Raw genomic sequence first — 56,610 nt, 5'->3', positions numbered from 1 at the left:
CCCCCCACCCACAGCTGCGGGAAGGTCGGCCAGTTGGCGTACTTCGGCAGGTTGGCGCGGATTTCCGGGTTCTGCAGGATGTCGACGTAGGCGAATTTCTCGCCGCAGGCCATCAGCACCTGCGCGGCACGGGCGGAAAAACCGCACTGCGGAGCGTTCGGCGAACCTTTCATGTACAGCAGGATGGGGTTGTTGGCGATCTGCTCTTTGATGGTATCGATGATGTCCATTGGCTAACCTCGGCTGAACTTCGCTACTGCCCGGCAATGCAGCCGGTACTTTGCCGACAGTGTACCGGAAAGCCGAGCACAGCGCTCGGCTTTGCCGCGCGCCTCAGGCCGCCTCCACCTCCACCGGCACGCCGTTGAGCGCGGCGTTGCCGGACAGCGCGTCGAGGTGGCGCTCGTCGGTCAGGTCGTTGGCGCTGGCGCCGCCCTGCTCGCTGGCAATGGCCAGTTGCACGCCGGGGCGCGCATGGCCCCAGCCGTGGGGGAGGCTGACCACGCCGGCCATCACCTCGTCGCTGGCCGCCACCTCGATCTCGACGCTGCCCACCCGCGAACGCACCCGCACCCGCTGGCCATCCACCAGGCCGCGGCTGGCCAGGTCCCGGGGGTGCATCAGCAACTGGTGGCGCGGCTTGCCCTTCACCAGGCGGTGGTAGTTGTGCATCCAGGAGTTGTTGCTGCGCACGTGACGGCGGCCGATCAGCAGCAACTGGCCCTCGGCCGGCGCCGGGGTGTCGGCGAAGCGCCCGAGGTCGGCGAGGAACAACGCCGGCGCGGCTTCCACCTGCCGGCTGGGGGTCTTCAGGCGCGCCGCCAGGTTCGGCCGCAGCGGGCCAAGATCCAGGCCATGGGGATGCTCGCGCAGGCGCGCCAGGCTGAGCTTGTGCTCGCTGGCATCGCCATAGGGACCGAAGCGCAGGCCCATGTCGATCATCTGTTCCGGCGCCATGGTCGGCTTCAGCTCGGTGCCCTGGCGCGCGGCATAGGCCCTGGCCAGGCCGACGAAGATTTCCCAGTCGTGCAGCGCGCCGGCGGGCCTGGGCAGCACCGCCTCGTTGAAGCGGGTGACGTTGCGCACCGCGAAGACGTTGAAGGTGCTGTCGTAGTGCTCGTGCTCCAGCGGCGCGGTGGGCGGCAGGATGAGGTCGGCGTAGCGCGTGGTCTCGTTGATGTAGAGGTCGATGGCGAGCATGAACTCCAGGCCGTCCAGGGCCTGCTCCAGGCGCCGCCCGTTGGGGGTGGAGAGCACCGGGTTGCCGGCCACGGTGACCAGCGCGCGGACCTGGCCCTCGCCCTCGCTGAGCATTTCCTCGGCCAGGGCCGCCACCGGCAGCTCGCCGCCGTACTCCGGCAAGCCGGACACCCGGCTGCGCCAGCGGCCGAAGGCGCCGCCGGAAGTGCTCGCCACCAGGTCCACGGCCGGCGTGGTGCAGAGGCTGCCGCCGACGCGGTCGAGGTTGCCGGTGACCAGGTTGATCAGTTGCACCAGCCATTGGCAGAGGGTGCCGAAGCGCTGGGTGGAAACGCCCATGCGCCCATAGCACACCGCCTTGTCGGCGGCGGCGAAGTCCCGGGCCAGGGCGCGGATGCTCGCCGCCGGCACGCCGCAGCGCTGCGCCATGGCCTCGACGCCGAAGGGCGCCAGCGCCGCGCGCACCTCCTCCAGCCCAACCACCGGCAGGTGGCTGGCGCGCCCCAGGTGCTCACCGAACAACACGTCGAGGATACCCAGCAGCAGCGCCGCGTCCTGCCCCGGGCGGATGAACAGGTGCTGGTCGGCCAGCGCCGCGGTCTCGGTGCGCCGCGGGTCCACCACCACCAGGCGGCCGCCGCGGGCCTTCAGGGCCTTGAGGCGTTTCTCCACGTCCGGCACGGTCATGATGCTGCCGTTGGAAGCCAGCGGGTTGCCGCCGAGGATCAGCATGAAGTCGGTGTGGTCGATGTCCGGGATGGGGATCAGCAGGCCGTGGCCGAACATCTGCTGGCTGACCAGGTGGTGCGGCAGCTGGTCCACCGAGGTGGCCGAGTAGCGGTTGCGCGTCTTCAACTGGCCGAGGAAGTAGTTGCTGTGGGTCATCAGCCCGTAGTTGTGCACGCTGGGGTTGCCCTGGTACACGGCCACCGCGTCGTTGCCGTGGCGCTCGCGGATCTCCGCCAGGCGCGCGGCGACCAGCTCGAAGGCCTCGTCCCAGGCGATCGGCTGCCACTCGTTGCCGACCCGCCGCATCGGCTGGCGCAGGCGGTCGGGGTCGTTCTGGATGTCTTGCAGGGCCACTGCCTTGGGGCAGATGTGGCCGCGGCTGAAGCTGTCCTGCGCATCGCCCTTGATCGACAGGATGCGCTGCTCCTCGGTTTCGATGGTCAGGCCGCAGATGGCCTCGCACAGGTGGCACGCACGGTGGTGGAGGGTCTTGCTCATGGCTCGCCTCTTGTTGTTGCGCCGGCCTTCATGGGCCGGTCATTACCAGAGCGAGCACTATGGAACCGCGCCGCGGCGAACGCCACAAGCCTAAGTGCAGTGAATCGGGGGATATAGACGTGAATCGGGCCGGCACGAGGCCGGCCCTCCACCAGGGGACGACGGTCGGCAGAGGGGGGATGCCGACCGTGCCGGCATCAGCGGATGCCGGCGATGTTGCCTTTGTTGCCGGTGACCTTGACGTCGACCTTCTTGAACACGAAGTAGTCCTGTACCGACACCTCGTAGCGCGGCGCGACGATCAGGTCGGCGCCGGAGCTCTTCACGGCCTTGAAGGCCGCGGCGGACTTGACGCTGGACACCGGGTCGAAGGACAGCAGCGAGCCGCCGTCGGTGCCGCCGTAGGCCACGCCGTCGGCGAACTGGTTGTCGCCGCCGAACTTGAGGAAGCCGAACAGGATGTTCACCGAGGATTGGCCGGTGATCGGCTCGCCGACGCGGACGTCGGCCTTGAGGTCGGTGCTCACCACGCCATCCATGGGCGCCGACGGCTGGTTGACGTTGTAGCTGGTGCAACCGCTGGCGGTCACGATCACCGCTGCCAGGGCGGTGCTCATCCATAGTTTCTTCATTGAAAGCTTCTCCTAATGGCTTGTGCCGCCGGACTCGGCGGCGGCGAAAAGCTATCAAGGGAGACGCGGGCATTTATGTAGTCCCGCTCGCCAGACCCAATAGGACCTTTCCGTTCGTTTGCGAAATGTTCCGAAACCCGCCGCCACCGGGCCCGGCGGGGCTCTCCGCAGCAAACTTGCGTGGATGCGTAATTTCCTTATAGGATCGCGTCTTCCCCCTAAATTTCCGCTGCATGCGGTCAGGCCGCAGGTTCAGTCCGTTTTTTCTCGAAAAGCCGGCCAGACCCTCGGTCGCAACTCTGAGAACAAGCAGTAGGTACTGAATCATGAGCGCAAGGCACTTCCTCTCGATGCTGGATTACACGACCGACGAACTCCTCGGTCTGATCCGCCGCGGCAGCGAGCTGAAGGACCTGCGCGACCGAGGCGTGCTCTACGAGCCACTGAAGAACCGCGTGCTGGGCATGATCTTCGAGAAGGCCTCCACCCGCACGCGGATCTCCTTCGAAGCCGGCATGATCCAACTCGGCGGCCAGGCGATCTTCCTCTCCCCGCGAGACACCCAGCTGGGCCGCGGCGAACCCATCGCCGACGCGGCGAAGGTGATGTCGCGCATGGTCGACGCGGTGATGATCCGCACCTTCGCCCACAGCACCCTCACCGAGTTCGCCGCCAACTCCCGCGTGCCGGTGATCAACGGCCTGTCCGACGACCTGCACCCCTGCCAGTTGCTGGCCGACATGCAGACCTTCCACGAGCACCGCGGCGGCATCGCCGGCAAGACGGTGGCCTGGATCGGCGACGGCAACAACATGTGCAACAGCTACATCGAGGCGGCCATCCGCTTCGACTTCCAGCTGCGCGTGGCCTGCCCCGAAGGCTACGAGCCCAGCGCCGCGCTGCAGGAACTGGCCGGCGAGCGCGTGCGCGTGGTGCGCGACCCGCGCGAGGCGGTGGCCGGCGCGCACCTGGTGAGCACCGACGTCTGGGCCTCCATGGGCCAGGAAGACGAAGCCCAGGCGCGCCTGCGCACCTTCCGCCCCTACCAGGTGAGCCGCGAACTGCTCGACGGCGCCGCCGCGGACGTGCTGTTCATGCACTGCCTGCCGGCGCACCGTGGCGAGGAGATCAGCGAAGACCTGCTGGACGACCCGCGTTCGGTGGCCTGGGACCAGGCGGAGAACCGCCTGCACGCGCAGAAGGCGCTGCTCGAACTGCTGGTCGAGCACGCCCACTACGCCTGACCTTCACCCAGCCGCACGGCCCCGGCCCGCCGTGCGGCACGGGGTCGCCGCGTTCGCGCCGGCGAGTAATTCTCATTCGCCACGTGTAAACTCTCTGCCTCCGCTTCTTTCTCCACGGCCCGATCCATGACCCGACCGCTGTTGCTCGAACTCAGAAACCTCTCCTGTGGCTATGGGCAGCAGCGCGTGGTGCAGGACGTCAGCCTGCACCTGAACGCCGGCGACATCGGCTGCCTGCTGGGCCCTTCCGGCTGCGGCAAGACCACCACCCTGCGCGCCATCGCCGGGTTCGAGCCGGTGCAGGCAGGCGAGATCCACCTGGCCGGCGAGACCATCTCGCGCCCCGGCTTCACCCTGGCGCCGGAGAAGCGCCGCATCGGCATGGTGTTCCAGGACTACGCGCTGTTCCCGCACCTGACGGTGGAGGACAACGTCGCCTTCGGCATCCGCAAACACCCCGAACGCCGGCGCATCGTCACCGAGCTGCTGGAACTGGTGAAGCTCGACAAGCTCGGCCGGCGCTACCCCCACGAGCTGTCCGGCGGCCAGCAGCAGCGCGTGGCCCTGGCCCGCGCGCTGGCCCCCGAGCCGCTGCTGCTGCTGCTCGACGAGCCCTTCTCCAACCTCGACGTGGAGCTGCGCCGCAAGCTCAGCCACGAGGTCCGCGAAATCCTCAAGGCGCGCGGCACCAGCGCCGTGCTGGTGACCCACGACCAGGAAGAGGCCTTCGCCGTCAGCGACCAGGTCGGCGTGTTCAAGCACGGCCACCTGGAGCAGTGGGACACTCCCTTCAACCTCTACCACGAGCCGCAAACGCCCTTCGTCGCCAGCTTCATCGGCCAGGGCTATTTCATCCGCGGGCAGATGCTCGACCCGGACAGCGTGCAGACCGAACTGGGCGTGCTGCGCGGCAATCGCGCCTACAGCCTGCCACAGGGCAGCGCGGTGGACGTGCTGCTGCGCCCGGACGACCTCGTCTACGCCCCGCAGGGCACCCTGAAGGCGCGCATCGTCGGTAAGTCGTTCCTCGGCGCGGCCACCCTGTACCGCCTGCAACTGGCCACCGGCACCCTGCTGGAGTCGATCTTCCCCAGCCATGCCGACCACCAGCCGGGCGAGGAAGTGGGCATCGGCGTGGCCGCCGACCACCTGGTGCTGTTCCAGGCCGAGGGTAGCGTGGCGCTGGACTCGGCGCGCTGACTCCGCCCCGTTGTTCGTGCCGGTGAATCCCATCGCGGGCAGGGCCCTACAGGTTGCGGGAAGCACGGTATGCCTCCCCCGTAGGAGCGGACCTTGTCCGCGATAGCCGGACAATCCGGCGCGATTCGCGGATGAGATCCGCTCCTACGCTGCCCCACCCACGCCATTCCCATGTAGGAGCGCGCCCTGCGCGCGAATCGCGGGCAGGGCCCGCTCCTACAGGTTGTCGGGAAGCACGGTATGTCTCCCCCGTAGGAGCGGACCTTGTCCGCGATAGCCGGAGGTCCAGGCGCGGTTCGCGGATGAGATCCGCTCCTACGCTGCCCCACCCACGCCATTTCCATGTAGGAGCGCGCCCTGCGCGCGAATCGCGGGCAGGGCCCGCTCCTACAGGTTGCGGGAAGCACAGTATTCCTCCCCCGTAGCGGACCTTGTCCGCGATAGCCGGACGATCCGGCGCGATTCGCGGATGAGATCCGCCTACGCTGCCCCACCCACGCCATTTCCATGTAGGAGCGCGCCCTGCGCGCGATTTCGCGGGCAGGGCCCGCTCCTACAGGTTGCCGGGAAACACGGTATGCCTCCCCCGTAGGAGTGGACCTTGTCCGCGATAGCCGGACAATCCGGCGCGATTCGCGGATGAGATCTCCTACGCTGCCCTACCCACGCCATTCCCATGTAGGAGCGCGCCCTGCGCGCGATTTCGCGGGCAGGGCCCGCTCCTACAGGTTGCCGGGAAGCACGGCATGCCTCCCCCGTAGGAGCGGACCTTGTCCGCGATAGCCGGAGCCACCAGCGCGATTCGCGGATGAGATCCGCTCCTACGCTGCCCCACCCACGCCATTTCCATGTAGGAGCGCGCCCTGCGCGCGAATCGCGGGCAGGGCCCGCTCCTACAGGTTGTCGGGAAGCACGGTATTCCTCCCCCGTAGCGGACTCCGTCCGCGATTCGGCGGATAACGCCGTAGCGAACCGCATTGCGCCGCGGCTCAGGCCTTCTCCGCCTGCCCCGCCTCGACGATGGCCAGCACCGCCGCCTCGTCCACCGCGTCCATCTGCTCCGGCCGCAGGAAGCGCTCGCCGTACTCGCGGTACACGCCGCTGGCCACGAACAACCGGAACAGCCCCGCGTCCACATGACGGTCGCGGGCCATGAAGGCGAGGATCTTCAGCGACTCGGACAGCGTCTTCGGCGCCTTGTAGGGGCGGTCGGCGGCGGTCAGCGCCTCGAAGATGTCGGCGATGGCCATGATCCGCTCGGGAATGCTCATCGCCTCGCCCGACAGCCGCCGCGGGTAGCCGGTGCCGTCCATCTTCTCGTGGTGGTTGGCGGCGATGGTCGGCACCCGGCGCAGGTGCCGGGGTAGCGGCAGCGCGCTGAGCATCATCAGCGTCTGGACGATGTGCTCGTTGATCTTGAAGCGCTCCTCGTCGGTCAGGGTGCCGCGGCGGATGCCCAGGTTGTACAGCTCGCCGTAGTGGCTGGCGAAGGCCGGCAGGCGCATGTCGAAGCCCCAGGTGTTGCGCGGGTCGTCCTTGGCCACCGGCGGCTTGCGTTCGCCCCAGGGCACCTGGTGCGCGGGCTTGTCGGCCAGCAGGCGTTCCTCCGCCGGCAGCGGCTCGACCGGCGTCGCGGCCAGGCGCTCGGCCTCGTCGTGGGAAATGCCGATGCGGTCGTCGAAATGCCGCCACCAGCGGCGCTCGCCGATGCGCGCCAGGCGCTCGATGTCCTCGTCCTTCATGAACTCGCCGCCGACGTTGGCCTGGGCGACGAAGGCGAAGTCCTCGCGCAGCGCCTGCTGCTCGGCATCGCGCCGCTCGCGCAGCTGGCTTTCCTCGCCGCCCTCGGCGCGGTCGCGCCAGTAGCGGATGTCGGCGTCGCGCCAGAGCACCTCGAAGCGCATGCGGACCTCGTGCAGGCGGTTGTACAGGGTCTCCAGCTTGGTGGCCTTGTCCACCACGTACTCGGGGCTGGTGATCTTGCCGCAGTCGTGCAGCCAGGCGGCGATCTGGAATTCGTAGCGCTCGGCGTCGCTCATGGCGAAGGCCGCGTAGGGCCCATCGCGGTCGTCGATGGCCTTCTGCAGCAGCATGTCGGCCAGTTGCGGGACGCGCTCGCAGTGGCCGCCGGTGTAGGGGCTCTTGGCATCGATGGCGTCGGCCAGCAGCTTGATGATGGCGTCCAGCAGGCGCTGCTGGGCCTCGATCAGCTGGCGCGTCTCGATGGCCACGGCGGCGGCGCCGGACAGCTCCTCGACGAAGCGTTTGAACGGCCGCCGCGGCGTGCGCCGGCGCTCGCCCTCCTCCTGCAGTTGCAGCACCAGGATGCCCAGCAGCTCCCCGCTGCGATTACTCAGCGGCACCTCCATATGCCGGCCGCGACCGCTCAGGGCCTGGTCCAGCAGGCTGGCCAGCTGCGCCTCGTCGAAGCCCTCGATGAGCAGCGACTGCGGGTAGTGCTCGCCGTTCACCGCGCAGGCCTGCGCCAGGCGGTTGTCCTGCTCCTGCAGCAGGTACACCGCGCCGCCCTGCACGCCGGTGGCCACCACCAGGCGCGACAGCACTTCGGCGAGCATGCTGTCCAGGCGCGTCTCGCGGCTCAGGCTGAGGGTGATGCCCTGGAAGTTGTGGATGGTCCGCGACATGCCGCCGAGCACCCGGCTCAGCTCGCGCACCTCGCGGATCTTCGAGTCGACGCCCACCGGCCGGGCGAAGTCGAAGGCCGCCAGCGCCCCCACCTGGTCGGCCAGGGCCCGCAGCGGGCGGGCGATGCGCCGGCCGATCAGCCAGCCGAGCAGCAGCAGGGCCAGCAGCAGCGCGCCGCTCCAGGCGGCCTGGCGCAGCAGCATCTGCCGCGCGCCGGCCAGCAGTTCGTCGGCCGGGATGCCGATCAGCACCCGCGCCTGGCCGCTGGCGAAACTCACCAGCGGCACCCAGATGCCGTACCAGTCCTGGCCCGCCACCTGGTAGCGCTGCGGCGTGCCGGGCGGGCCGCCGAGTTCGACCAGGCGTTCCAGGCTGGGCACGCCGAGTTCGTCGAGATGGGCCAGGCGCACTTCGTCGCCCCGGTGCAGCAGCAAACGCTCCAGGTCCGGGTAGGCGATCACCGTGTTCTGTGCGCCGAGCACCGCCAGCTCGGTGTTGGCGGTCTGGCGCAGGCCGCCCATTTCGGTGGCCAGGTCGTCCACTGAGGCGTCCATGCCGATCACCGCCGCGCCGTCGACGCTGCGCAGGGCCAGGGTCAGGCCGATCTCCTGGGTGGTGAAGAACACGTAGGGCTGCGTCAGCACCGTGCCCTTGCCGGCATAGGCGTCCTTGTACCAGGGGCGCTGGCGCGGGTCGTAGCGGTAGTCGGGGCGTTCCTGGCGCTGCAGCAGTTGCAGGCGCGCGTCGTAGAAGCGCCACTCGCCGACCAGCGCGCCCTGCTCGCCGAAGGTCTGGCTCTGCACCAGGTAGAAGGTCTTGTCCGGGGCCTTGAGCGCCTGCCGCGCCTTCGTCGTGCGCAGGGCGCGGATCAGCAGGAACTCGCCGTTCGGGTAGCCGATGTAGAGCGCGCTGAGGGTGCGGTTGGCGCGCAGGTTCTCGGCCAGCATCGGCAGGCGTTCCAGGCGCGCCGGCAGGTTGTCGGTCTGCGAGATGCCGTCGTAGCTGAGCAGGCGCAGGGTGTTCTGCGCCGGGTCGAGCAGCCGGCGGATGCGCTCGTTGACCGTCACCCCCAGCTGCGCCGCGGATTCCCCCGCCGCCGTCACCAACGCCCCTTCCACGCCCCGGTAGCCCTGCACCAGCAGGGACACGGCCAACACCAGCATGCTCAGGATGATGGCGCCGGTCACCAGGACCTGCAGGGGGATGCCGCGTTTGTCTGCCCTCATGGTGCCTCATCCTGTCCGCCTTGCCCGTCGGGGGTCGGCCGGTAGCCGTTGTCGAGAAGCGCCGCGGCGACGTCCAGCGGCGCGTTGCGCAGGAAGATGCGGACCAGCGAGCCGTCCAGCCGCAGGTCCTCGAACAGGCGCTGCCACTGCGCGCTCTGCGCCGCGCTGAAGCGCCCGCGGGCCAGCACCAGGCTGCGCGGCACGCCGGGCCCGCGGGCTACGTCGATGCCACGGAAGCGGTGGCGCAGCGCCGGCTCGTGGAGCAGCCCGGCCAGGCTCAGTTCGTGGCCGATCAGCCCGTCCACCTCGCCGCCCAGCAGGGCGTTGAAGCAGGCCGTCTCGTCGACGTATTCGCGCACCCGCCCCTCGCTGCGCAGGATGCGCAGCATGGCGTCCAGGTAGGGGCCATGGTTGTAGCCGGCGACCGCGCCCAGGCGCACGCCCGGCAGCGCATGGAAGTCGTCCAGGCTGTGCAGGTCGGCGGACAGGTCCAGCGGCACGATCAGCCGTTCGCGCAGGCGCAGGTAGGGCACGAAGTAGGCGTAGCGGCGCTGCTCGACGGTGGCCACGGCGCTGGTGGCCATGTCCAGCTCGCCGCGCTGCAGGGCCGTCCAGATTTGCGCCCGCGGCAGCACCGAGACCTCGAAGGCGCAGCCGGTGCGACGCGCCAACTCCGCCACCAGGTCGGCGTCCAGGCCCTTGCCGTCGTGGTAGAACACCTGGTTGCGGTAGAACGCCAGGCGCACCGGTTGCGCGCAGCCGTAGAGGTCATCCGCGGCCGCGGGCGGACCCGCGCAGGCCAGCACGGCGAAAACCAGCCCGGTTCGCAAAACAGGGTGCACGACCATGAATCCGACCCATCCGTTGTGTCGGCCAGGGAGGAGCGCAACGACCTCTTCCGCGGCAGGAGAATTAGTAAGAAAGAACTGTAGGAAAGTGTAATAGGACGCTGGCCTTTTGCCGGAAAAACGCAGTTCGTCGGATTCCACCCCGGCGGCGGCGGGAAAACGCCCGGCACAGGCTTGCGGCGAGCGAACCGTCCTGCTTAACTCTGGCCCATGCGTGACTCATCGGTCACGCATCACGTCCAAGAAGATTTTTTCCGCTCGGCACTTCTCGCCCAGCCTTTCCTACCTGCCTCGAAAGCCCCGCGCACGGCCCTCCCGAAGAGGTTCGGCGCTTCGCTTTTGCACTTATAAGCTGTTGAAAATAAAAGAAATATTAACTTTCGCCAGGTGACATGAAGCTGTCACCTCAAGGCGCTTTCCTTCTGCCTGGTAGTTCTCTCGTACCCAATCGTGGGTACATCCATTCGAGCTGCGTATGGAGGAAGCGACATGAGGCCGGAAACCGCCGTCGTCGAAATTCTGCAACACCGGGTCTACACGGAGTTCCACGCGAACAGGGAAGCACGCCAGACCATCATCCTGGTCAACGGCTCGCTGGCTACTACCGCCTCCTTTGCGCAAACGGTGAAATACCTGCAACCGCACTTCAACGTGGTCTGCTACGACCAGCCCTATGCCGGCCGGTCCAGGGCGCACAACGACTGCCGCGAATTCATCAGCAAGGAGTACGAGGCGCAGTTGCTGCTCGGGCTGATCGAGCACTACCGCGCCGACGTGGTGATGTCCTTCTCCTGGGGCGGGGTGGCCACCCTGCTGGCCCTGGCGCAGCGCCCCAGCCGCATCCGCAAGGCGGTGATCAGTTCCTTCTCGCCGCTGCTCAACGCCGCGATGCTCGACTACCTGCACCGCGGCCTGGACTACCTGGGCGCCTGCGACCGGCCGAACATCGCCAACCTGGTCAACGACACCATCGGCCGCTACCTGCCGCACCTGTTCAAGCGCTACAACTTCCGCCACGTCGCCGGCCTGGACGAGCACGAGTACCGGCAGATGCACTTCCACGTCTGCCAGGTGCTCAAGCTCAGCGCCGAGAGCTACATGGAGAAGTTCGCGGCCATCGACATCCCGCTGCTGTTCCTCAACGGCGAGCTGGACCTCTACACCACGCCGGCCGAGGCCAAGCTGTTCCAGCAGCTGATCCGCGATTGCGAGTTCCGCACCATCCGCAATGCCGGGCACTTCATCGATGTCGAGCACAAGCAGGGCTGGCAGGACACCCGCGATGCCCTGCTCGGCTTCCTCAAGCCGCAGCGCCAGCCGGTCAGCCTGTCCCTGGGCAACGGCTACCTGCCTAACCACGAAGGCATTCCGCTGGCCGCCCTGGCCGGCTGAACGCCCCGTCCCGTCGTCCGGCTCCCGCCTTCCCGGCGGGTGGCCGAGGCCTTCCCGCAGCCGTGATGGCAATCCGCAGGGCTCGCGGCCTCGCTCCCCACGCACTACTATCCGCTTAAGCCCCACCCTCACCGGGCCGCCCTTGCGGCCATCCCGGGGCAGGACACCGCCACCCGCGCGGTCGAGTACCCAGGTGCCCTCCCGGGCATCCGCACCAATGGAAGCTGTAATGTCCCCCAGACCCACCATCAATGCCTCGGTCAGCCCCAAGGGCACCCTCGAAACCCTGTCCCAGCGCGAAGTCCAGCAACTCAGCGAAGCCGGCACGGGCAGCGTCTACCAACTGTTCCGCCAGTGCGCCCTGGCCATCCTCAACACCGGCGCGCGCATCGACAACGCCAAGACCATCCTCGACGCCTACCGCGACTTCGAGGTGCGCATCCACCAGCAGGACCGCGGCGTGCGCCTGGAACTGGTCAACGCGCCGGCCGACGCCTTCGTCGATGGCGAGATGATCGCCGGCACCCGCGAGATGCTCTTCAGCGCCCTGCGCGACATCGTCTACACCGCCAACGAACTGGACGACCAGCGTGTCGACCTGCACACCTCCCAGGGCATCACCGACTACGTCTTCCACCTGCTGCGCAACGCGCGCACCCTGCGCCCGGGCGTGGAGCCGAAGATAGTCGTGTGCTGGGGCGGCCACTCCATCAGCACCGAGGAGTACAAGTACACCAAGAAGGTCGGCCACGAGCTGGGCCTGCGCAACCTGGACGTCTGCACCGGCTGCGGCCCGGGCGTGATGAAGGGGCCGATGAAGGGCGCCACCATCGGCCATGCCAAGCAGCGCCACCACGGCGGCCGCTACCTGGGCCTGACCGAGCCGGGGATCATCGCCGCTGAGGCGCCCAACCCGATCGTCAACGAACTGGTGATCCTGCCGGACATCGAGAAGCGCCTGGAGGCCTTCGTCCGCGTCGGCCACGGCATCATCATCTTCCCCGGCGGCGTCGGCACGGCGGAGGAATTCCTCTACCTGCTGGGCATCCTCATGCACCCGGACAACCAGGACCTGCCCTTCCCCCTGGTGCTCACCGGGCCGCGCAGCGCCTCGGCCTACTTCGAGCAACTGCACGCCTTCGTCGGCGCCACCCTGGGCGAGGCGGCGCAGCAGCGCTACCAGATCATCGTCGACAACCCGGCCGAAGTCGCGCGGCACATGGCCCAGGGCCTGAAGGAGGTCAAGCAGTTCCGCCGCGAGCGCAACGACGCCTTCCACTTCAACTGGCTGCTGAAGATCGACGTCGGCTTCCAGCGCCCCTTCGACCCCACCCACGAACACATGGCCGCCCTGCAACTGAGCACCGACCTGCCGGCCCACGAACTGGCCGCCAACCTGCGCCGGGCGTTCTCCGGGATAGTCGCGGGCAACGTCAAGGAAAAGGGCGTGCGCGCCATCGAGGAATTCGGCCCCTACGAAATCCACGGCGAACCCGCGCTGATGCGGCGCCTGGATGAACTGCTACACGCGTTCGTCAAGCAGCACCGGATGAAGCTGCCGGGTGGGGCGGCCTATGAGCCGTGCTATCGGGTGGTGGAGGGCTGAGTTACGCCGCGCGCCCTGCGCGCGAATCGCGGGCAGGGCCCGCTCCTACGGGAGCCGCTATTGCGCTCGGGTATTGGCCAGCTTTTCGTAGGAGCGAGCTTGCTCGCGAACGAGGTAACCGGCGGCTCCGCTGCCATGCCAACCTCCGCGCCCTCTCCCTAACCCTCTCCCTGAAGGGAGAGGGGACCGTTGGGCAGATACGGATGTTCTGGAGTTAGCCGGCAACACCGAAGGTTTCCAACTGAAACCATTCCTCCTCTCGGCACGAACTAGCCCCCTCTCCCTTCAGGGAGAGGGCTGGGGAGAGGGAACGGCCCCACCCACCCCACCGAAACCACCGGCGAGCCCCCACAAAAAACACCCCTCACTCCCCCTGCAAGTTCGCCTCCACCCGCGCCAACAACCCCTGCAACTGCTCCCGCTCCTGCGCGCTGAACCCCCGCACCGCCACCTCCGACAAATGCCGGCCCTGCCCTTCCACCTCGGCGTAAACCGCCTGGCCAGCGGCGCTCAGGCTCAGGCACACGCTGCGCTTGTCCAGCACATCGGCGCTGCCCTCCAGCAAACCACGGTTGCGCAGACCCTGGATCAGCCGGGCGATCTGCGCCTTGTCGCGGCCGCTGTGTTCCACCAGTTGGCGCTGGGTGGCGCCCGGGCGGCGGGCGAAGAAGGCCAGCACCTTGAATTCCATGTGCGTCAGGTCGTGGGGGCCGTCGCGCAGTTCGCGGTATTGCCGCGAACGGTACAGGTGCATGACGGAGTGGATGGTTTCGAGAACGTCGTCGGCTTTCATGGCTATACGGTTGACTTTATCAACTAATGATTCTTATGATCGTTGATATTATCAACCATAGCCCAAGAGGGCCACCCATGACTCAAGCCACCCAACAACGCCGCGTGCAACGCGTCCGCCACGAACTGCGCATGCGCGAAGTGCAGGTCGCCCGCCGCGAACAGCTCAGCCCGCACTTCGTCAGCCTCACCTTCGCCGGCGAGGCCCTGGCCGATTTCGTTTCCGCCGGCTTCGACGACCACGTCAAGTTCATGTTCGAGGACGACGATGGCAGCATCGTGCGCCGCGACTACACCCCGCGCCGCTTCGACGCCGCTGCCCGCGAGCTGACCGTGGAGTTCGCCCTGCACGGCCACGGCAAGGCCTGCCAGTGGGCCGAGCACGCCCAGGTCGGCGACAACGCCGTGATCGGCGGCCCGCGCGGCTCGATGATCGTCCCGCTGGACTTCGCCTGGCACCTGTTCGTCGCCGACGCCACCGGCCTGCCCGCCGTGCACCGGCGCCTGGAGGAAATGCCGGCCGGCACCCGCGCCATCGTCCTGCTGCAGGTGGAAGCGGCCGACCGTCGCCAGTTCACCACTGCCGCCGACCTCGAACTGCGCTGGTTCGATGACGGCGAAACCCTGCTGGCCGCCGTCGAGGCCCTGCACCTGCCCGCCGACGAAGGCTTCGCCTGGGGCGCCGGCGAGGCCGCGGCCATGGTCCGTGTGCGCAACCTGCTGCTGGAGAAAGGCCAGCCGAAGGAAGCCATGCGCGTCGCCGCCTACTGGCGCCAGGGCCAGGCCGACTACCACGAGGAACTCAGCCAGTGAAACCCGCCCGCCAGGCGTCGCCGGCCCCGGCAACGCCTGCGCAAGCACCTCATAAACAAAACCGATACCCGCTTAAGGATTTCCCAGAGGCAGGCCCCGCCCCTTGAGCCTTACAGTCGCCCCACGCCGAAAAACGGCGAGGTGATTCCTGCCGGTCATCATCGTTTTCGAAGCCTGTTGGAATTTTCACCACTACAAGAACAAAAGGTGAACGCGAATGCTCAAGCAAACCGTCGACGTCAAAGACTGGATCGACAACCGGCCGATCTCGGCCTACCAGTGGCTCATCCTCTCGCTGTGCTTCCTCATCGTCCTGTTCGACGGTTTCGACGTCGCCGTGATGGGCTTCATCGCCCCGTCGCTGATGCAGGAGTGGGGCCTGTCCCGCGCCGCCTTCGGCCCGGTGATGAGCGCCGGAATGATCGGCCTGGCCATAGGCGCGCTGACCGCCGGCCCCTACGCCGACCGCCTCGGCCGCAAGAAGGTGCTGCTGATCGCGGTGACCGGCTTCAGCCTGCTCAGCCTGGCCTGCGCCTTCGCCCGCAGCCCCTACGAACTGGCCTTCCTGCGCCTGCTCACCGGCGTCGCACTGGGCGCGGCCATGCCCAACAGCACCACGCTGCTGGCCGAATACCTGCCCGAGCGCAGCCGCTCGCTGCTGATCACCATCATGTTCACCGGCTTCAACATGGGCTCGGGCCTGGGCGGCTTCCTCGCCGCCTGGCTGATCCCGCACCACGGCTGGCAGGCGGTGCTGCTCGCCGGCGGCCTGCTGCCGCTGGCCCTGCTGCCCTTGCTGCTGTGGCTGCTGCCCGAGTCCGCGCGCTTCATGGCCGCGCGCAAGGCCCCGGCCGAGCAGATCGCCGCGGCCCTGGCCAAGCTCGGCGGGCACTTCGCCGAAGGCACCCGCTTCAGCGTCAGCGAGCCGCCGGTGCAGCACAAGGCGCCGGTGCGCCAGCTGTTCGACGGGCGCTTCCGCCTGGGCACCCTGGCGCTGTGGGCCACCTACTTCATGGGCCTGCTGGTGATCTACCTGACCATGGGCTGGCTGCCCACCCTGCTGCGCGACGGCGGCCTGTCCATCGAGCGCGCCGCCACCATCACCGGGCTGTTCCAGATCGGCGGCACCGTCGGCGCCATCGTGGTCGGCTGGATCATGGACCGGCGCAACCCCAACCGCGTCATCGCCATCGCCTACGCCCTGGGCGGCCTGTGCATCGTCAGCCTCGGCGCGCTGAGCCTGGAATCCAGCCTGCTGGTGCTCGGCGTGACCGCCGCCGGCTTCTGCATGAGCGGCGCGCAGACCGGCCTCAACGCCTTCGCCCCGGGCTACTACCCCACCGAGTTCCGCGCCACCGGGGTAAGCTGGATGCTCGGCATCGGCCGCTTCGGCGCCATCTTCGGCTCGCTCATCGGCGGCGCGGTGCTCAGCCTCGGCCTGGGCCTGCCGCTGCTGTTCACCTTCCTCGGCCTGCCGGCGTTCGTCGCGGCCCTGGCGATCCTGGCCAACGGCCACGCCCGGCGCCGCGCGAGCCAGCCGCTGGCCGCGCAGTAACCTGAACCAGAGGACCCCGTCATGGCACGCATCATTGGTGGCCTAGCCGTCTCCCACACCCCGACCATCGGCTTCGCCGTCGACCACGACAAGCAGGAAGAAGCGGCCTGGGCGCCGATCTTCAAGAGCTTCGAACCGATCCGCGCCTGGCTCCAGGAACAGCGCCCGGACGTGCTCTTCTACATCTTCAACGACCACGTCACCTCGTTCTTCTTCGACCACTACAGCGCCTTCACTCTCGGCGTCGACGACCGCTACGGCGTCGCCGACGAGGGCGGCAACCCGCGCGAGCTGCCGCCGGTGGGCGGCCACGCGGCGCTGTCGCGGCACATCGGACAGAGCCTGATGGCCGACGAGTTCGACATGAGCTTCTTCCGCGACAAGCCGCTGGACCACGGCTTCTTCTCGCCGATGTCGGCGCTGCTGCCCTGCGCCGACGGCTGGCCGCTGCAGATAGTGCCGCTGCAGGTCGGCGTGCTGCAGCTGCCGATCCCCAGCGCGCGGCGCTGCTACAAGCTCGGCCAGGCCCTGCGCCGCGCCATCGAGAGCTACCCGGAGGACCTCAAGGTCGCCATCGTCGCCACCGGCGGCGTGTCGCACCAGGTCCACGGCGAGCGCTGCGGCTTCAACAACCCTGAGTGGGACGCGCAGTTCATCGAGCTGCTGGTCAACGACCCCGAGCGCCTGACCGAGATGACCGTCGCCGAATACGCCACCCTCGGCGGCATGGAGGGCGCCGAGGTGATCACCTGGCTGATCATGCGCGGCGCGCTGTCCGCCAGCGTCGACAAGCTGCACCAGGACTACTACCTGCCGTCCATGACCGGCATCGCCACCCTGCTGCTGCAGAACCGCGACCAGCGCCTGCCGGCCCCGGCCATCGAGCGCCACCGCCAGCACATGCAGCACCAGCTGGCCGGCGCCGAGCAGCTCGAAGGCACCTACCCCTACACCCTGGAGCGCAGCGCCAAGGGCTACCGGCTGAACAAGTTCCTGCACCGCATGATCGAGCCGCAGTGGCGCCAGCGCTTCCTCGCCGAACCCGAGGCGCTGTATGCCGAGGCCGAACTCAGCGAGGAAGAGCGCGACCTGCTGCGCCGCCGCGACTGGCGCGGGCTGATCCACTACGGGGTGATCTTCTTCGTGCTGGAGAAACTCGGCGCCGTGCTGGGCGTCTCCAACCTGGACATCTACGCCGCCATGCGCGGCCAGAGCCTGGAAGACTTCATGAAGACGCGCAACCAGCAGGTGCGCTACTCGGTGGCCGGCAAGGCCCCGCGCTAACCCCGCTCCCCCCAGCTTCACCGCCCACCAGCGACGCCACCGCGCCGCTGGCCGGCGACGCTTTGCCCAAGAAACGGAGAACAACAACAATGATCCGCCCGTCCCACAAGCACCGTCTCGTCTGCACCCTGGCCCTGGCCTCGGCCCTGCCGCTGGAGGCCCTGGCCGAAGGCTTCCTCGACGACGCCAAGTCCAGCCTGACCCTGCGCAACTTCTACATGAACCGCGACTACACCGGCGATGCCGCCCAGGGCAAGGCCGAGGAATGGACGCAGAGCTTCATCCTCGACTTCAAGTCCGGCTTCACCCAGGGCACCGTGGGCTTCGGCCTGGACGTGCTCGGCCTGTACAGCATCAAGCTCGATGGCGGCCGCGGCACCGCCGGCACCCAGCTGCTGCCGGTGCACGACGACGGCCGCCCGGCCGATGACTTCGGCCGCCTGGCGGTGGCCGGCAAGGCGCGAGTATCGAAGACCGAACTGAAAGTCGGCGAATGGGCGCCGGCACTGCCGATCCTGCGTTCCGACGACGGCCGCTCGCTGACACAGACCTTCCAGGGCGCGCAGCTCACCTCGAAGGAAATCGCCGGGCTGACCCTCTACGGCGGCGAGTTCCGCCAGAACAGCCCGCGCAACGACGCCAGCATCGAGGACATGAGCCTGTTCAACCGCACGGCCTACACCTCCGACCGCTTCGACTTCGTCGGCGGCGAATACCGCTTCAACGGCGAGCGCACCCTGGTCGGCCTGTGGAACGCCGAGCTGAAGGACATCTACCAGCAGCAGTACCTGCAGGTGCAGCACTTCCAGCCGCTCGGCGACTGGGTGCTGGGCGCCAACCTGGGCTACTTCTGGGGTAAGGAAGACGGCAGCGCCAAGGCCGGCGACCTAGACAACCGCACCGCCTCGGGGATGTTCTCGGCGAAGGTCGGCGGCAACACCTTCTACGTCGGTCTGCAGAAAGTCATGGGCGACGACGAGTGGTTCCGCGTCAACGGCGCCAGCGGCGGCACCCTGGCCAACGACGCCTTCGGCTCCAGCTTCGAAAGCGCCAAGGAGCACTCCTGGCAACTGCGCCACGACTACGACTTCGCCGCCCTGGGCGTGCCCGGCCTGACGCTGATGAACCGCTACATCCACGGCGACAACGTGCACAACGCCAGCACCGACGACGGCACCGAATGGGCCCGCGAGAGCGAGCTGGCCTACACCGTGCAATCCGGGCCGCTGAAGACGCTGAACGTCAAATGGCGCAATTCCAACATGCGCCGCGACTGGGGGCGGACCAACAGCTTCGACGAGAACCGGTTGATCGTCAGCTATCCGCTGAGCCTGCTGTAGGCCCCACGCCGAGGCGCTTTCGTAGGATGGGTTGAGCTTGCGAAACCCATGCGGCCATGGCGATGGGTATCGCTTCGCTCAACCCATCCTACGACTGCCCCACCCGCACCATTCCCCTGTAGGAGCGCGCCCTGCGCGCGAATCGCGGGCAGGGCCCGCTACAGGTTTCCGTGAGGCATGGCATTCTCCCCCGTAGGAGCGGACCTTGTCCGCGAATCGCGCCGGAACCTCCGGCGTGATTCGCGGATGAGATCCGCCTACGCTACGCCACCCACACCATTCCCATGTAGGAGCGCGCCCTGCGCGCGAATCGCGGGCAGGGCCCGCTCCTACAGGTTTCCGCGAGGCATGGCATTCTCCCCCCGTAGGAGCGGACCTTGTCCGCGATAGCCGGAACCTCCGGCGAGATTCGCGGATGAGATCCGCTCCTACGCTGCCCCACCCGCACCATTCCCATGTAGGAGCGCGCCCTGCGCGCGAATCGCGGGCAGGGCCCGCTCCTACAGGTTACCGAGAGACACGGCATGCCTCCCCCGTAGCGGACCTTGTCCGCGATAGCCGGAACCTCCGGCGCGATTCGCGGATGAGATCCTACGCTGCCCCACCCACACCATTCCCATGTAGGAGCGCGCCCTGCGCGCGATTTCGCGGGCAGGGCCCGCTCCTACAGGGTATGGGGCCCTGTCCCCTGGACCACCTCGCGGATGCTCTGCATCAACGCCGCCGATACCGGCGAATGCAGGCAGCCGCTGCGGCAGGTCAGGCCGATGGCGCGGGTGGTCTGTTGCAGCTGCACCGGCAGGCGGCACAGCTCGCCGGAGGCGATCTCGTGTTCCAGCTGGTGCGCCGACACCGCCGCGAGCATGTCCGAGCGCAGCAGCAGGCCGCGGATGGTCGCCAGGTCGCCGCTCTCCACCACCGGCCAGGGCGCGGCCATGCCCGAAGCGGCGAAGCAGGCGTCGAGCAGGCCCCGGGCCGGGGAGCCCGCGCGCGGCAATACCCAGCGCGCCTGCTGCAGTTCCGCCAGCTCGCGGGTGCCTTCCAGCAACGGGTGGCCGCGGCGCGCCAGCAGCACCATCTCCTCGGTGAGCAACGCCTCGCCGGCCAGGTCGCTGGCGTAGTCCGCCGAGCGCAGGGCGCCGAAGACGAAATCCAGGTCGCCGGCGCGCAGCTCGGTGGCCAGCAGGTCGAACGGGCTTTCGTTGGTGATCACCCGCACCCCGGGATGCTCGGCGGTGAGGCGGACGATGGCCTCGGGCAGGATGCGCGTGCGCCCCAGCGGCAGCGCGCCGACGTGCACCACGCCCCGCAGGCTGCCGCGCATGGCGCTGAGGTCGGTCTCGATATGGCGCAGCTCGTTGAGCGCGCGGCGGATCGGGAACAGGATCTCGTGGCTCGCCCGCGTCGGCTGCAGGCCGCGCGGGGTGCGCTCGAACAGCGGCCGGCCGCAGCCGCCCTCCAGCACCTTGAGCGCCGAGCTGACCGCCGGCTGGCTGAGGCCGAAGTGGCTGGCCACGGTCTGCATGTGGCGCGTCTCGCAGAGCTTGACGAAGACCTCCAGGCGCCGCCCCTGGAACAGGTACAGCGGCTCCACCGGCGCCGCGCCCAGCACCCTGGGCACGCTCTCCAGCTCGGCCAGCACGCGGCGCGCGCGGGGCAGCACGCAGTCGCCGTAGTCGGTCAGGCGCATGCCGTTGGCGTGGCGCTCGAACAGCGGCGCGTCGAGCCGCGCCTCCAGCTCGGAGATGGCGCGGGTGACCACCGACTGCGCGCGGAACAGCGCCTCCGAAGCCCGCGACACACTGCCCAGGTCCGCCACGCGGACGAAGGCGCGGACCTGCATCAGGTTCGGCAGCTCGAAGTCGCTCATATCCCCTCCCGGCGCGCAGCCCTACTCCGACGGGACTATGCCCAGCCCTCCCGACAAGCGCAATAAGCAGAACGCATACCTCCAACAACTGAACGCATTAGTCCGCCACGGCCCTCGGTGACATCCTCGACACATTCCCAACCGGAGCCCACCCACATGAACGCAGCACAAAAATCCGCCCTGGTGGTCAGCGCCCATTCCGCCGATTTCGTCTGGCGCGCCGGTGGCGCCATCGCCCTGCACGCCGAGCAGGGCTACGCCGTACACATCGTCTGCCTGTCCTTCGGCGAGCGCGGCGAATCCGCCAAGCTGTGGCGCAAGGGCGAGATGACCGAAGAGAAGATCAAGGCCGCGCGCCGCGAGGAAGCCCTGGCCGCCGCCGAAATCCTCGGCGCCAGCGTCGAGTTCTTCGACATCGGCGACTACCCGATGCGCGCCGACAAGGACACCCTGTTCCGCCTGGCCGACGTGTTCCGCCGCGTGCAGCCGGAATTCGTCCTCAGCCACTCGCTGAAGGACCCGTACAACTACGACCACCCACTGGCCATGAACCTCGCCCAGGAGGCGCGCATCATCGCCCAGGCCGAGGGCTACAAGCCGGGCGAGAAGATCGTCGGCGCGCCGCCCGTATACGCCTTCGAACCGCACCAGCCGGAGCAGTGCGAATGGCGCCCGGACACCTTCCTCGACATCACCGGCGTGTGGGACAGGAAGTACGCCGCCATCCAGTGCATGGCCGGCCAGGAACACCTGTGGGAGTACTACACCCGCGTCGCCCTGCAGCGCGGCGTGCAGGCCAAGCGCAACGTCGGCATCACCAGCACGCGCAACATCGTCTACGCCGAAGGCTTCCAGAGCATCTTCCCGCGCGTGACGGAGAACCTGGCATGAGCGCGCTGATCGGCAAGACCGGCATCGTGGTGCGCAACATCCCGCGTGTCGCGCAGGAAACCATCGACGAACTCGGCCGCCTGGGCGTGGCCACCGTGCACGAGGCCCAGGGCCGCAAGGGCCTGCTGAACACCGGCATCCGCCCGATCCAGCAGGGCGTGGCGGTGGCCGGCAGCGCGGTGACCGTGCTGGTGGCGCCGGGCGACAACTGGATGTTCCACGTCGCCGTCGAGCAGTGCCGCCCCGGCGACCTGCTGGTGGTGGCGCCCAGCTCGCCGTGCAGCGACGGCTACTTCGGCGACCTGCTGGCCACCTCGCTCAAGGCACGCGGCGTGCGCGGCCTGGTGATAGACGCGGGCATCCGCGACAGCCACACCCTGCGCGAGATGGGCTTCGCGGTCTGGTCCAGGGCCATCAACGCCCAGGGCACGGTGAAGGAAGTGCTCGGCTCGGTGAACCTGCCGCTGCTGTGCGCCGGGCAACTGGTGAACGCCGGCGACATCGTCGTCGCCGACGACGACGGCGTGGTCGTGGTGCGCCACGGCGAAGCGGCCCAGGTGCTGGAAGCCGCGCGCAAGCGCGCCGACCTGGAAGAGCAGAAGCGCCTGCGCCTGGCCGCCGGCGAACTCGGCCTGGACATCTACGAAATGCGCCCGCGCCTGGCCGCCAAGGGCCTGCGCTACGTGGACAGCCTCGACGAACTGGGAGGCTGAACATGGGCCAGACGCGCATCCCCTGCCTGCTCATGCGTGGCGGCACCTCCAAGGGCGCCTACTTTCTGAGCACCGACCTGCCCGCCGACGCCGGGTTGCGCGAGCGCGTGCTGCTGGCGGTGATGGGCTCGCCGGACAAGCGCCAGATCGACGGCCTCGGCGGCGCCGACCCGCTGACCAGCAAGGTCGCCATCGTCCAGGCCTCGCGCCGCGAGGACGCCGACGTCGACTACCTGTTCGCCCAGGTGCTGGTGGACGAGGCGCGGGTAGACTACGGGCAGAACTGCGGCAACATCCTCGCCGGCGTCGGCCCCTTCGCCATCGAGCGCGGCCTGGTGCCGGTGCGCGGCGCCAGCACGGCGGTGCGCATCTTCATGGAGAACACCGGGCAGATCGCCGTGGCGCACGTCCCCACGCCCGACGGCGAAGTGGAATACGCCGGCGACACGCGCATCGACGGCGTGCCCGGCAGCGCCGCGCCGCTGGTGGTGGAATTCGCCGACGTGGCCGGCTCCAGCTGCGGCGCCCTGCTGCCCACCGGCAACGCCCGCGACAGCTTCGACGGCATCGAGGTCACCTGCATAGACAACGGCATGCCGGTGGTGCTGCTGCGCGCCGAGGACCTGGGCCGCAGCGGCTGCGAAAGCCGCGAGGAACTGGACGTCGACGCCGAACTGAAGGCGCGCCTGGAGTCCATCCGCCTGCAGGCCGGCCCGCGCATGAACCTGGGCGACGTCGGCCAGCGCAACGTGCCGAAGATGTGCCTGGTCTCGGCGCCGCGCCAGGGCGGGGCAATCAACACCCGCTCGTTCATCCCGCACCGCTGCCACGCCTCCATCGGCGTGTTCGGCGCGGTGAGCGTGGCCAGCGCCTGCCTGGTCGAAGGCTCGGTGGCGCAGAGCGTGGCCAGCGCCGGCGAAGGCGAGGTACGGCGCCTGGCGGTGGAACATCCCAGTGGCGAATTCAGCGTGGAAATCCGCCTGCACGATGGGCGCATCGCCGGCTGCGGCCTGGTGCGCAGCGCACGCCTGCTGTTCGACGGCCAGGTGTGCATTCCCCGGGCAGTGTGGGCCGGCCACTGACCCGGGCGAACCGCGCGGCGCTCTGCCGCGCGGCTTTGACACAAATCATCGCAGTTGTAAAAAAACGGTAAATGCGAGTGATTCCAACTCGCTTCTGTCGTATCTATGGGCATTTTCCACCCGCCCGCCACTTTCGGCGCCTCAGGAAAACCTTCATGCACGCCCGAGCCCTTCCCCTCTCCCGCCGCCTGCTGGCCTGCACGGCCGCCGCCGTCACCAGCGCCTTCCTGCTCCTGCTGCCCAGCGGCGCCAGCGCCGCCACCCTGGACACCGCCTTCGGCCCGGTGCAGGTCAAGGACCACCCGCAGCGCGTGGTGGCCCTGGGCGAGAACACCCTCGACGCCGCCCTCGCCCTGGGCGTGCAGCCCCTGGGCGCGCTGGCCAGCCGCGGCGGCAGCGACATTCCCGAATACCTCAAGGCCAAGGCCGGCAAGCTGCCGCTGGTGGGCACCGTGCGCGAGGTCAACCTGGAAGCCGTGCTCAAGCTGCGCCCGGACCTGATCCTGGCCAGCCCCGGCCTGACCCGCGAGCAGTACGCCAAGCTCAGCCTGATGGCGCCCACCGTGGTGCCCAAGGGCGGCGCCCTGGACGACTGGCGCGTAGCCTTCCGCACCTATGCCGCGGCCCTGGACAAGAACGCCGAGGCCGAGCAGCGCCTGAACGAACTCGACCAGCGCATCGCCGGGCTGCGCCCGCGTCTGCCGGCCGACGCCAGCCTCAGCGTGGTGCGCTGGAACCCGCAGGGGCCGATCATGATGTCCAGCCACCTGTTCGCCGGCCAGCTGCTCGACCAGTTGGGCCTGCGGCCCAACCCGCTGGCGGCGCAGCAGACCCAGCGCCCGCACACCGACATCCTCAGCCTGGAGAACCTGTCCAAGGCCGATGCCGACTGGATCTTCCTCGCCCCCCTCAACCCCGACGGCGAGAAGGCCCTGGCCGAAGCCCGCCGGCAGCCGGCCTTCACCCGATTGAAAGCGGTGCAGGCCGGGCACCTGGCCAGCGTCGACGGGCAGATCTGGAGCAGCAGCTCCGGCTACCTGGCCGCCCAGCAGGTGCTGGATGACGTGGAGAAGGCGCTGGCCAACTGATGCTGCCCGCGCGCCTGCCCTTGCCGCTGGCCCTCGGGCTGGCGGCTTCGCTTCTGTTGCTGCTGTGCCTGTCCAGCCTGCTGCTGGGCGCCGGCGACGCCGGGCCCTGGGCCAGCCTGCAAGCCCTGTTCGGCGGCGCCGACGAAGACACCCGCTTCGTCGTCGGCGTGCTGCGCCTGGCGCGCACCGAGCTGGCCCTGCTGGTGGGCGTGGCCCTGGGCGCCGCCGGCCTGCTGCTGCAATCGGTGACGCGCAACCCGCTGGCCGAGCCCGGCCTGCTGGGCGTCAGCGCCGGCTCGGCCTTCGCCGTGACCCTGGCGATCAACCTCGGCGCCACTGCCGCCGGCCTCAACCTGGCGGTGGCCGTGCTCGGCGCCCTGGGCGGCTGCCTGCTGGTGCTGGCGGTGTCGCGCCTGCGCGGGGTGGGCGACGACCCGGTACGCCTGGTGCTGGCCGGGGTGGCCTTCTCCGGCCTGCTCACCGCCCTGAGCAGCCTGGTGCTGCTGTGGGACCAGCGCACCGCCGACGAGGTGCGCTTCTGGGTGGTCGGCAGCCTCGCCGGCCGCCCGCTGGATACCCTGCGCTGGAGCCTGCCGGGGCTGCTGCTCGGCCTGCTGGTGGCGCTGCCGCTGATCCGCCCGCTGGCCGCCCTGGCCCTGGGCGAGCGCGTCGCCAGCGGCCTCGGCCACCACCCGCAGCGGGTGCGCCTGGCCACCCTGCTGGCAGTGGCGCTGCTGGTGGGCACGGCCAATGCCGCCGCCGGCCCCATCGCCTTCCTCGGCCTGATCGCGCCCTTCATCGCCCGCCGCCTGGTGGGCAGCGACATCCGCAGCGGCTTCGGCCTGTGCCTGCTGCTGGGGCCTTGCGTACTGCTGCTGGCCGACATAATCGCGCGCCTGCTGGTGCGCCCCTACGAGATGCCGGTGGGGGTGGTCACCGCCTTCGTCGGCGCGCCCATCCTCATCGCCGTGGTGCGCTCGCACCGCCTGCCGACGCTGCAACGCCAATGAACGTGCCCTCTCCCCACGGCTACGGCCTGCTGCGCCTGGGCCGGCTGTCGCTGCTCTGGCACCGCCGCAGCCTCATGATCGGCCTGATGTTGCTGGCGGCGCTGGCCGCTGCCTTCCTGTTCTGCCTGACCGGCGACGGCCTCGGCGCCAGCCAGGCCATCGCCGCCCTGCTCGGCCAGGGCGACCCCTTCCAGCAACTGCTGGTGCGCGAACTGCGCCTGCCGCGCCTGCTCGCCGGCCTGCTCAGCGGCGCGGCCCTGGGCGCCGCCGGCTGCCTGATGCAGACCCTGGCGCGCAACCGCCTGGCCACCCCGGGCATGGTCGGCCTGGACAACGGCGCCACCGCCTTCGCCGTGGCCTCCATAGTCGCGGTGCCGACCAGCCTGGCGCCCTCGGCGCTGGCCCTGACCGGCGCCGCCAGCGCTGCCGCGCTGACCTTCCTGCTCGCGGCCGGGGCCGGCGCCCGCGGCTATCGCTTCATCGTCGTCGGCCTGGGCATAGGCGCGCTGTTCGGCGCTCTGACCAACCTGATGCTGGCCCGCGCCGACATAGACGCGGCCAACGCCGCCTACCCCTGGACCGTCGGCAGCCTCAACGCCCGCCCGCCGCTGGCCGTGTGGCTGCTGGCCGGCGGCCTGGCCCTGGGCCTGCCGGCGGCGCGCCTGCTGACGCGGCCACTGACGACGATGCGCTTCTCCGACAGCGTCGCCATCGGCCTGGGCGTGCGCCTTGGCGCCATGCGCATCGCCACCCTGGCGCTGAGCGTGGCCCTCACCGGGCTGGCCGTGGCGGTGGCCGGGCCGGTCGGCCTGGTGGCGCTGATCGCCCCCGAGGCAGCGCGCTACCTGGGCGGCCAACACGGCGTGCCGGTGCTCAACGCGGCCCTGGCCGGCGCCCTGCTGACGCTGCTGGCCGACTGGCTGGGACGCACCCTGCTGGCGCCCATCGAAATCCCCGTGGGCATCGTCATGGCGGTGATAGGCGCGCCCTACCTGCTGTGGATCATCCTGCGCCAACCCTCCGGGAGACAGCCATGAACCCGAACCCCGTCGCCCCGCTGGAAACCCGCGGCCTGTGCATGGCCTACGGCAAGCGGCCGATCATCGAAGGCCTGGACCTGCGCCTGCCGGCCGGCCAGGTCACCGCCATCGTCGGCCCCAACGGCTGCGGCAAGTCCACCCTGCTGGCGGGCCTGGCGCGCCTGCAGAAGCCCAGCGGCGGCGCCGTGCTGCTCGACGGCAAGGCCATCGCCAGCCTGCCGTCGAAGGAAGTGGCGCGGCGCCTGGCGCTGCTGCCCCAGGACGCCAGCGCCCCGGACGGCCTCACCGTGGCCGAGCTGATCCGCTTCGGCCGCCAGCCGCACCAGGGCCTGTTCCAGCAATGGAGCGCCGAGGACCAGAAGGTGGTGGACGCCGCCCTGGCCGCCGCCGACCTCGGCGAGCTGGCCGAGCGGCCGCTGGAATCCATGTCCGGCGGCCAGCGCCAGCGCGCCTGGATCGCCATGGCCATCGCCCAGGACACCCCGCTGCTGCTGCTCGACGAACCCACCTCGGCGCTGGACCTGGGCCACCAGATCGAGGTCTTCGAACTGATCCGCCACCTGGCCGAGGCCGGCAAGACGGTGGTGATGGTGGTCCACGACCTGTCCAGCGCCTGCCGCTACGCCGACCACCTGGTGGCGATGAAGGGCGGCCAGGTGCTGGCCGAAGGCGCGCCGGCCAGGGTGGTGACGGCGGAACTGGTGGAGGCGCTGTATGGCGTGCGCTGTACGTTGCTGAGCGATCCGTACAGCGGCACGCCGCTGATCGTTGGGGCCAGCCGGGTGAGAGCTTGCTTTTCGTAGGAGCGAGGGGGACGCCTAGTTCTTGCTCGCGAATGGGGTTTCCCGGGATTTCGGCGCCAAGACTGAGAGCACCCTCTCCCTAACCCTCTCCCTGAAGGGAGAGGGGACCGTTGGGCAGACACGGATGTTCTGGAGTCAGCCGGCATCACCGAAAGCTGCCGGCTGAAACCATTCCTCCTCTCGGCACGGACGGCCCCCTCTCCCGCTTGCGGGAGAGGGCTGGGGAGAGGGGACGGGCTTCGACATCGCTCCGGAGCAAGGCTTGACGCCATTGTTCGCGAGCAAGCTCGCTCCTACGAGAAAAGCACCATCCCCCCCCCAGCACCTCAGATGCGACGAAATGCCAGCACCCAGCCATTGCCCCGCCCCCACCGCCAGTGGGATCATTTGCAATTGCTTTTTGTTCTCATCCATGGCTGATCACGTGTCACCGCAACTACTCCTCGTGGAAGACGACGCCCACCTGCGCCCGGCCCTGGAACGCCACTTCCAGGCCCGCGGCTTCGCCGTGCGCGCCTGCGAGACCGGCACTCAGGGCCTGGCCGCGCTGCGCGAGGGCCGCTTCGACCTGGTGCTGCTGGACATCATGCTGCCCGGCGTCGACGGCCTCAGCCTGCTCGACGAACTGCGCCGCCGGCAGACCGTGCCGGTGATGCTGATGTCCGCCCTGGGCGCCGAGCAGGACCGCATCAGCGGCTTCACCCGCGGCGCCGACGACTACCTGCCCAAGCCCTTCAGCCTGGCCGAGCTGGACGCCCGGGTCGACGCCCTGCTGCGCCGCGTGGCCCTCGACCGGCGTCCGGCCGAGGCCCCCCGGGACGGCGAGCTGACCCTCGACGAGGAAGCCCGCGACGTCACCCACCAGGGCCGCGCCGCCGGCCTCACCGGCTCCGAGTACCGCCTGCTGGCGACCTTGCGCGCCCACCCCGGCGAGGCGCTGAGCAAGGCCTTCCTCTACCAGAGCGTGCTGCACCGCGCCTACACCCGCCTGGACCGTGGCCTGGACGTGCACGTCTGCAACCTGCGCCGCAAGCTCGCCGCCATCGGCGCGCAGCACCTGCAGATCCAGGCGGTGCGCGGCCAGGGCTACGTGCTGGTCGAGACGGACGGCGCCTGATGCGCCGCCACCCGCTGCTGTGGAAGCTGGCCCTGCTGCAGGTGGGCTTCTGCCTGACGCTGACCTGGCTGATCTGGAACTGGGGCCTGTCGGTGGAACGCAGCACCTACTTCCTCGACGAAGCCGACCGCCTCTACCTCGCGCGCTACGCCCAGCAGGCTGAGCAGGCCTGGCGCCAGGGCGGCACGGCCGGCGCCGAAGCCTTCCGCCGCCAGCTGGAGCGCGAGGAAGACACCTGGGTCGCCCTGGTCGGCCCGCGCCTGGAAAGCCTCGGTACCACGCCGCTGAGCGCCGAGGAAGCCAGCCACCTGACCTTCATGCGCAAGCTCGACTGGCCCATGAGCCGGCGCCTGCAGGACGAGCTGCCCTACGTCAGCATCGAGTTCCCCGAACGCCCCGAGGACGGCCGCCTGGTCATCCAGCTGCCCGAGCGCCTGCTGCCCAGCGGCCTGACGCCCTGGACCCACGTCATCACCCACGGCGTGGCGCCGACCCTGCTGGCCCTGCTGCTGGGCCTGGCCCTGTACCGCCACCTGGTGGTGCCGCTCAACCGCCTGCGCGACCGCGCCGACGCCCTGCGCGCCGACGACCTCGACAGCCCCGGCCTGCCGCTGCAGGAGCGCCACGACGAACTGGGCGAACTGGCCCAGGCCTTCGAACACATGGCCGCGCGCCTGCGCCAGAGCCTGGCCCAGCAGCGCCTGCTGCTGCGCACCCTGTCCCACGAACTGCGCACGCCCCTGGCGCGGCTGCGCATCGCCCACGACGGCGAGCTGCCGCCCGAGCAGTTGCGCCAGCGCCTGGGCCGCGAAGTGGCCGACATGCAGCGGCTGCTGGAAGACACCCTCGACCTGGCCTGGATGGACACCGAGCGCCCGCAATTGCCCACCGAACCGGTGCTGGTGCTCTCGGTATGGGAGGCGCTGCGCGAGGACGCCTGCTTCGAAAGCGGCTGGGAGCCGGCGCGGCTGCCCTGCTCGCTGGGCACCGAATGCAGCGTGCAGGTGCACCTGGACAGCCTGGCCCAGGCCCTGGAGAACCTGCTGCGCAACGCCATCCGCCATTCGCCGGTGGGCGGCCGCGTCAGCCTCGACGGCTGGCGCGAAGGCCGGCACTGGCACCTGTGCCTGCGCGACCAGGGCCCCGGCGTGGCCGAGGCCGACCTGGAACGCATCTTCGAGCCCTACCAGCGCCTGGAAGGCAGCGGCGCCGGCTTCGGCCTGGGCCTGGCCATCGCCCGCCGCGCCATCGAGCTGCAGGGCGGCCGCCTGTGGGCCACCAACGCCCACCCCGGCCTGTGCCTGCACCTGCTGTTGCCGGCGGCCTGGAAGTGTTTAGAAAGTTAATGCGCTTTACTCGCAATTGTGAGTAATTATCATCTTCGATCTCTCGCCTTCAGGCTGAACTTCCGGAGATCGAAGATGTCGTCCCGTGCCCAACCCCTAGTCCCCTTCCTGCTGCTGTCCAGCTGCCTGCTGGCCAGCGCCGTCCATGCCGCCAGCCAGGACGAGCAGCCTGTCGAACTGGACAGCCAGACCGTGGTCGCCACCGCCCAGGAAGAAACCAAGCAGGCCCCGGGCGTGTCCGTCATCACCGCCGAGGACATCGCCAAGCGCCCGCCGGCCAACGACCTGTCGCAGATCATCCGCACCATGCCGGGGGTCAACCTCACCGGCAACTCCACCAGCGGCCAGCGCGGCAACAACCGGCAGATCGACATCCGCGGCATGGGCCCGGAGAACACCCTGATCCTGGTCGACGGCAAGCCGGTCAGCAGCCGCAGCTCGGTGCGCTACGGCTGGCGCGGCGAGCGCGACACCCGCGGCGACACCAACTGGGTGCCGGCCGACCAGGTCGAGCGCATCGAAGTCATCCGCGGCCCGGCGGCGGCGCGCTACGGCTCCGGCGCCATGGGCGGGGTGGTGAACATCATCACCAAGCAGGCGGCCAAGCAAACCCACGGCAACCTCACCGTCTACCAGAACTTCCCGCAGCACGGCGACGAAGGCGCCAGCAAGCGCGTGAGCTTCGGCCTCAACGGCCCGCTGACCGATACCCTCAGCTACCGCGTCTACGGCAACCTGGCCAAGACCGACGCCGACGACTGGGACATCAACGCCGGCCACGAATCGGCGCGCACCGGCAACCAGGCCGGCACCCTCCCCGCCGGCCGCGAAGGCGTGCGCAACAAGGACATCAACGGCCAGCTGAGCTGGAAACTGGCGCCCAACCAGAGCCTCGAGTTCGAAAGCGGCTTCAGCCGCCAGGGCAACATCTACACCGGCGACACCCAGAACACCAACAGCAACGCCAACGTGAAGAGCATGCTGGGTCACGAGACCAACATCATGTACCGCGAGAACTACTCGCTCACCCACCGCGGCGACTGGGACTTCGGCAGCTCGATGGCCTACCTGCAGTACGAGAAGACGCGCAACAGCCGCATTAACGAAGGCCTGGCCGGCGGCACCGAGGGCATCTTCAGCAACACCGACTTCTACACCTCGACCCTGCGCGACCTGACCGCCCACGGCGAAGTCAACCTGCCGCTGCACGCCTGGCGCGACCAGACCCTGACCCTGGGCAGCGAGTGGAACCAGCAGAAGCTCGACGACCCCAGCGCCAACACCCAGACCACCACCGAGGGCGGCTCGGTCGCAGGCCTGACCAGCAGCGGCCGCGACACCACCTCGCAGGCGCAGATCTTCTCGCTGTTCGCCGAAGACAACATCGAGATCCTGCCCGGCACCATGCTCACCCCGGCGCTGCGCTTCGACCACCACAGCATCGTCGGCGACAACTGGAGCCCGTCGCTCAACCTGTCCCACGCGCTGACCGACACCCTCACCCTGAAGGCCGGCATCGCCCGCGCCTACAAGGCGCCGAACCTGTACCAGCTCAACCCCGACTACCTGCTCTACAGCCGCGGCCAGGGCTGCTACGGGCAGAGCACCAGCTGCTACCTGCAGGGCAACGAGAACCTCAAGGCCGAGACCAGCGTCAACAAGGAACTGGGCATCGAGTTCAAGGACGACGGCTGGGTCGCCGGGCTGACCTACTTCCGCAACGACTACAAGAACAAGATCGACTCCGGCCTGACCCCGGTGGGCAGCGCCAGCGGCGGCACCGGCAGCTACGCCAACGCCTCGATCTACAAGTGGGAGAACGTGCCCAAGGCGCTGGTCGAGGGCCTGGAAGGCACCCTGAGCGTCCCGCTGGCCGCGCAGCTGACCTGGAACAACAACTTCACCTACATGCTGCAGTCGAAGAACAAGGAAACCGGCGACGTGCTCTCGGTGACGCCGAAGTACACCCTCAACTCCATGCTCGACTGGCAGGCCAGCGACGACCTCTCGCTGCAGCTGAGCGTGGCCTGGTACGGCAAGCAGAAGCCGAAGAAGTACGATTACCAGGGCAACCGCGTGACCGGCAGCGCCAACGACCAGCTCTCGCCCTACGCGCTGACCGGCGCCAGCGGCACCTACAAGATCAGCAAGAACCTGAGCGTCACCGCCGGCGTCGACAACATCTTCGACAAGCGCCTGTACCGCGCCGGCAATGCCCAGGGCGTGGCCAACATCGCCGGCGCCGGCGCCGCCACCTACAACGAGCCCGGCCGCACCCTCTACACCAGCCTGACCGCGTCCTTCTGAGGACCACCCGGCCCCCGCTCCCGGCGGGGGCCGGCAGACGAGATAGCCTGATGAAAACCACCACCCTGCCCCTGGTCCTGGCGCTGGCACTGGCCGCGCCGGCCCCGGTGGCCCTGGCGCAACCGGCGCCGGACCAGAAGATGGACACCACCTTGCTGCAACGCCAGGACCTGGCCTACCGCTTCACCCAACTGGAACTCGACTCTGCCGACGGCCGGCGCCACTACCGCCTGTGGGTCGGCAAGCCCGAGCGCCCGGCGCCCGCCGCCGGCTACCCGGTGCTGTGGATGCTCGACGGCAACGCCGCCCTCGGCGCGCTCGATGCCGCCAGCCTGGACAACCTCGCCAACGGCCAGGCGCCGCTGCTGGTCGCGGTCGGCTACCAGACCGAGCAGCGCATCGAACGCAACGCCCGCACCTACGACTACACCCCGCCGCTGCCCGGCGAGGCCAGGCAACTCGACCCGCTGACCGGCCAGCCCAGCGGCGGCGTCGACGCCTTCCTCGACCTGCTGCGCCAACGCATGCGCCCCATGGTCGCCGCCGTCGCCCCCATCGACGCCAGCCGGCAGACCCTCTGGGGCCACTCCTACGGCGGCCTGGCCGTGCTCCACGCCCTGTTCACCCGCCCCGGCGAGTTCAGCGCCTACGCCGCCGCCAGCCCCTCGCTGTGGTGGCACGACGGCGCCATCGTCCGCGAAGCCGCGGGCCTGCAACAACGCCTGGGCGAAAGCCGCCCGCGCCTGCTGCTGATGCGCGGCGGCGACGAACCGGGCAACCCGCGCGGCCCGCTGAAAGGCGACGCCGAACGCCCGGCCCGCGAACTGAGCGCCGACCTGGCCAAGGTGCCGGGCCTGCAGGTGCAGTACCAGCGCTTCGACGGCCTGGGGCATGGGCCCATGTTGCCGGCGTCGCTGCGCTATCTGCTGGAGCATTACCCGTAACCGAGGCGCGCCGGGGAGCAAGGTCAAACGGCGGATAACCGCGAACGGTTATCCGCCCTACGCCAGGTCCACCCGGTGATGCAGGGCGTACAACCGTTCGCGGAAATGACGATGTACAAGGATGGCGCCTAACCTCCAGCCCGCAGAGGACAGCCCCCTCTCCCTTCAGGGAGAGGGTTGGGGAGAGGGCGCTCTTGAACGCAACACCTACGCCACCGGTAACCCCTGTTCGCGAGCAAGCTCGCTCCTACGAAAAGCCAAAAAGCCAAAAAGCCCAAAAGCCAAAGCCATCCCCTCCGCTCTTCCCCCTTTTCCACACTGGCAATGAAGTTTGCGGCAGGAGCACAATCCAAGGTTCGCCCCTCCCCAGGAAGCCCCCGGATGCCCGACAGCCTGCATGCGGCCCTGCGCCACTTCGTTTCCACTCTGCGCCACGACCCGGCCTTCCGCTCCCTGCGCCTGGTGCAGCGGCACAGCCTCGACTGCGGCGTGACCCGCGACCAACCCGACCCGGTGCGCCACGGCCTCGACCAGGGCGCCATGCTCTGCGCCGAGGTCGATGGCGTGGAAGCCTTCGCCGCCACCAGCGACCTCGGCGAACAGGGCCTGCGCCAGGCCTTCGAACGCGCCCGCCAGCTCGCCGCCGGCATCGCCGCCCGCGCCCTGCCGCGCCCGGCCCAGGCCGGCGCCGACCTCGGCCGCCAGCGGCGCAGCAGCCCGAACCTCGACACCCCGCTACCGGAACTGGCGCAATGGCTGGACCTGCTGCGCGCGGAATGCGCCGCGGTGCCGCGCGAGGAACGCATCGTCGACTGGAGCGCCAGCCTGCGCGTGGTGCGCGAGCGGCAGCTGTACCTCGACCGCCACGGCAGCGACCTGCTGCACGAGACCCAGCGCCTCTACCCCTGGCTCTCGGTGACCGCCTTCGACGGCCGGCAGAGCCAGACGCGCACCTTCGACGTGGCGCGCCAGGGCGGCGCCGAAGTGGTGCTGCACAGCGGCTTCGCTGGCGCCGCCGCGCGCGTCGCCGACGAGGCCCTGCAACTGCTGCTGGCGCCCAACACCCCGGAAGGCACCCGCGACCTGCTGCTGATGCCCGACCAGATGATCCTGCAGATCCACGAATCCATCGGCCACCCGCTGGAGCTGGACCGCATCCTCGGCGACGAGCGTAACTACGCCGGCACCAGCTTCGTCACGCCGGACATGTTCGGCCATTACCAGTACGGCTCGCCGCTGCTCAACGTCAGCTTCGCCCCGGACGTGCCCGACGAACTGGCCAGCTACGCCTACGACGACGAAGGCACCCCCGCCGAGCGCCAGCTGCTGATCGCCGGCGGCATCCTCCAGCGTCCCCTCGGCGGCGCCCTGTCCCAGGCCCGCAGCCAGCTCGCCGGGGTGGCCAACAGCCGCGCCAGCAGTTGGAACCGCGCGCCCATCGACCGCATGGCCAACCTCAACGTCGAGCCCGGCGACCAGAGCCTGGCGCAACTGATCGGCGGCATCGAAAAAGGCATCCTCATGGCCACCAACCGCTCCTGGTCCATCGACGACGCGCGCAACAAATTCCAGTTCGGCTGCGAATGGGGCCAGCTGATAGAGAACGGCGAACTCGCCGGCGTGGTGCGCAACCCCAACTACCGCGGCATCTCCGCGCAGTTCTGGCGCAGCCTGGGCGCGGTGGGCGACGCCTCCACCTTCAGCGTGCTGGGCACCGCCAACTGCGGCAAGGGCGAGCCCAACCAGGCGATCACCGTCGGCCACGCCTCGCCGGCCTGCGTGTTCAAGGACGTCACCGTGTTCGGAGGGCAGGCCTGATGCAACTGCGACTGTCCCCCGACCACCTGCGCGAACTCGCCGACTGGCTCAAGGGCCGGCTGCGCGGCGACGAGGAATTCAGCCTGTGGCTCGCCGCCGAGGACTCCGACTTCGTGCGCTTCAACCACGCCCAAGTGCGCCAGGCCACCCGCGTGCTGCAGATCGAGGCGCAGCTGCGGCTAATCCGCGGCGCCCGCCACGCCAGCCTGGAGCTGAGCCTGACCGGCGGCGCGGAGGAAGACCGCCAGCGCCTGCAGCAAGGCCTGGAACAACTGCGCGGCACCCTGGAAGTGGTCCCGGAAGACCCCTACCTGCTGCTGGAGGACGAGCCCTGGACCCGCGTCCAGGAAGCCCCCGGCCGCTTGCCGGCAGTCCGCGAGGTGATCGACCAGGTGGACGCCCAGGCGCAAGGCCTGGACCTGGTCGGCATCTACGCCGGCGGCCCGCTGTACCGCGGCTTCGCCAACACCCGCGGCAGCTTCGGCTGGCATGCCGCCGGCAGCGCCAGCCTGGACTGGAGCCTGTTCGCCGACAACGGCGAAGCGGTGAAGACCACCTACGCCGCGCGCGACTGGGATGCCGCCGCCCTGGGCCAGGCCTTCGCCCGCGCCCGCGAGCAGCTGGACTACCTGCAACGCCCACGGCGCACGCTGCAACCCGGCGCCTACCGCGCCTACCTGGCGCCGGCGGCGCTGGAGGAAATCATCTCGCTGCTGTGCTGGGGCGGCTTCTCCGCCCGCGAACTGGCCACCCGCCAGAGCCCGCTGCTGTCGCTGCACCTGGGCCATGCCAGCCTGTCGCCGCAGGTCAGCCTGGAGGAAGCGGCCAGCGCCGGCCTGGAACCGCTGTTCGACCGCGACGGCTTCCTGCGCCGCGACCAGGCGCTGATCGAGGGCGGGCGCATGGTCGGGCAACTGGTCAGCCCGCGCTCGGCGAAGGAATTCGACCTGCCCGCCTACGGCGCCAACAGCCACGAGACACCGCAGTCCCTGGTCATGGCCGCCGGCGAACTGCCCGAGGACGAAGTACTGGCGCGCCTGGGCACCGGCCTGTACATCGGCAACCTCTGGTACCTGAACTACTCGGACCTGGCCGCCGCGCGCATCACCGGCATGACGCGCTTCGCCAGCTTCTGGGTGGAAGACGGCCGGATAGTCGCGCCCCTGGCCAGCATGCGCTTCGACAACAGCCTCTACAGCCTGCTCGGCGAACACCTGCAGGCGCTGACCCAAGAACGCTCGCTGCGCATCGACACCAACACCTACGGACGCCGCAGCGCAGCCACCCAACTGCTGCCCGGCGCGCTGGTGGAACGTTTCACGCTGACGCTGTAGGGCGTACAACCGTTCGCGGTTGTACGCCGTTACACCCATCTCGACGCTGGCCTCCTGGTCAAGCCCGGAGCGCTCGGAAACGGGAGCTTCGGGTTCGAATCCAGCGCGGCCTGGGGCCAAGGTCAAACGGCGGATAACCGCGAACGGTTATTCGCCCTACGTCACGGTCAGGCCTGGCGTAGGGCGCATAACGCCTACGGCGTTATCCGCCGTTTGGCCTTGGTCCCCGGCGGCTCCGGGGTTGGCCTAGGCGTTGGCTGTGGCCTCGGTGTATCGGCGGATAACCGCGAACGGTTATTCGCCCTACGCCACGCCCAACGCCGTTACCAGTCGCAGTAGCAGCCGGTGGCGAGGGTGCTGGGGGACTTCACCTGGCGGCCTTCGACCAGCGCCTGGATCACCGGCTCGATGAAGCTGTTGGCCGAGGTGCAGGTGGCGCCTTCGCTGTAGGGGCCGAAGTAGGCCAGCTTGCCGTCGCGGTCCCACACCGCCACCGAGGGGCTGGCGGCGATGGGCGGCGGCGAGGGGAATTCCGGCAGCGGCTTCAGGCCCCACAGCTCGCTGGCCAGGCGGCCCTGGGTGCCGGGCTTGCGGTAGGCGTAGAAATCCACGCCCTGGGGCTCGAAGCGCTTGATCAGCGAGGCCAGATGCTGCTGGTTGGCAACGTTGCACGGGCATTCCGGGTCCCAGAAATGCACCACGCGGATGTGCCCCGGGCCGGCCAGTTGCGCCGGCAGTTGCAGCGCCTGGCCATCGAACAGTTGGGTGGTATCGGGATAGCTGCGCAGGTAGCGGCCTTGGAACGACCAGAAGGCGGCGAACAGGATGCCGAGCCAGGCCACGATGAGCACGCCCGCGAGAACGACTTTGCGATTGAGCGACATGATGCGGAAGGGGTGGACAGGAGGGCCGCTAGCTTGCCACGTCCAGCCGCCAGGGCAAGCCTTTCCTGACCGGCAGGCTGTGGCCGCAGCCTGCCGGATGACGACAAAACCAGGCGGCCCCGTTCGCATACGCAGGCTAAAGCGAAGCTCGCAGGCGCCCCAGCCAGCCACTGCCTTCGCCGCTGCAAGGGCTGAAGGTGGGCAATTGCTGCAGCGGCACCCATAGCTCACCCTGCCAGTCCAGCAACGTCACCCGTTGCGAGCGCCAGCTCATCAGCACCCGCCGGGGCCGTTGCGGATCGACGCGGCCCTGGTCGCGCAGCAGCGGAATCACCTGCTCGCCCAGCCAACGCCCCAGGGCTCGGTTCTCCGGGTGACCGAAGCGGATCAACGCCTTGTACAGCGCGGCTTCGTTGACCACCTCCAGCCACTCCTCGGCGCCGGAGGCCGCGCACAACAGCACCGAGCGCGCTTCGTGCGCATCCAGCCGCCGCGCCAGCGCCTGTGGATGATGCAGCCCGAGCAGGCGCGCCAGGTCGTGGGCGACGAACCAGGGTTGGTCATCGATCAGCAGGCCGCGCAGGGGACGGTTGTGGCGGAGGAAGGTGGTGGCGGTATAGGCATCATGCATGCTGGGAACTCCTGTTCAGAGAGAGGGAGTCCGCCGCTACGTCGTCAAACGAAGGGAGGCGGACCGCGCGGGGTTGACGAACCGGGAACAGGTACCGGCAGGCCCGAAGGCCTCCCCGCGCGATCCGCCATGAAGCGTGGCAGATGGATCGAACTGCGCACGGGGGCCTGCAAAAAACGCTACGCCGTTTTCGCATACGCCATCGGCGCGATCGCGCCTGTTCCACGGGTCGTCAAACCCGGCCACGGGATCGACCGTGACCGGCGGAGGATAGAGAGACGCAATGTAAGCCCGTAACGGATAGCCATGTGGGAAGCCTCCGAAACGCTGTTCGGGGCATGGTCCGGACGGACCTGCTCGCCCATCACCCCACCTTCGCCACACCCCGCGCCGGTGTTAGCATGCGCGCCCCATGCGCCTGACCGATTTCGACCAACGCCTCGCCGACCTCGGCGCCCTGCCCCGCCACCGCGGGCGGATGCTGCGTGCCTGGCTGCAGGGCCAGGCGCTGGATGCCGGGACCAAGCGCCAGGCCAGCGAGGACTTCCTGCCGCTGGCGGTGCGCAACGCCGTGCCGGAGCTGGCCGCGCAGCTGGAAGGCCTGGCGCGCCTGCATTCTCGCCACCCCGCCGGCGACGGCTCCGAGCGCCTGCTGGTGAGCCTGGCCGACGGGCAGATGGTGGAGAGCGTGCTGCTGCCGCGCGATGGGTTGTGCGTGTCCAGCCAGGTCGGCTGCGCGGTGGGCTGCCGCTTCTGCATGACCGGCCGCAGCGGCCTGCTGCGCCAGGTCAGCGCCGCCGAGATGGTCGCCCAGGTGGTGCTGGCGCGGCGTCTGCGGCGGGTGAAGAAGGTGGTGTTCATGGGCATGGGCGAGCCGGCGCACAACCTCGACAACGTGCTGGAGGCCATCGACATCCTCGGCAGCGACGGCGGCATCGGCCACAAGCACCTGGTGTTCTCCACGGTGGGCGACCCGCGGGTGTTCGAGCGCCTGCCGCAACAGCGGGTGAAACCGGCCCTGGCCCTGTCGCTGCACACCACCCGCGCGGACCTGCGCGAACACCTGCTGCCCAAGGCGCCGAAACTCACCCCGGACGAACTGGTGGAACTGGGCGAGGCCTACGCCCGCCAGGTCGGCTACCCCATCCAGTACCAGTGGACGCTGCTCAAGGGCGTGAACGATGGCCAGGATGAATTGGACGGCACCCTGCGCCTGCTCAGGGGCAAGTTCGCGGTGCTCAACCTGATTCCCTTCAACGCCCTGGAAGGCGACGCCTACCAGCGCCCGGACGGCGAGCGCATCGTCGAGATCGTGCGTTACCTGCACAGCCGCGGCGTGCTGACCAAGGTGCGCAACAGCGCCGGGCAGGATGTGGAGGGTGGTTGCGGACAGTTGCGGGCGCGGGTGGTGGAGTTGGTGGATACCAGCCGGCTGAGCATCGCGCCGAGGCGCTCTTCGTAGGAGCGAGCTTGCTCGCGAAGGGAGTTTCCCGGTGACTGTGGTGTTGGGGGTAAGAGCGCCCTCTCCCCAACCCTCTCCCTGAAGGGAGAGGGGGCCGTTCGGAGCGAATGGCGAATCCAGAGTTACCCGTAGGAGCGGACCTTGTCCGCGATGGCCGGAACCACCGGCGCGGTTCGCGGATGAGATCCGCTCCTACGCTGCCCCACCCGCGCCATTCCCCTGTAGGAGCGCGCCCTGCGCGCGAAATCGCGGGCAGGGCCCGCTCCTACAGGTTGCTGGGGAGCACGGCGTGCCTCCCGTAGGAGCGGACCTTGTCCGCGATAGCCGGAACCACCGGCGCGGTTCGCGGATGAGATCCGCGCGGCCCCACCCGCGCCATTCCCCTGTAGGAGCGCGCCCTGCGCGCGATTTCGCGGGCAGGGCCCGCTCCTACGGGGCTGCGCCCTCGGCGGCGGCGCACGGCGCCAGGGCCTGGCGGGCGTGTTCGATCCAGTCGTGTTCGCTGGCGAAGTCAGTCGAGTAGTCGGCCAGGCCCATGCTCAGCGAGAGCGGCGGCAGCGAGGCTTCGTCGAAGTTGCCGAACAGTTGGGCGATGCGCTCGACGCAGGCCCGGGCGCCAGCGGCGTGGGTCTGGCGGAACAGCACCAGGTATTCGTCCGGGTGCTTGCGGCTGACGTGGTCGGTGTTGCGCACCTCGGCCTTGATCAGGTGGCCCAGGCGCACGCTGAGGGCTTCGGCGGTGAGGTTGCCGTAGCGCAGGCGCAGGCGGGCGTGGTCGTCGATACGGATCAGCGCCAGGGTCGCCCGCGGCCCGCCGCGGCGGCAGCGGCCGAATTCCTGGGCCAGGCGGTGCAGCCAGACGTCGTAGGACAGCAGCAACTGCTGGTCGAAGCAGTCCACCAGGGAGAAGGCGCGGCGCTGGGCGTGCAGGCGGCGCGCCAGGCTGTAGCTGGTCCAGCCCACCGCCAGCGGGTAGAAGAACAGCATCGGCAGGCAGGCCCAGATCACCCGCCCGGGCGTCTCCAGGTCCACCTGGTAGCCAGTCAGCAAGCCCATCGCCAGGATGCCCGCCGCGTTGGCCAGCAGGCCCTTGAGCATGAAGCCGGGGCCGTTGGCCGCCACGTTGTGCATGGTGACCATCGACAGCAGCAGCGCCGAGGGCAGCAGGCTGAAGTGCATGAGCGCCACCCAGCCGCCGGCGAACAGCGAATCCAGCAGCAGGTTGCGCAGTTCGGCCCGGTAGGGCTCGGCGGCGCGCACGGCGATGAAGCGGGCCAGGCCCGGCCAGAGGAAGCCGTTGACCAGCATCCAGGCCCAGAGCGCGGGGTGCCCGGGATAGGTGAGCACCGCGATGAAAACGAAGCTGAGACCACAGCCCAGGCTGCGTGGCGCGTAGATGCGCCTGGCGAAGGCGATACCGGCGCAAGTACTGCTTTCCATTTCCATACATCAATCCAGAGACGGCCTTCGACGAAGGGTCGACAGGCGGCATCGGCAATGGCGCCTGTAAATTGCCAGCATGTCTGACGTGCCTTTCCCGCTGGGCGCGTTATGCTTCCCCATTGGGTGAAAGCGTCAGCCTTCCGTCCACATAGCGGCGACGTTCACCCGCAAGACCGGCAATGTCAAAAAAACGCCATTGCCATGAACAGTGATGACTTGCCCCTCGCCGAGCGGGTGGCAAGCGTTGACGAATCGATCAGGAATGGAAGCCACCGCCTCCCTGCCGGACAGGGTCCCTGGCCATTACCGCAAGCGCGCAGCTCCAGCGGCTGCTGCGAATCGAGAAGGGCCGTGCCGTCCCCTGGCTGCCAGGCGCAGCAAAGCAGGACGAGCACGGGCGGCCGCACGGCTGGTCAACCTTAAAATACGAACGTATTCTAATGCAGAAGAGGCCTGATGAGTAAGCGCCCCGTCATTGATAGAGGCAAGGTCCTGGATGCCGCCGAAGGCCTGGTCATGCGCGAAGGCGTTGCGGCGCTGTCCATTGGCGAGGTGGCCAAGGCCGCCGGGATCAGCAAGGGTGGCGTGCAATCCTGCTTCGGCACCAAGGATGGACTGATCGAGGCCATGTTCAACCGATGGAAAGCGGAGTTCGAGGTGGCTGTGCGCGACAACGCCCCAGACGAAGCGGAACCGCTCGACAACCTGCGCGCCCACGTGCAACTGCTGGCCGCCAGCGACGAGGCCCTGGCCAAGCGCGCCGCGGCGGTGCTGGCGGCGATGCTCAGCCGCGAGGAGCTGCGCCAGCGCTCCAGCGACTGGTACCGCCCCCTGCTGATCCAGGACGGCGGCGACGACGAGCGCAGCCGCAACGCCCGCCTGGCCTTCCTCGCCGCCAAGGGCGCCTTCCTGCTGCGCTCCTTCGGCCTGATGGAGATGAGCGAGGCGGAATGGCAGGCGATCTTCCGCGAGATCGACACGCTGCTCCCGCCAGGGGAATGAACGCCCGGTGACCGGGGAGGCGCAGGCCTTCCCTTTGCGTAGTACACCCGCCGCCCGAGAACCCACGCCGATAGTCCACCGGGATAACCCCGGGAAAGTCGCGCCTATTCAATAACTAGACGAAGCAACTAGTTCCATGTGGATATACCCAAGTTATCCACCCACTTCCATAATTCAAAAGTCGAGCCCTATGCAAAACCAGAAGAACGACTCATCCTTCATTCAAGGAATGCCATGCAAGCGAAAGTTCAATACGAGGACTCCGGTCTGCTCTGGATGTATGGTCATCTCAGAAGAATAGGCTGCAGCTTCCCCACCGCCCTGTACCGCAGCATGCGCTTCAAGCTGCTGGGCGATACCGGTGACTTCAGAAGCTCGGTCAGCTGGCAGAAGATCCGCTTCTCCAGGGCCCGGGCCGGCTAGCCCGGCGCGCAACCTCGCCCCCTTCGCGCAGCCGCTACGTTCCTAGCCGCGCGCCCCTGTGCAACACCTGGCCGCCCCCGTTGCAGGGACAGCCTCCCGCCTTTTCTACCTCATTCGTCTTCAGGATTGCGCCGCCTACGGGCGGAGTTTCTCAATACGCGGAGAAACTCAAGGACAATAACAACAAGCACGCCAGCAAGAATCGCCAACAGCATATCAATGCCCTCGCTATATCATCGTCGCAATCAATCGTTCTTCGAATGATGAAAAACAAAGTATGCCCCGGGGGCAACTTTGCCCAACATCGGAATCTATTTCTACATCGCAAGAAAAAACCGGCGAACTTCTTCGCCGGCGATCATCACCCCGGAACTTTCAGCCTTCCGCCAGGGGCAGGCGGATGACGAACAGCGCCCCCGTTTCGGCGTTGCTCACGCACAGGCTGCCGCCCATGTTGCGGATCAGGTCGTGGCTCACCGACAGGCCCAGCCCGGTGCCCTGCCCCACCGGCTTGGTGGTGAAGAAGGGTTCGAAGATGCGTTCCAGCAGTGCCGGCTCGATGCCCCCGGCGCTGTCGCATACGTGCAGTTCCAGCCACCCGGGCTCGGCGCAAGGGTGCTGGCCCAGGCGGATCCACCTGTCGCCCTCGCGCTTTTCCAGCAAGGCGTCGCGGGCGTTGGCCAGCAGGTTCACCAGCACCTGTTCCAACTGGTCGGCGAAGCCCATGACCTTCGGCCGCGCCTGGGGCGCCTCCAGCTCTAGGGTGATGCCCTGCTGGGTCATGCTCTCGCCCAGCAGCAGCACCACCGCCTCGCAGCAGGCCTGGGGATCGAACGGGGCCATGTCCAGGTCGGACTTGCGGCTGAACACCCCCATGTGGTTGACCACGCGGGTCAGCCGGTCGACCTGGGCATCCACCCGCTTGAGCTTCTCGCCCAGGTACTGCGGGTCGTCCAGGCGCTGCCAGGCGTTGAACAGCGCCAGGCGCATGACGTGCAGGGGCTGCTTCATCTCGTGGGCCATGCCGCTGACCATCTGCCCCAGGGCGGCCATCTTGGCGCCCTGGGCGAGCTGTTGCTGGGAATGGCGCACCGAGGTGTTGTCGCGGGCGACCGCCTGGACTTCGCGCAGCCGGCCCCGCTCGTCGAACAGCAGGCGGTCGCTCCAGATCAGCCAGCGACACTCGCGTCCGGGCAGGTTGAAGCGCAGCTCCCAGGATTCCTCGACGCCGCCGCCGGCCCCTTCGACCAGGCGGGCGCGCAGGGCGCTGCAATCGCGCTCGGACAGCCAGTAGTCCAGGCGCCGCCCCAGCAGGGCCTCCACCGGCTCGCCGAGGAAGCTGGCGAAGGTGTGGTTGACGAAGGTCAGCACCAGGCTCGCCGAATAGCGGCAGATCAGCGCCGGCGAATCCTCCACCAGCATCCGGTAGCGCTCCTCGCTCTCGGCGATGCGCTGCGCGGCCTGGTGCCGCTCGGTCACGTCCAGCCACAGGCCCACCACTTCCCGCGGCAGGCCCTGGGCGTCGCGCAGCAGCTTGGCCTCGTCGTACAGCCAGTGCCATTGCCCGGCGCCGTCGCGCAGGCGGTATTCGGCGTTGACGCGCCCTTCGCGCAGCAGCGTGCGGCCGCGCTCGAAGAAGCTGCCCAGGTCGTCCGGGTGCACGCGCTCGGCCAGGGCCTGCCAGCTGTTCGCCTGCAGGTCCAGGCCCAGCAGGTTGCCGGCGCTTTCGCTGTAGAACTCCGGTATGAGCTGGCCGTCTTCCACGCGCTGCACGTAGATCACCACCGGCGCCTTGTCGATCAGGTTGCGCAGGCGCGCATGGGTGGCCTCGGCCTGCTGCGCCTGCTGGCGGGCCTCGCTGACGTCGAGCAGCACGCCGTCAAGGAAGCCGTGCTCGCTGCCGCCCTGCCAGCGCCCCTGCAGGTGCAGCCAGCGGCGGATGCGGGTCCAGGAATCCGGGCAGAGGCGCAGGTCCTGCGCCAGCTCCCCGCCGGGGCCCAGTTGGCGCAGGCGTATCAGCAGCTCGTCGGCATCGGCGGGGTGCAGCCGCTGCAGCAGTTCCTCCCGCGACAGCCGCGTCTGCCCCTCGGGCAATTCCAGGATGGCCGCCACCGCGGCGGAGAACTGGAAGCCTTCGCGCGCCGCGTCGTAGCGCCAGTAGCCGCCCTGCACCCTGCTCTCCAGCAGGTTCAGCCGGTGCAGGGCATCGCGCAGGCGCTTGCGTTCGAGGCGGCCGAAGACCTGCAGCGCCAGTTGTTCGGCCAGGCACTGCCAGTCGCCGGGCGACAGTCCCGCGCGGCCTTCGTCGAGGCCGTCCGGTTCGCCGATCAGCCAGGCGCCCTGCCCGCCCTGCGGCGTCGCCGGCACCACCCGCAGGCGTTCGCAGCACAGTTGCTTCAGCAACGCCGAGCCGGGCCCGCCGGCGCCGAGCAGGGTGCTGTCAGCCAGGGCGGCGAGCCCGCAATCCGGCAGGGCCAGGCCTTCGCGCAGCAGGCTGTGGGCGCCGGGGCGGACGTAGCAGGCGAACACCCGCCCGCCGCCGCCCGGCTCCGCCAGGACCAGCGCCATGGATTGCAGCTGGAAGCTGTTGGCCATGACCTCCAGCACTTCGCCCAGCGCGCCCGGCAGCTCGGCCAGGGCGACGTGGCTGAGCCGGGAGAGCAACTGCTTGATCACGTTGAAGCACTGCATCTGCGACTTTTCCCGGTCGCTCTGCCAGTTCAGGTCGGAGATGTCGGTGCCCAGCAGCAGGCAGCCGCGGCCGGCCAGCGGGCTGACCTGCACGCGGAAGACCAGCGGCTGCTGGTCGAGGCTGCGCAGGGCCAGGTCCGCCTGGCGGCCCTGGCGCAATTCCAGCGGCGCCCCGGCGGGCCGGGACCTGCGCTCCAGGTAGTCGCCCAGGCGCGCCGCATCGGCATGTGTCGGCTGCGCCAGGCAGCGGGCGCGGCGCCCGCCCAGGCGGCACACGCGGTCCTCGGCATCCAGCTCGATGCACAGGTCCCAGTGCGCCTGGCTCCATTGCCAGAACGGCTCGTCCAGGCCGCTCTGTGTCTCTTGCATCAGCGCATCGCCACCGGGTACCGGGGCGGCCTTGTCGTTGGACTGGCCACGGAACAGGCCTCGCATCGTCGACCTCACAGCAGCAGGCTGGCCTGGGCCTGCAGCACCGCGGGCAACCGCGGCACCGGGCCAATGCCCGGCAGTGTCAGCACCGGCACCAGCGGGGTGGCATCAGCGGGGTAGCGCACGCAGACGGTGATGCGCGTGTAGCGGCCCTCGGCCACCGGCGCGGCCACGTACTTGCCGCCGCTGCAGCCGGTGTACCAGCGGCTCGGCATCCAGCCCAGGCGGCTCGACACGGCCTGGGCCACGGTGTCCTGCAGGGCCGCCTGGTACTGCTGCGAGCCCAGCGAGTCGTTCACCGACAGCGCCACCCGCGCGCCGGCGGCCGCGGCGTCGTTGAACGACTGAAGCACCAGCATGGGGATGCCATACGCCAGCACGCCGTACATCACGGTGAAGAACAGGATGAAGGCGGCGGCGAACTCGATGGTCACGGCGCCGCGCTGGCGGCTCGGGTGTTTCTGCGGCATGGGTTCCCCCGGGTAGAGTCGTGGTTGCCTGGCGACGGCCGTGGCCTAGATCAGGAGTTGGGCGCCCGGGGTGCGCAGGTCGATGATGCGCACGTCGAGGGTGCCGGTCTGGATGCCCAGCAGTTGCAGCAGCGGGTCGATCAGCTGGCTGCCCAGGCTGGCGAGCACCGAGGCCAGCGCCTGGGTCAGCAGGCTGGTCAGGTCGCCGAGCGAATTCACCAGGCCGCCGACCACGCCGTCGAGCAGTTTCCCCAGCGGGCAGAGCAGCCAGCCGACCAGGGGCGCCTTGCACAGCAGGCCCTGGGTGTTCAGTTCGACGGACAGGCTCAGGTTCCGCGACAGGCTGGCGATGCCCGCCGCCAGCGAGGCGCCCAGGGGGCTCTGCACGCGCTGCACGGCGCTGGGCAGGTCGGCCGGCGAGGCAATGTCGAAGGCTAGCGGCTGTTCCCCGGGGGCAGCCAGCGCCACGTCGCCCTTGCGGGTATTCACCGACACGCTGGCCAGGTAGGCGTTGCCGTTGCCCAGCAGCTTCACGCTCAGGTCGTTGAGCGCCACCGCCGCCACGCCGGGCTGCGCCTTGACGTTGACCTGGGAGGCTCGCTGGGCGCCGCCGCAGGCGATGCTGTCCAGGGCGGCGTAGCCCTGGGCCACGCTGGCGCCCAGGTCGATATGGGCGTTGACCAGCCCGAGCTTGAGCAGGTCCACGTCGGCCACTACGTTCAGGGCCACCTGCACCGAGCTGGCGCGGGTCCGCCACTGCCCTGTGGCGTCCTTGCCGGGGTAGCCGACGGCGATGGTTGGCGGGCTGATCACCGTGAGCTTCACCGTCAGGCTGGTCAGCCCCGGCACGTTCAGCGTCAGGCCGGGAATCGCCAGCGCATGCTGCTTGTTGGCCACCAGCGCGGTGGTCATCAGCAGGTCCAGCAGGTTGACGTCGGCGCCCAGGGCCGCGTTGCGCGCGCTGTCCGGGGCGATGACGCTGATGATCTGCCCCAGGCTGAGGTTCGCCGAGGGCACCTTGATGCTGGCCAGGGCGCTGCGCAGCAGGGCGAGGTTGACGCCGGCGACCTGCGAGGCGTCGGCGGCGTCGATGGCGGCCTGGAGCAGTTGCGCCACGCTGACGTCGGCGTCCAGCAGGCTGTCCACCGAGCCGAGGTCGAGGTCGACGCCGGCCAGTTGCAGTTGCTCGCCCAAGGCGAGCAGGTTGACGTTGGCGCCGGCGATGCCCTGGTAGGTCACCAGGTCGAGGTTCAGCCGGGTGCCCAGCAGGCCGCCGAGCAAGGCGTTGAGCAGAGGTGAATTGCTGCTGTCCAGGCGCAGCAGGCCGCTGCCCGCCGACAGCGCGGCCATGGCCTGGCGCCGGGCTACCGCCTGGGCCTGGAGGGTGACGCTGGTGGGAGTGCCGGCGCCGAACACCGAGGCGACGTTCAGCACCAGGCTCGAAGGCACCGTGCGGCTGGCGACGACCTGCACCGAGTCGTTCCAGCTGCTATTGGCGGCGCGGAACACGCGCCGCTGGCCGCTGCCGTCGAAGACCACGTCGCCCAGGCTTGCGACCAGCCGGCCGTCGTCGGGGAAGCCGTTGCGCCGCGCGCTGGTGATCGCCAGCGCCTGCACGTCGGCGTTCGCCTGGGTAGCGCACATGCCGCTCTGGGTGGCGCTCTCCAGCGCCGCCATGTCTGCCACCCGCTGCAGCTTGCGCTGCTCCAGGTACAGGCGCCCGGTGTCCACCACCAGGGCCATGCAGATCAGCACCAACAGCAGGGTGACTGCCGCCAGCACACCGATAGCGCCGCGCTGCCGCTTGCCGAACATGGACATCTCCTTGACGTCGGGGATCACTTCTTGCCGGTGTTGAAGCCCTGGTTCTCGTCCAGCAGGTACTCGGGGATCGGGTGGCTGTAGCTGTCCAGGTAGCGCCGGTAGGCGCGGTCGCGCTCGGCCGCGGTGGCGGCCTGGCGGTTGGCCGAGGCCTGCCGGCCGCTGGCCTGCAGTTGCAGCCACTGCTCGACTTCCCACTGGTCGCGGACGCTGCTGCCCGCTTGCGGCCGCACCGACTCGGTGGCGCCAAGGCTCAGGGGGGCGGCCAGCAGAAGGCCGCTGAGGATGATCCGTTTCATAGCTAGTCTCCGTTTCCATCGCGGGCCCTGGCCGCCTTGCGGCCGGGCGCCCGCCGTCGATTACCTGATCTGCTGTTCCACCAGCGGCTGCGGCAGGGGCTGCGCCTGCACGCGGACCTGGGCCACGCTGGCGCCGTCTGCTGCCGGCACGGCTGGCAGCGGCGCTGCCACTTGAGCCGCCCGCGGCGCCGGCGCGCCGCTCCTGAGCGCATCGGCGCGCTGGCGGGCCTGGCGCACCTGCTCATCGGACAGCCGCGCCTTCTCGGCCAGCGCCGTGGCCTGGGCGGTCTTGCCCTCCAGCAGCAACAGGCTGAGCAGGTTGCTGGCCGGCAGCTTGTCGTCGCCGTCCAGTTCCAGGGCGGTGAGGAATTCGAAGCGCGCGCCTTCGCGGTCGCCCTTGCGCAGCAGCACCACGCCCAGGTCGTTGCGCACCAGCCGGTCGGTGGGCTGCAACCGCGCCGCCACGCGCAGTTCGCGCTCGGCCTCGGCGATGCGCCCCTCGCGCAGGGCGATCTGGCCCAGGCCGTGGTGCGCCTCGCCGGCCTTGCAGGTGCCGAGCAGGGCCTGGTACTCGGCCCTGGCCTGCGGGCTGCCGATGCGGCGCAGCGCCACGGCCTTGCTTTCGCGCACGTCCAGCGACTGCGCCGGCAGCGTCTGCAGGTGCGCCAGGGCGGCGTGCAGGCGGCCCTCGCGCAACATGCCGCGGGCCATGTCCAGCTGCAGTTCCTGGTCCTGGCTCAGGCGGCTGCCGCAGCTCTGGCCGAGGGCCGGGAAGCTCTCCGCCAGGTTGCCGCGCAGGTCGTCCGGCAGGTTGGCGCAGCCGCCCAGGGCCAGGCCGATAAAGCCCAGCAAGCACAACGTCCTCATCACATTCCCCCCAGTGCCTTGGTGATGGCCATGAACCCCGGCCCGGCCAGGATGATCAGCAGCGCCGGGAACAGCAGGGTGATCATCACCAGGCTCATCTTCGCCGCCAGCTTGCTGATCTTTTCCTGCAGCGAGGTCAGCCGGCGGTCCTCGAACAGGGCCTTGAGCGTCGCCAGCGAGGCCCGTGCGCTGCCGCCCTGGCGCAGCATCTGGCGCAGCACGCCGCAGCAGTCGGCAAGCTCGGCCACCTGCAGGCGCCTGGCCAGCTGGTCCAGCTCGTCGGCCAGGTCCAGGCCGCTGTCGGCGTGGGCCAGCACCAGGTCCAGCTCCTGGGTCAGCAGCGGCACGATGTTGCGGCCCTCCAGTTGCACCACCCGCAACGCCTGTTCCACGGTCAGGCCGGTGTCGAAGAGGATGCGGATCAGTTGGATGAAGACGATGACTTCCTCGGCCAGGCGCCGGCAGCGCTTGTCCGCCAGGTGCGCCAGCACGCGCTTGGGCAGCAGGAAGCCGAGGCCGGCGGCGAAGACCAGCGGCAGCAGCAGGTCGTCCAGGGCGTCGCCGCGCAGCAGGCCGGCCAGCGCCACCAGGGCGCAGGCCAGCAGCGGCAAGGCCAGCTGCGCGGCCTGGTAGAGGCTGCGCGGCAGGTTGCCGTTCCAGCCGGCGCGGGCCAGCAGGTCGCGCACCTCCTGGTCGCCCGGCTGCAGGCGCCGCCCCAGCGGGCCGTCGCCGAGCCGTTCGATGGCCCGGGCGCCCCAGCGCGCGGCGTCCTCGCCGCCCTGCGCGGCGGCGCCCAGGCGTTGTTCGATCAGGTGCTGCTCGCGGTTGGCCGCGCGGCTCTGCGACACCAGCAGGGCCAGCGCCGCGCCGAACAGCAGCAGGGCCAGGAGTACGTACCAGGTTGCGTCCATGTCCGTCTCCTACACGCTCTTGAGCATGCGCCACAGCGTGACGCAGCCGACCGCCTGCAGCCCCAGCGAGGTCAGCAGCAGCGTGCGGCCGAAGCCGTCGCTCCACATGGCCATCAGGTAGCCGGGGTTGCTGGCCAGGATGTACATGCCCAGGCCCAGCGGCAGCACCGCCAGCACCAGGGCGCTGAAGCGCGTCTCGCCGGTCATGGCGCGCAGCTGGCGGCCGATCTTCTCGCGCTCGTGGATGACCTTGATGATGTTGTCCAGCAGGTCCGTGGTGTTGCCGCCGTAGCGGTAGTTCACCGTCACGCCCAGGGCGAGGATGTGCAGCTCCTCCACGTCGTAGAGTTCGGCGATGTCCTGCAGCGCCTCGGGCAGGCTGATGCCCAGCTGCACGTGGCTGCTGGCGCGGGCGAAGATCGAGCGCAGCGGGTCGTCGGCCGCCGCCACCGCCTGCTCGATGGCGTCGCCCAGGGTGCGCCCGGCCTGCAGGCTGCGTACCACCTGGTCGAGGAAGGCCGGCATCTGCCGGATCATCTTCTGCAGGCGGCGCTGGTACAGCAGGCCGAGCAGGCCGTTGAACAGCAGCAGCACCAGCGGCACGGCCAGCAGCACGCCGAACACGTTCAGCAGGCGCCAGCCCGGCACGACCAGCGCCAGCATCGCCAGCCCCGCCCCGACCAGCCAGGGGCGCATCTGCACGATGCCGGCGCGGCGCATGCGCCGCACCAGCCAATGCTGGGTGCGCGGCCGCGCCGCGGCGAGGTCGCCCAGGGCCTGGCCGGGCACCAGGCGGCGCACCACCTGTTCGTTGTTGCGTGCGCGCAGGCCCAGGCCGAGCAGCAGCACGGCCAGGCCCACCAGCGCCAGGCTGGCCACCGCCAGCAACAGCGCCCCGGCGCTCATGCCGCCACCTGGCGCAGCTTCAGCCCCGACGGCACGCCGGTGCGCACGAACCTGCCGCTGGCGCGCCGGTCCAGGCTGAACAGCGAGTTGGTGACGTAGATGCCGTCGCGCACCTCCAGCACTTCCAGCACTTCGCTGATGCAGCGCCGGCCGTTGGCCTGGCGGGTGATCTGCACCACGATGTCCAGCGCCGCGCAGATCATCTGCCGCAGCGTCTGCTCGGGCAGCTTGTGCCCGGCCAGGCCCACCAGCATTTCCATGCGCAGCAGCGAGTCCATCGCCGAGTTGGCGTGCACCGTGCTCATCGAGCCGTCGTGGCCGGTGTTCATCGCCTGCAGCACGTCGAGCACTTCCACCCCGCGGATCTCGCCGAGGATGATGCGGTCCGGGCGCATGCGCAGGGCGTTGCGGATCAGGTCGCGGGCGGTCACCTCGCCGTAGCCCTCGGCGTTCGGCGGGCGCGTCTCCAGGCGCACCACGTGGTCATGGCCCAGCTGCAGTTCGGCGGTGTCCTCGATGGTGACGATGCGCTCGCGCGCGTCGATGAAGCCGCTCAGCACGTTGAGCAGCGTGGTCTTGCCGGTGCCGGTGCCGCCGCTGATGAGGATGTTGCAGCGGTTCTCCACGGCCTGGCGGAGGAACCCCAGCAGCGCCTCGTCGACGCTCTGGTAGGCCAGCAGGTCGGCGCTCTGCAGCAGCTCCTTGCTGAACTTGCGGATGGAGATGCACGGGCCGTCCAGGGCCACCGGCGGGATGATGGCGTTGACCCGGCTGCCGTCGGGCAGGCGCGCGTCGACCATCGGGCTGGATTCGTCCAGGCGCCGCCCCAGGGGCGCCAGGATGCGCTGGATGACGCGGTACACGTGGTGGTCGTCGATGAAGCGCAGGTCGCTCTGGTACAGGCGGCCGCGCTGCTCGATGAAGACGCGGTCGGGGCCGTTGACCAGGATTTCGCTGATGTCCGGGTCGCGCAGCAGCACTTCCAGCGGGCCGAAGCCGGTCAGCTCGTCCACCACTTCCTCGGCCAGGCGGTCCAGCTCGTAGCGGGAGATCGCCAGCTGGCGCCGCGCGGCGTATTCGCCGACCTTCTCGGCGACGTACTGGGCCACCGCCGGGCGCGCGCCTTCCAGCAGGTTCACGCCGTCTTCGTCGATCTCGTCGATGATGTAGCGGTGCAGGCGCATCTTCAGCAGCTGCATTTCCTGCTCGTGCGCGCCGAGGCTGCTGGCGTAGCTCATGGACGCGCGCCCCGGAAGCGGCCGAACCAGGGGAAGCGCCGCCGCGCCTGGCCGCCCAGCGCGCCGAGCGGTTCGGCCAGGGCGCGCAGCTTCAGCGCCAGGGGGTCGCGCGGGGCCACCTCGAACAGGCTGCGCCCGAGGTTCTTCGCCCGCAGGCGCGCCTCGGCCGAGGCCGGCAGCACGCCGAAGAGTTCCAGGCCGAACATGCGGCACAGGGCCTGCTCGTCCGGCGGCACCGCGGGCAGGTAGCGCTCCACCAGCAGTTCGATGCGCGGCAGCGCCTGGCTGTTCTCGCGCAGGCGGCGCAGGCTTTCCAGGCCCTTCCGGCACGAGGGCACGCTCTGGTCCACCAGCCACAGCACGCGGCTGGCCTGCTGCAGCAACTGGCGGGCGAGTTCGCCTTCGGGCATGGCGGTGAAGTTGATCAGCACGTGGCTGAAGGCCGTGCGCAGGTTGCCCAGCAGCAGGTACAGCTCGGCGGTGGTCATGCGCTCCAGCACCCCGGGCTCGTCGGTCAGGCTGAGCAGGCGCAGGCCGGAGTCGTGGCGGCTGAAGGCGCTGTCGATCAGCGTCTGGTCGAGGCGGCGCAGGTTGCGCATGGCGTCGGCAAAGGTGAAGGGCGCGTCCATGCCGAGGATGGCCAGGGCCTCGCCGGCCGGCTGGCCGATGTCCACCAGCAGTACCCGGTTGCCCTCCTGGGCTTGCAACGCCAACGCCAGGTGCAGGGCGACGAAGGCGCCGTCGGCGTCCGGCCGGGCGCTGGCCAGGGCGAACAGTTCGCCCTGCTGCACGGCGCTCACCGGCACGCTGGGCAGGCGTCCGCCCAGGCGCCGGACCAGCCCGCCCAGTTCGCTGGCGCGGGCGCCGTAGGTGACGAAGTCGCGGGCGCCGGCGCGCATGGCCGCCAGCACCAATTGGTTGTCCAGGCCATCGCCCACGGCCACCACCGCCAGCATCGGCCGCGCCGACACCAGGCCCTCGATCAGGGCGCCGTGGACCATCAGGTTGGCCTTGTTCAGGCTGATGAAGAGCACGCCGGCGCCGGTCACTTCCAGCAGCGCCAGCAGCTCCTCCAGGGTGCCGCTGGTGGCGGCGACCACCTGGCCGGCGCTGGCCAGGCTGCTCTGCAGCCACTCCAGCTCGCCGGCGTGCTGGGTCAGCGCGACGAAGGTCTGGGCGGCGTTGCGGCTTTGCGCGGCGGGCACGCGGCTGCCGCTGCGGCCCAGCGGATCGCCGGCCATCACTGGGACATCCCGCTGGCCGAAGCGCGGCCGTCGTACTGGCCGTTCTCCAGGAAGTAGAACTCGCCGAAGCCGGGGTCGTAGTTGCGCAGGCCCTCGCCGGGCAGCTTGGGCAGCGCGGCATTGGCCGCCAGCGGCTGGACCAGGTGCGGGGTGACCACCATCAGCAGTTCGCGGTCGTCCTTGTCCAGCTGCGAGGAACGGAAGAACGCGCCCAGCACCGGCAGGTTGCCCAGGCCGGGGAACTTGTCGACGTTGCTCACCGTGTTGCTGCTGATCAGGCCGCTGATCACGAAGCTCTCGCCGTCGGCGAGGATCACGCTGGTGTCGGTGCGCCGCACGTTGAGCGCCGGCACCGCGATGCCGTTGGTCTGGATGCCGGCGGAGAAGTCCAGCTCGCTGACCTCCGGCGCCACCTTCAGGGCGATGCGCCCGGTTGACATCACCGTCGGCGTCAGGGTCAGGCGCACGCCGTATTCCTTGTACTCGATGGTGATGTTGTTGTTATCGCCGTTGGGCACCGGGATGGGGAACTCGCCGCCGGCCAGGAAGGACGCGCTCTGCCCGCTGGTGGCCACCAGGCTGGGACGCGCCAGGGTGTAGGCGAAGCCGCTGCCTTCGAGCATGTTGAGGAAGCCCAGCACCTTGCTGCTGCCGCCGCCCCAGATGACATTGAAGCCGCTGTCGCTGGTGCCGAAGTTGCCCGTCACGCCGCCGTCGGAGCCCACGCTGATGCCGCTCAGGCTGCCCGGCGCGCCGAGCATGAACAGGTTGGAGCCGCGCCGCACCAGCGAGGTGCTGGCCTGCTTGAGCTTGCTGCGGCTGACCTCGACGAAGCGGATGTCGGTCTGCACCTGGCTGGCCAGGTTGGCGGCGGCGACGGCGTCGCTGGTCGCGCCCACGTCGCGGATCGAGCGCCCGGCCACCTGCACCTGGGCCCGCAGCGGGTCGCCCGGGCAGCCGGTCCAGACCAGCAGGCTGGTCTCGCCCTGGGCCTTGCCGGTGACCAGGAAGTTGCGCTTGTCCAGCAGCTGCACGTCGGCGATCTGCGGGTCGCCAATGGCCAGGCGCTTGATCGGCAGCGGCAGCTGCTGGTCCTGCTGGGCGCCCTGCTGCAGCGCCAGCACCAGCTTCTGCGGCAGTTGCGCCAGCCCTTCGCAGGCCTTGGGCGCGGCCTGCGCCGAACCCAGCAGCGCCCATGCCATGACGCCCGCGAGGCAAACGCCCACCCCACCAGCCGGACGCCGGTATCCCATATTGCAAGCCATCCTAACTACTCCCTCTCCCTGCTTCAGGGGCTGATTCAAGGCGCCTCGTGGGCGACCGTGCCGCCGCGGTAGACCGTCACGCCCGCAGCGGCCCGCGGCCGGGCCGGGCTGCGCGGAGCCGCCGCGGCCACCGGCTGGCGGCGGCCGAGCAGTTGCTCCAGGGTGATGGACTCGGTGTTCGCGGCGGTCAGGGCGGTGTGCTGGTAGCTGCCCTGCTGCTCTTTCTCGTAGAGCTTCTCGTCCTTGCTGCGCACCGCCAGGCGCAACGAGCCGGCCTGGCTGGCCAGCATCAGCCGCGCGGTGGCGTTCGCCGGCACCGCCAGCACCGCGGTGCGCGCCACCTTGCGTTCCTTGTCCTGACCGTCGCCGGGGTTGCGCGCCTGGCCGTCGCCGGCCACGGCGATCTGCTCGCCATAGGTGAGGACGCGCACGCCCGGCAGCACCAGCTGGGCGCGGACGTCGCGCTGGATGCCCTGCTGGTCGGCGACGTAGAGCACCACGTCGACGTAGTCGCCCGGCAGCACGAAGCCGCCGCCGCCGACCACGTCGTCCACGGCGATGGCCATGGCCCGCTCGTCCGCGCGGATGGTCCGCGCCAGCGGGCCGCCGGGTTCGAGCACGGCGCCGGAAAGGATGCTGCCGGCCGCCACCGGCACCCACACGCGCTGGCCGAGCAAGGCCTCGACCTTGGGGTAGCTGCCCGCCGGCGCGGTCTGCAGGTATTCCAGGCGCAGGTCGTCCTTGCCCAGCAGCGCCAGCGCCGGCAGGTCGCGGGTGACCACCACCACGGGGGTGCGCTGCAGCTTGTCCGGGTCGGTGGGGAGCACGGTGAGAGCAGGTTCGCTGGCGACCACCGGCGCCTCGGGCCTGCCGATGGACAACCCCAGGTAACCGACCACCACCGCCCCCAGTAACAGAAGCCCGGCAAACGCCATCAACAATTTACTTTTCATGATGATTATTTCGTTGCAGCCAGCGGAAAGCACATTCGGGAAGCGAGTATCGAAAGCAGACTCGTCGATCTCGCGAGAAGGCCGGCAAGCTACCTTGGCGCCCCGATAAATAAAACGACCAAAAGCTACTAGGCCCTTCCTACTAGTTGTAAAAAGTTACTCCCCATAAAAGAATCGGAAGATATACCCGCAACGGAGGCACCATGAACTTCAAGTTGAAAATCCAGAAACTCGTCTCTTCCATGAAGGCATTCGCCAAGGACAAGGAAGGGGCCACCGCGATCGAGTACGCGGTCATCGCCGGGCTGATCTCCGTGGCCATCATCGCCACCCTGAAGATCCTCGGTCTCAAGCTAGTCGATGTCTTCAAGCAGATCTCCGACGCGCTCTGATTTCCCGCCGCGGCAATAGCATCGCCCCACTTCATTTCCGCAATCGAAGTGGGGCAAATTCATGAATATCCGCGCGCGCACTGGGCAGGTTCAATCAATAAGACCTGCCCAGCGGAAATGCAAAAGGAAACAGGCGAATACCACTCTCCGCAGAACTTCGGTAAAAGCGATGCTGACCCGATCGGAACTTCCGCTGATATTGCTCGTTGACGACGACCCGGACGCACTGGCCTCGACGGCGGAGTTGTTCGAAAGTCTCTTCAATATAAAAACCGCGGGCTCCGGCCACGAAGCCCTCGGCACGCTGGAGGAAACGCCCCTGCCGGACATCGTCATCGCCGATCTGGGCATGCCGGGCATGAACGGGCATCAGTTGTGCGAAGCGATCAAGTCCGATGCGCGCACCCGCGACATCACCATCATCTTCCTCACCGGCGAGGACACCACCGAAGCCGAGCTGGAAGGCTTCGAGCTGGGCGCGGCCGATTTCATCCCCAAGCCGGTGGAGCCCCGCACCTTCGTCAGCCGGATCAGGTCGCACATGCGCAGGAAGCTGGAGCGCGACAGGCTCCAGGACCTGAGCGAATACCTGGAACTGCGCTCGCGGAACCTCACGCAATCCAGCTGAACCGCCGGGGCCCGACGCCTGCGCAACAAGGTCTGAATACAGTGGCTACGACAAGAAAAGCGAACCTGCACGGGCACCAGGCACTCATCCTCGACGACGAGCCCGACATCGTCGAAGAGGTCGTCGACCTGTTGAACTGCGCCGGCTACCCCTGCCTGGGCGCGCACACCGCGGAACAGGCCCTAGCGCTGTTCCAGGCCAACCCCGGCATCGACATGCTGATCCTCGACTTCGACCTGCAGGACAGCCAGGGCCCGCGGGTGCTGGAGCGCATGCAGGC

48 protein-coding genes (2 of these 48 running past the window's edge) are annotated in these 56,610 nt (G+C 69.2%); 27 read left to right on the top strand and 21 right to left on the bottom strand.

Translation table 11 applies throughout. The features are described from left to right. The 3 genes from grxD to QSJ95_RS15795 form a co-directional block, all read right to left on the bottom strand. Positions 1 to 230: the 5' portion of a Grx4 family monothiol glutaredoxin gene (gene grxD, locus QSJ95_RS15805; RefSeq protein ID WP_058070522.1), read on the bottom strand. Its footprint begins 97 nt before the window's first position; 230 of the gene's 327 nt are visible here — the first part of the coding sequence; its start codon is at positions 228 to 230; its stop codon lies beyond the left edge, outside the window. Positions 231 to 333: 103 nt separating this feature from the next. After that, on the bottom strand, positions 334 to 2,427 hold the full coding sequence (locus tag QSJ95_RS15800) for a molybdopterin oxidoreductase family protein (protein ID WP_285643585.1): 2,094 nt from the start codon (positions 2,425 to 2,427) through the stop codon (positions 334 to 336). A 197-nt stretch (positions 2,428 to 2,624) separates the two neighbouring features. Further along, entirely contained in the window at positions 2,625 to 3,059 is a 435-nt protein-coding gene (locus QSJ95_RS15795; RefSeq protein ID WP_009618388.1) for a hypothetical protein, read from the bottom strand. A gap of 326 nt (positions 3,060 to 3,385) precedes the next feature. Between QSJ95_RS15795 and argF the strand changes: the two genes are divergently transcribed. Further along, positions 3,386 to 4,303, top strand: coding sequence for an ornithine carbamoyltransferase (gene argF / locus QSJ95_RS15790; protein WP_285643583.1), 918 nt, complete (start codon positions 3,386 to 3,388; stop codon positions 4,301 to 4,303). A 126-nt stretch (positions 4,304 to 4,429) separates the two neighbouring features. After that, a complete protein-coding gene (locus QSJ95_RS15785) occupies positions 4,430 to 5,503 on the top strand; it encodes an ABC transporter ATP-binding protein (protein ID WP_009618384.1) in 1,074 nt (357 codons plus the stop codon). Positions 5,504 to 6,492: 989 nt separating this feature from the next. Here the strand turns inward: QSJ95_RS15785 and QSJ95_RS15780 are convergent. Then, positions 6,493 to 9,375: an HD domain-containing phosphohydrolase gene (locus QSJ95_RS15780; RefSeq protein ID WP_285643581.1), complete on the bottom strand. Its 2,883-nt coding sequence runs from the start codon at positions 9,373 to 9,375 to the stop codon at positions 6,493 to 6,495. Beyond that, on the bottom strand, positions 9,372 to 10,223 hold the full coding sequence (locus QSJ95_RS15775; RefSeq protein ID WP_285643579.1) for a substrate-binding periplasmic protein: 852 nt from the start codon (positions 10,221 to 10,223) through the stop codon (positions 9,372 to 9,374). The genes QSJ95_RS15780 and QSJ95_RS15775 overlap by 4 nt, the downstream gene beginning before the upstream one ends. A 489-nt stretch (positions 10,224 to 10,712) precedes the next feature. On the opposite strand from QSJ95_RS15775, the gene QSJ95_RS15770 reads away from it, so the two are divergent. Further along, entirely contained in the window at positions 10,713 to 11,615 is a 903-nt protein-coding gene (locus QSJ95_RS15770; protein WP_285643577.1) for an alpha/beta fold hydrolase, read from the top strand. 229 nt (positions 11,616 to 11,844) lie between these two features. Beyond that, positions 11,845 to 13,221, top strand: a complete 1,377-nt coding sequence (gene ppnN, locus QSJ95_RS15765; protein ID WP_064582182.1) for a nucleotide 5'-monophosphate nucleosidase PpnN — start codon at positions 11,845 to 11,847, stop codon at positions 13,219 to 13,221. A gap of 364 nt (positions 13,222 to 13,585) precedes the next feature. On the opposite strand, the gene QSJ95_RS15760 is transcribed toward ppnN, so the two are convergent. Further along, positions 13,586 to 14,014 (bottom strand): MarR family winged helix-turn-helix transcriptional regulator, encoded by a 429-nt coding sequence (locus tag QSJ95_RS15760; RefSeq protein ID WP_285643572.1) that lies wholly within the window; start codon positions 14,012 to 14,014, stop codon positions 13,586 to 13,588. 77 nt (positions 14,015 to 14,091) lie between these two features. Between QSJ95_RS15760 and QSJ95_RS15755 the strand changes: the two genes are divergently transcribed. The 4 genes from QSJ95_RS15755 to QSJ95_RS15740 all read left to right on the top strand — a co-directional run bounded on the left by QSJ95_RS15755 (position 14,092) and on the right by QSJ95_RS15740 (position 19,005). After that, positions 14,092 to 14,826: a siderophore-interacting protein gene (locus QSJ95_RS15755; RefSeq protein ID WP_285643570.1), complete on the top strand. Its 735-nt coding sequence runs from the start codon at positions 14,092 to 14,094 to the stop codon at positions 14,824 to 14,826. A gap of 217 nt (positions 14,827 to 15,043) precedes the next feature. Next, positions 15,044 to 16,381, top strand: a complete 1,338-nt coding sequence (locus tag QSJ95_RS15750) for an MFS transporter (RefSeq protein WP_285643568.1) — start codon at positions 15,044 to 15,046, stop codon at positions 16,379 to 16,381. A 21-nt stretch (positions 16,382 to 16,402) separates the two neighbouring features. Next, the gene (locus tag QSJ95_RS15745) at positions 16,403 to 17,665 is read left to right on the top strand and encodes a gallate dioxygenase (RefSeq protein WP_043272481.1); all 1,263 of its coding nucleotides are present in this window, start codon (positions 16,403 to 16,405) and stop codon (positions 17,663 to 17,665) included. An 89-nt stretch (positions 17,666 to 17,754) separates the two neighbouring features. After that, positions 17,755 to 19,005: an OprD family porin gene (locus tag QSJ95_RS15740; protein ID WP_285643566.1), complete on the top strand. Its 1,251-nt coding sequence runs from the start codon at positions 17,755 to 17,757 to the stop codon at positions 19,003 to 19,005. Between the two features lie 664 nt (positions 19,006 to 19,669). Here QSJ95_RS15740 and QSJ95_RS15735 read toward each other — a convergent pair. Continuing rightward, positions 19,670 to 20,875 (bottom strand): LysR family transcriptional regulator, encoded by a 1,206-nt coding sequence (locus QSJ95_RS15735; protein ID WP_285643563.1) that lies wholly within the window; start codon positions 20,873 to 20,875, stop codon positions 19,670 to 19,672. Positions 20,876 to 21,031: 156 nt separating this feature from the next. On the opposite strand from QSJ95_RS15735, the gene galB reads away from it, so the two are divergent. From galB to QSJ95_RS15670, 13 genes are all read left to right on the top strand, one after another. After that, positions 21,032 to 21,766 carry a 4-oxalmesaconate hydratase gene (galB, locus tag QSJ95_RS15730; RefSeq protein ID WP_285643561.1) on the top strand — a complete coding sequence of 245 codons (735 nt, stop codon included), beginning with the start codon at positions 21,032 to 21,034 and terminating at the stop codon, positions 21,764 to 21,766. Next, entirely contained in the window at positions 21,763 to 22,479 is a 717-nt protein-coding gene (locus QSJ95_RS15725) for a 4-carboxy-4-hydroxy-2-oxoadipate aldolase/oxaloacetate decarboxylase (RefSeq protein ID WP_285643558.1), read from the top strand. The genes galB and QSJ95_RS15725 overlap by 4 nt, the downstream gene beginning before the upstream one ends. A gap of 2 nt (positions 22,480 to 22,481) precedes the next feature. Continuing rightward, positions 22,482 to 23,561 carry a 4-oxalomesaconate tautomerase gene (locus QSJ95_RS15720; protein WP_285643556.1) on the top strand — a complete coding sequence of 360 codons (1,080 nt, stop codon included), beginning with the start codon at positions 22,482 to 22,484 and terminating at the stop codon, positions 23,559 to 23,561. A gap of 155 nt (positions 23,562 to 23,716) precedes the next feature. Further along, the gene (locus QSJ95_RS15715; RefSeq protein WP_285643554.1) at positions 23,717 to 24,649 is read left to right on the top strand and encodes an ABC transporter substrate-binding protein; all 933 of its coding nucleotides are present in this window, start codon (positions 23,717 to 23,719) and stop codon (positions 24,647 to 24,649) included. Then, positions 24,649 to 25,659, top strand: a complete 1,011-nt coding sequence (locus QSJ95_RS15710; protein ID WP_285643552.1) for a FecCD family ABC transporter permease — start codon at positions 24,649 to 24,651, stop codon at positions 25,657 to 25,659. Before QSJ95_RS15715 ends, QSJ95_RS15710 begins: the two co-directional genes overlap by 1 nt. Further along, positions 25,656 to 26,696, top strand: coding sequence for a FecCD family ABC transporter permease (locus tag QSJ95_RS15705; RefSeq protein WP_285643550.1), 1,041 nt, complete (start codon positions 25,656 to 25,658; stop codon positions 26,694 to 26,696). The genes QSJ95_RS15710 and QSJ95_RS15705 overlap by 4 nt, the downstream gene beginning before the upstream one ends. Next, a complete protein-coding gene (locus tag QSJ95_RS15700; RefSeq protein WP_407072392.1) occupies positions 26,693 to 27,502 on the top strand; it encodes an ABC transporter ATP-binding protein in 810 nt (269 codons plus the stop codon). Before QSJ95_RS15705 ends, QSJ95_RS15700 begins: the two co-directional genes overlap by 4 nt. Positions 27,503 to 27,914: 412 nt before the next feature. After that, positions 27,915 to 28,619, top strand: a complete 705-nt coding sequence (locus QSJ95_RS15695) for a response regulator transcription factor (RefSeq protein ID WP_043272473.1) — start codon at positions 27,915 to 27,917, stop codon at positions 28,617 to 28,619. Further along, positions 28,619 to 29,965: a HAMP domain-containing sensor histidine kinase gene (locus QSJ95_RS15690; protein ID WP_285643547.1), complete on the top strand. Its 1,347-nt coding sequence runs from the start codon at positions 28,619 to 28,621 to the stop codon at positions 29,963 to 29,965. The genes QSJ95_RS15695 and QSJ95_RS15690 overlap by 1 nt, the downstream gene beginning before the upstream one ends. 75 nt (positions 29,966 to 30,040) lie before the next feature. After that, positions 30,041 to 32,272 (top strand): TonB-dependent siderophore receptor, encoded by a 2,232-nt coding sequence (locus QSJ95_RS15685; RefSeq protein ID WP_285643545.1) that lies wholly within the window; start codon positions 30,041 to 30,043, stop codon positions 32,270 to 32,272. A 50-nt stretch (positions 32,273 to 32,322) separates the two neighbouring features. Beyond that, positions 32,323 to 33,216, top strand: coding sequence for an alpha/beta hydrolase (locus QSJ95_RS15680; protein ID WP_285643543.1), 894 nt, complete (start codon positions 32,323 to 32,325; stop codon positions 33,214 to 33,216). Between the two features lie 381 nt (positions 33,217 to 33,597). Continuing rightward, positions 33,598 to 35,034 carry a TldD/PmbA family protein gene (locus QSJ95_RS15675; RefSeq protein WP_285643541.1) on the top strand — a complete coding sequence of 479 codons (1,437 nt, stop codon included), beginning with the start codon at positions 33,598 to 33,600 and terminating at the stop codon, positions 35,032 to 35,034. Further along, complete coding sequence (locus tag QSJ95_RS15670) at positions 35,034 to 36,368, top strand: TldD/PmbA family protein (protein ID WP_285643539.1); 1,335 nt, start codon at positions 35,034 to 35,036, stop codon at positions 36,366 to 36,368. Before QSJ95_RS15675 ends, QSJ95_RS15670 begins: the two co-directional genes overlap by 1 nt. A gap of 323 nt (positions 36,369 to 36,691) precedes the next feature. On the opposite strand, the gene QSJ95_RS15665 is transcribed toward QSJ95_RS15670, so the two are convergent. Together QSJ95_RS15665 and QSJ95_RS15660 are read right to left on the bottom strand one after the other, a co-directional pair. Beyond that, positions 36,692 to 37,252 carry a DUF6436 domain-containing protein gene (locus QSJ95_RS15665; protein ID WP_009618327.1) on the bottom strand — a complete coding sequence of 187 codons (561 nt, stop codon included), beginning with the start codon at positions 37,250 to 37,252 and terminating at the stop codon, positions 36,692 to 36,694. Between the two features lie 136 nt (positions 37,253 to 37,388). Continuing rightward, complete coding sequence (locus QSJ95_RS15660) at positions 37,389 to 37,883, bottom strand: BRO-N domain-containing protein (RefSeq protein WP_043272468.1); 495 nt, start codon at positions 37,881 to 37,883, stop codon at positions 37,389 to 37,391. A gap of 412 nt (positions 37,884 to 38,295) precedes the next feature. Between QSJ95_RS15660 and QSJ95_RS15655 the strand changes: the two genes are divergently transcribed. Then, complete coding sequence (locus tag QSJ95_RS15655) at positions 38,296 to 39,345, top strand: RNA methyltransferase (RefSeq protein ID WP_285643535.1); 1,050 nt, start codon at positions 38,296 to 38,298, stop codon at positions 39,343 to 39,345. A gap of 429 nt (positions 39,346 to 39,774) precedes the next feature. Here the strand turns inward: QSJ95_RS15655 and QSJ95_RS15650 are convergent, their stop codons facing one another. Continuing rightward, complete coding sequence (locus QSJ95_RS15650; protein WP_069861676.1) at positions 39,775 to 40,791, bottom strand: MASE2 domain-containing protein; 1,017 nt, start codon at positions 40,789 to 40,791, stop codon at positions 39,775 to 39,777. A 453-nt stretch (positions 40,792 to 41,244) separates the two neighbouring features. Between QSJ95_RS15650 and QSJ95_RS15645 the strand changes: the two genes are divergently transcribed. Further along, positions 41,245 to 41,790, top strand: a complete 546-nt coding sequence (locus QSJ95_RS15645; protein WP_009618318.1) for a TetR/AcrR family transcriptional regulator — start codon at positions 41,245 to 41,247, stop codon at positions 41,788 to 41,790. A gap of 234 nt (positions 41,791 to 42,024) precedes the next feature. Continuing rightward, on the top strand, positions 42,025 to 42,213 hold the full coding sequence (locus tag QSJ95_RS15640) for a hypothetical protein (protein ID WP_043313837.1): 189 nt from the start codon (positions 42,025 to 42,027) through the stop codon (positions 42,211 to 42,213). Positions 42,214 to 42,588: 375 nt separating this feature from the next. Here the strand turns inward: QSJ95_RS15640 and QSJ95_RS15635 are convergent, their stop codons facing one another. From QSJ95_RS15635 to cpaB, 11 genes are read right to left on the bottom strand one after another with little or no spacing between them, the layout of a single operon-like run. Continuing rightward, complete coding sequence (locus QSJ95_RS15635; protein WP_285643528.1) at positions 42,589 to 45,339, bottom strand: PAS domain-containing sensor histidine kinase; 2,751 nt, start codon at positions 45,337 to 45,339, stop codon at positions 42,589 to 42,591. Between the two features lie 8 nt (positions 45,340 to 45,347). Beyond that, positions 45,348 to 45,806: a TadE/TadG family type IV pilus assembly protein gene (locus tag QSJ95_RS15630; protein WP_043272464.1), complete on the bottom strand. Its 459-nt coding sequence runs from the start codon at positions 45,804 to 45,806 to the stop codon at positions 45,348 to 45,350. A 45-nt stretch (positions 45,807 to 45,851) separates the two neighbouring features. Next, entirely contained in the window at positions 45,852 to 47,621 is a 1,770-nt protein-coding gene (locus tag QSJ95_RS15625; RefSeq protein ID WP_285643524.1) for a pilus assembly protein TadG-related protein, read from the bottom strand. Between the two features lie 23 nt (positions 47,622 to 47,644). Continuing rightward, positions 47,645 to 47,926, bottom strand: coding sequence for a DUF3613 domain-containing protein (locus tag QSJ95_RS15620; RefSeq protein ID WP_009618303.1), 282 nt, complete (start codon positions 47,924 to 47,926; stop codon positions 47,645 to 47,647). A 60-nt stretch (positions 47,927 to 47,986) separates the two neighbouring features. Next, entirely contained in the window at positions 47,987 to 48,793 is an 807-nt protein-coding gene (locus tag QSJ95_RS15615) for a tetratricopeptide repeat protein (RefSeq protein WP_009618296.1), read from the bottom strand. Next, positions 48,793 to 49,704, bottom strand: a complete 912-nt coding sequence (locus tag QSJ95_RS15610; RefSeq protein WP_009618294.1) for a type II secretion system F family protein — start codon at positions 49,702 to 49,704, stop codon at positions 48,793 to 48,795. The genes QSJ95_RS15615 and QSJ95_RS15610 overlap by 1 nt, the downstream gene beginning before the upstream one ends. Before the next feature lie 9 nt (positions 49,705 to 49,713). Further along, positions 49,714 to 50,610, bottom strand: a complete 897-nt coding sequence (locus QSJ95_RS15605; RefSeq protein WP_009618292.1) for a type II secretion system F family protein — start codon at positions 50,608 to 50,610, stop codon at positions 49,714 to 49,716. Beyond that, the gene (gene tadA, locus QSJ95_RS15600; protein ID WP_009618290.1) at positions 50,607 to 51,848 is read right to left on the bottom strand and encodes a type 4b pilus Flp biogenesis ATPase TadA; all 1,242 of its coding nucleotides are present in this window, start codon (positions 51,846 to 51,848) and stop codon (positions 50,607 to 50,609) included. The genes QSJ95_RS15605 and tadA overlap by 4 nt, the downstream gene beginning before the upstream one ends. After that, positions 51,845 to 53,089, bottom strand: a complete 1,245-nt coding sequence (tadZ, locus tag QSJ95_RS15595) for a type 4b pilus Flp biogenesis protein TadZ (RefSeq protein ID WP_267853796.1) — start codon at positions 53,087 to 53,089, stop codon at positions 51,845 to 51,847. Before tadZ ends, tadA begins: the two co-directional genes overlap by 4 nt. Next, entirely contained in the window at positions 53,089 to 54,357 is a 1,269-nt protein-coding gene (locus QSJ95_RS15590) for a type II and III secretion system protein family protein (RefSeq protein WP_081884708.1), read from the bottom strand. Before QSJ95_RS15590 ends, tadZ begins: the two co-directional genes overlap by 1 nt. A gap of 35 nt (positions 54,358 to 54,392) precedes the next feature. After that, positions 54,393 to 55,310 carry a Flp pilus assembly protein CpaB gene (gene cpaB, locus QSJ95_RS15585; protein WP_285643511.1) on the bottom strand — a complete coding sequence of 306 codons (918 nt, stop codon included), beginning with the start codon at positions 55,308 to 55,310 and terminating at the stop codon, positions 54,393 to 54,395. Between the two features lie 203 nt (positions 55,311 to 55,513). Between cpaB and QSJ95_RS15580 the strand changes: the two genes are divergently transcribed. The 3 genes from QSJ95_RS15580 to QSJ95_RS15570 all read left to right on the top strand — a co-directional run. Further along, complete coding sequence (locus QSJ95_RS15580) at positions 55,514 to 55,702, top strand: Flp family type IVb pilin (protein WP_285643509.1); 189 nt, start codon at positions 55,514 to 55,516, stop codon at positions 55,700 to 55,702. Between the two features lie 61 nt (positions 55,703 to 55,763). Next, complete coding sequence (locus QSJ95_RS15575) at positions 55,764 to 56,330, top strand: response regulator (RefSeq protein ID WP_082996194.1); 567 nt, start codon at positions 55,764 to 55,766, stop codon at positions 56,328 to 56,330. 41 nt (positions 56,331 to 56,371) lie between these two features. Continuing rightward, positions 56,372 to 56,610, top strand: partial view of a response regulator gene (locus QSJ95_RS15570; protein WP_070065487.1) — the beginning only. The gene runs 574 nt beyond the window's last position; the window shows 239 of its 813 coding nt (coding positions 1-239); the start codon lies at positions 56,372 to 56,374; its stop codon lies beyond the right edge, outside the window.

It is taken from the genome of Pseudomonas sp. NBRC 100443, from assembly GCF_030268185.1.
GTDB classification, from domain to species: domain Bacteria; phylum Pseudomonadota; class Gammaproteobacteria; order Pseudomonadales; family Pseudomonadaceae; genus Pseudomonas; species Pseudomonas citronellolis.
This window is presented reverse-complemented; position numbering and strand designations above follow the sequence as displayed.

Bases quoted from the DNA above. Each gene is read 5' to 3' on its own strand.
- QSJ95_RS15800 (WP_285643585.1), bottom strand. From the start codon at position 2,427: ATGAGCAAGACCCTCCACCACCGTGCGTGCCACCTGTGCGAGGCCATC.
- QSJ95_RS15795 (WP_009618388.1), bottom strand. From the start codon at position 3,059: ATGAAGAAACTATGGATGAGCACCGCCCTGGCAGCGGTGATCGTGACC.
- argF (WP_285643583.1), top strand. From the start codon at position 3,386: ATGAGCGCAAGGCACTTCCTCTCGATGCTGGATTACACGACCGACGAA.
- QSJ95_RS15785 (WP_009618384.1), top strand. From the start codon at position 4,430: ATGACCCGACCGCTGTTGCTCGAACTCAGAAACCTCTCCTGTGGCTAT.
- QSJ95_RS15780 (WP_285643581.1), bottom strand. From the start codon at position 9,375: ATGAGGGCAGACAAACGCGGCATCCCCCTGCAGGTCCTGGTGACCGGC.
- QSJ95_RS15775 (WP_285643579.1), bottom strand. From the start codon at position 10,223: ATGGTCGTGCACCCTGTTTTGCGAACCGGGCTGGTTTTCGCCGTGCTG.
- QSJ95_RS15770 (WP_285643577.1), top strand. From the start codon at position 10,713: ATGAGGCCGGAAACCGCCGTCGTCGAAATTCTGCAACACCGGGTCTAC.
- ppnN (WP_064582182.1), top strand. From the start codon at position 11,845: ATGTCCCCCAGACCCACCATCAATGCCTCGGTCAGCCCCAAGGGCACC.
- QSJ95_RS15760 (WP_285643572.1), bottom strand. From the start codon at position 14,014: ATGAAAGCCGACGACGTTCTCGAAACCATCCACTCCGTCATGCACCTG.
- QSJ95_RS15755 (WP_285643570.1), top strand. From the start codon at position 14,092: ATGACTCAAGCCACCCAACAACGCCGCGTGCAACGCGTCCGCCACGAA.
- QSJ95_RS15750 (WP_285643568.1), top strand. From the start codon at position 15,044: ATGCTCAAGCAAACCGTCGACGTCAAAGACTGGATCGACAACCGGCCG.
- QSJ95_RS15745 (WP_043272481.1), top strand. From the start codon at position 16,403: ATGGCACGCATCATTGGTGGCCTAGCCGTCTCCCACACCCCGACCATC.
- QSJ95_RS15740 (WP_285643566.1), top strand. From the start codon at position 17,755: ATGATCCGCCCGTCCCACAAGCACCGTCTCGTCTGCACCCTGGCCCTG.
- QSJ95_RS15735 (WP_285643563.1), bottom strand. From the start codon at position 20,875: ATGAGCGACTTCGAGCTGCCGAACCTGATGCAGGTCCGCGCCTTCGTC.
- galB (WP_285643561.1), top strand. From the start codon at position 21,032: ATGAACGCAGCACAAAAATCCGCCCTGGTGGTCAGCGCCCATTCCGCC.
- QSJ95_RS15725 (WP_285643558.1), top strand. From the start codon at position 21,763: ATGAGCGCGCTGATCGGCAAGACCGGCATCGTGGTGCGCAACATCCCG.
- QSJ95_RS15720 (WP_285643556.1), top strand. From the start codon at position 22,482: ATGGGCCAGACGCGCATCCCCTGCCTGCTCATGCGTGGCGGCACCTCC.
- QSJ95_RS15715 (WP_285643554.1), top strand. From the start codon at position 23,717: ATGCACGCCCGAGCCCTTCCCCTCTCCCGCCGCCTGCTGGCCTGCACG.
- QSJ95_RS15710 (WP_285643552.1), top strand. From the start codon at position 24,649: ATGCTGCCCGCGCGCCTGCCCTTGCCGCTGGCCCTCGGGCTGGCGGCT.
- QSJ95_RS15705 (WP_285643550.1), top strand. From the start codon at position 25,656: ATGAACGTGCCCTCTCCCCACGGCTACGGCCTGCTGCGCCTGGGCCGG.
- QSJ95_RS15700 (WP_407072392.1), top strand. From the start codon at position 26,693: ATGAACCCGAACCCCGTCGCCCCGCTGGAAACCCGCGGCCTGTGCATG.
- QSJ95_RS15695 (WP_043272473.1), top strand. From the start codon at position 27,915: ATGGCTGATCACGTGTCACCGCAACTACTCCTCGTGGAAGACGACGCC.
- QSJ95_RS15690 (WP_285643547.1), top strand. From the start codon at position 28,619: ATGCGCCGCCACCCGCTGCTGTGGAAGCTGGCCCTGCTGCAGGTGGGC.
- QSJ95_RS15685 (WP_285643545.1), top strand. From the start codon at position 30,041: ATGTCGTCCCGTGCCCAACCCCTAGTCCCCTTCCTGCTGCTGTCCAGC.
- QSJ95_RS15680 (WP_285643543.1), top strand. From the start codon at position 32,323: ATGAAAACCACCACCCTGCCCCTGGTCCTGGCGCTGGCACTGGCCGCG.
- QSJ95_RS15675 (WP_285643541.1), top strand. From the start codon at position 33,598: ATGCCCGACAGCCTGCATGCGGCCCTGCGCCACTTCGTTTCCACTCTG.
- QSJ95_RS15670 (WP_285643539.1), top strand. From the start codon at position 35,034: ATGCAACTGCGACTGTCCCCCGACCACCTGCGCGAACTCGCCGACTGG.
- QSJ95_RS15665 (WP_009618327.1), bottom strand. From the start codon at position 37,252: ATGTCGCTCAATCGCAAAGTCGTTCTCGCGGGCGTGCTCATCGTGGCC.
- QSJ95_RS15660 (WP_043272468.1), bottom strand. From the start codon at position 37,883: ATGCATGATGCCTATACCGCCACCACCTTCCTCCGCCACAACCGTCCC.
- QSJ95_RS15655 (WP_285643535.1), top strand. From the start codon at position 38,296: ATGCGCCTGACCGATTTCGACCAACGCCTCGCCGACCTCGGCGCCCTG.
- QSJ95_RS15650 (WP_069861676.1), bottom strand. From the start codon at position 40,791: ATGGAAATGGAAAGCAGTACTTGCGCCGGTATCGCCTTCGCCAGGCGC.
- QSJ95_RS15645 (WP_009618318.1), top strand. From the start codon at position 41,245: ATGAGTAAGCGCCCCGTCATTGATAGAGGCAAGGTCCTGGATGCCGCC.
- QSJ95_RS15640 (WP_043313837.1), top strand. From the start codon at position 42,025: ATGCAAGCGAAAGTTCAATACGAGGACTCCGGTCTGCTCTGGATGTAT.
- QSJ95_RS15635 (WP_285643528.1), bottom strand. From the start codon at position 45,339: ATGCGAGGCCTGTTCCGTGGCCAGTCCAACGACAAGGCCGCCCCGGTA.
- QSJ95_RS15630 (WP_043272464.1), bottom strand. From the start codon at position 45,806: ATGCCGCAGAAACACCCGAGCCGCCAGCGCGGCGCCGTGACCATCGAG.
- QSJ95_RS15625 (WP_285643524.1), bottom strand. From the start codon at position 47,621: ATGTTCGGCAAGCGGCAGCGCGGCGCTATCGGTGTGCTGGCGGCAGTC.
- QSJ95_RS15620 (WP_009618303.1), bottom strand. From the start codon at position 47,926: ATGAAACGGATCATCCTCAGCGGCCTTCTGCTGGCCGCCCCCCTGAGC.
- QSJ95_RS15615 (WP_009618296.1), bottom strand. From the start codon at position 48,793: ATGAGGACGTTGTGCTTGCTGGGCTTTATCGGCCTGGCCCTGGGCGGC.
- QSJ95_RS15610 (WP_009618294.1), bottom strand. From the start codon at position 49,704: ATGGACGCAACCTGGTACGTACTCCTGGCCCTGCTGCTGTTCGGCGCG.
- QSJ95_RS15605 (WP_009618292.1), bottom strand. From the start codon at position 50,610: ATGAGCGCCGGGGCGCTGTTGCTGGCGGTGGCCAGCCTGGCGCTGGTG.
- tadA (WP_009618290.1), bottom strand. From the start codon at position 51,848: ATGAGCTACGCCAGCAGCCTCGGCGCGCACGAGCAGGAAATGCAGCTG.
- tadZ (WP_267853796.1), bottom strand. From the start codon at position 53,089: ATGGCCGGCGATCCGCTGGGCCGCAGCGGCAGCCGCGTGCCCGCCGCG.
- QSJ95_RS15590 (WP_081884708.1), bottom strand. From the start codon at position 54,357: ATGGCTTGCAATATGGGATACCGGCGTCCGGCTGGTGGGGTGGGCGTT.
- cpaB (WP_285643511.1), bottom strand. From the start codon at position 55,310: ATGAAAAGTAAATTGTTGATGGCGTTTGCCGGGCTTCTGTTACTGGGG.
- QSJ95_RS15580 (WP_285643509.1), top strand. From the start codon at position 55,514: ATGAACTTCAAGTTGAAAATCCAGAAACTCGTCTCTTCCATGAAGGCA.
- QSJ95_RS15575 (WP_082996194.1), top strand. From the start codon at position 55,764: ATGAATATCCGCGCGCGCACTGGGCAGGTTCAATCAATAAGACCTGCC.